Below are 57,671 nucleotides of genomic sequence, written 5' to 3'. Positions count from 1 at the left end.
CTTGAAACCGGCGAGACTCCTGCGGGAAAAGGGAGCCAGGCGGACCCCGCAGCGAGAGACGAGCGAGGAGGTTTGCGGATCGCCCGCGGAAAGCACCTATGTCATTTTGAAACAATCCCTTTTTTGTTTTCAATATGCTCGTATTCTTATACACCTCCATTTGGTCGCGAAAATATTTTTTCAATCCCGAACGTTCTTCCTTCTTTTCAATAAGATATTTATTGTATACAGCCAGTGTTCGCTAAAACAAAGCATTGTTTGAAAAAGTATTGAATAAAAAATAAAATTAGAAAATTTTTATTCAATGGCCCTTGAAAGAAGAAACGGAAAATGATATTCTTATAGACATATAAAAAAGGAATAAAAATAACTATTGATGAATATTTATACGACCAAAAGGGGGATCCATGATGGGTAAAAAAGTTGTGCTCGCTTATTCGGGCGGTTTAGATACATCGGTGGCCATCCAATGGCTGAAAGATCAAGGGTATGATGTTGTTGCCTGCTGCCTTGATGTAGGGGAAGGAAAAGATTTGAAATTTATTCAAGAAAAAGCGTTGAAAGTCGGAGCTGTGGAAAGCTATGTCCTCGATGTAAAAGAAGAGTTTGCTAATGAATACGCTCTGTTGGCTTTACAAGCTCATGCTCTTTATGAAGGAAAATATCCGCTGGTTTCAGCTCTGTCAAGACCGCTCATTTCGAAAAAATTGGTGGAAATAGCTGAAAAAGAAGGTGCCGTGGCGGTGGCGCATGGCTGCACGGGCAAAGGGAATGACCAAGTTCGCTTTGAACTTTCGATCAACGCTTTAAATCCGGATCTTGAAGTGTTGGCTCCTGTCCGTGAATGGAGCTGGTCGCGTGAAGAAGAAATTGAATATGCCAAACAAAAAGGAATTCCTATTCCGGTTGATTTAGACAGTCCTTTTTCCATTGACAAGAACTTATGGGGAAGAAGCAATGAATGCGGGATATTGGAAGATCCTTGGGCTGCTCCGCCGGAAGAAGCATATGAATTGACCACAAGTATTGAGTTTACGCCGGATACTCCGGAAATCATAGAAATCGATTTTGAAAAGGGAGTGCCTGTAGCTTTAAACGGCAAGCGTTACGCGCTTTCGGAACTGATTTTGGAATTAAACAAAATCGCAGGAAAGCATGGAGTGGGACGTATTGATCACGTTGAAAACCGACTTGTCGGAATCAAATCAAGAGAAGTGTATGAATGCCCAGGCGCGATGACATTAATTTTAGCCCATAAAGAATTGGAAGATTTAACGCTTGTAAAAGAATTGGCTCATTTTAAACCTGTCATTGAAAAGAAACTAACGGAAGTCATTTATGAAGGCTTATGGTTTTCCCCCATTAAAGACGCATTAAAGGCCTTTTTGCAAGAAACGCAAAAATTTGTCACCGGCACTGTCCGTGTCAAACTGTTTAAAGGCCATGCCATTGTAGAAGGAAGAAAATCAAATTATTCTCTTTACAACGAAAAACTGGCAACGTATACGGTTGAAGACGAATTTGATCATCAAGCAGCAGTCGGCTTCATTAAATTGTTCGGCTTGCCGACGAAAGTGAATGCGATGGTTCATCAAGAAAAGGAGAAGGTTCAAGCATGAAAAAATTATGGGGCGGGCGCTTCCAAAAATCAGCAGAAGAATGGGTAGACGAATTTGGCGCATCCATTTCGTTCGACCAAGAGCTCGTTCTTGAAGACATAGAAGGAAGCCTTGCACATGTCACCATGCTCGGAAAGTGCGGCATCCTTTCCCAAGAAGAGACGGATAAAATCAAAGAAGGGTTGCTCCGCTTAAAAGAAAAAGCGGAAAGAGACGAACTCACCTTTTCGATTTCCGAAGAAGATATCCATTTAAATTTAGAAAAAATGCTGATCGAAGAAATCGGACCTGTTGGTGGAAAACTTCATACCGGGCGGAGCCGAAATGACCAAGTGGCCACCGATATGCATCTTTATTTAAAAAAACAAGTTCAGTCGATTATCCAATTGATTACTTCTTTCCAAGAAACGATTATTGAAAAAGCGGAGAGGCATGTGGAAACAGTGGCGCCCGGATACACACATTTACAGAGGGCGCAGCCGATTTCTTTTGCTCACCATTTGATGGCTTATTTTTGGATGCTTGAGCGGGACAAAAAACGATATCAAGAATCGTTAAAACGTATTGACGTTTCTCCGTTGGGGGCCGGGGCGCTTGCCGGGACCACCTTTCCTATTGATCGGGAATATTCGGCCGCCTTATTGGGATTTTCAAGCATTTATCAAAATAGCTTGGATGCAGTAAGCGATCGCGATTTTATCATCGAATTTTTAAATGATTCCTCTATTTTAATGATGCATCTTTCGCGATTTGCAGAAGAGCTTATTTTATGGTCAAGCCAAGAGTTTCAATTCATTGAATTGGATGATGCGTTTTCAACCGGCAGCAGCATCATGCCTCAAAAGAAAAATCCGGATATGGCTGAATTGATTCGTGGTAAAACGGGCAGAGTCTACGGGCATTTAATTTCTTTGTTGACGGTATTAAAAGGATTGCCGTTAGCTTATAACAAAGATATGCAGGAAGATAAGGAAGGAATGTTTGACGTTGTCCATACGGTTATGGGTTCATTGAAAATCTTTAACGGAATGGTACGGACGATGAAGGTGAATGAATCGAAGCTGACGGAATCTGTCCATCATGATTTTTCGAATGCGACGGAACTCGCCGATTATTTGGCGGCAAAAGGAATCCCTTTTCGAGAGGCGCATGAAATTGTCGGAAAACTAGTTCTCCATTGCATCCAAAAGAAATGTTATTTGGCCGATTTGTCATTGGAAGATTTGAAGGAAGCCTCTCCGGTCATTGAGGAGGATATTTATCAAATTCTCTCACCCTACCAAGCAGTCAAAAGAAGAAATTCTTTAGGCGGGACCGGGTTTGAACAAGTGAAGCAGCAAATACAATATGCGAAAGAGCTTCTTTCACAACCGTTATCTAATGATAAAAGACAAATGGATCTCCCGGTGTAAAGGCTTCATTTCTACTAAAGGCTGAATACGGTGACTGCGCTAAAAAAGCATGCTTTAAGCATGCTTTTTTAGCGCAGATATCGGTCAAGCAAATCTTTGAAAAGTTTTGCCGATTATGATTTGTTTGTGCGGACAATTAAAACGTCGCATCGGGCTGATCGTGCGATATGTTCGGAAACGCTTCCAATCAAGAATCGTTCAACAGCATTCATACCTGTGGCTCCACAAATAATCAAGTCCGCTTCGACTTTTTTAGCGACATCTCTGGGAATGACCGCTTTAGGAGAACCGTGTTCTAAAAACGTAACGATATTTTTTACACCCGCTTTTTCGGCTTTCTTTTTGTAGTCTTCCAGAAGCTCCTGTCCGTATTTTTCAGCTTGTGCGGTGATAGTGTAGTCATAGGCTTCAACGCCTGCAAATACTCGGGTGTCGATGACATGAACCAAGTAGATGGTGGCTTCATTGCGCTTGGCGATTTCGATGGATTTTTTAAAGGCCCATTCCGCCTCTTGAGAACCGTCGACTGCTACCAGAATATGTTTATATTGGGTATCCATTTCTTATACCTCCTTTTTCTTCATTGTAAAACAAATAGGAGTATATATGTGTGGAAATTTTTCGAAAAATGTAGCAATATCATTATCATATGTGTGAAAAAGGAGAAAATGTACATTTGAAAATCTTTTTTGGCAAGGTCGAAAGTCAGGGGAGCCTAAAACGAATTTCTCATAAAGTGGAAGAGCAGGCCGCTACAGAAGAGTTATCATTGAAAAATCCTTTTTATCAGTCTTTTTTCTTAGTGAAAAAGAACTTGTCTATAAAACGGACAAGTTCTTTTATGTGCGCCCGGCATGTACATGAACTATAGGGTGTAAGTCCCGAACCCCGAAGACAGAAGTAGAGGTTAGCCAAGAGCAAGGGTGTCCGTGGTGACGCGGAATCTGAAGGAAGCTGGAGGCAAAACACCGGTCCGAGGAACACGAACCTCATATAAGGCTAGGTATGATTGAGTGAGTTTGCATAACAAAACAAAGCTCTTTCTGTCGAAGGTCATATCGAGTAAATGAGGCGGATAGATGGTGTGAAAGTGCATGTACTTACCCGGGGAGGTCTGGCGGATATGTGAAGTACTCTTCATAACCTACTTAGTGATAAGTAGCTGAACCGTCAGAAGTCAGCAGAGGTCATAGTATTAGTTGGTCTAGAACAACTAAGAAGGACCGAACAATTAAGAGAGAATAGCCCTTGGTATTCAGTGAGTCATGATGAACACAGAAAACGTAGTACCTCACTTGAGGGAGGAAGCGGTGAATCCCGTGGGAGACCTCTTGGAGGGTGGAGTGACCACTGGCATAAAGAGAACAGCTATTCACGGAAGTTATAAAGACTTGCGTCAATTATCTTAATTGAACCGCCGTATACGGAACCGTACGTACGGTGGTGTGAGAGGACGGGAGTTAATCGCTCCCTCCTACTCGATTTACAGGATGGAGGCGACATCGCGGAATCTCAGGGGAAGCGCAAAGCCGGCTCTCGTGCGACTGCAGCCAGTCTGTTAAGAGAAAGACTTTGTCACTCTAATCCCCGAATGTATTGCTTTTATTCCGCTTTCCCTATTTACTTAATAATTTGCAATTCTTTCGGATATTTCGTCAGCACTTCCACACCTTTGTCAGTCACGACAACATCATCTTCGATTCGGACACCGGCTTTTTCTTGGACATAAATGCCAGGTTCAATCGTGAAGACCATGCCTTTTTTTAAGGCTAAATCGTTTGTCTCCGTCACATACGGATATTCGTGGACGCTGATTCCTAATCCGTGACCGAGGCGATGGGAAAAATATTCTCCGTATCCAGCTTGTGAAATGATATTTCTCGCTGTCAAATCCAGTTCTTTCAATGGAACGCCCGGTTTGACCGCGCGGACTGCCGTTTGCTGGGCTGTTAAAACCGTTTGGTAAATGGTTTCTTGTTCATCTGTTATGTCCCCGTAGGCGACGGTTCGTGTAATGTCTGAGCAATATCCTTTATAAACAACACCTAAGTCAAACAATACTAAATCGCCTTTTTTCACTTTAGACGCTCCAGGAGTTCCATGCGGGGATGAAGCATTTTTTCCTGTTAAGACCATCGTAGCGAATGACATTTCCGAAATTCCTTTTTTCTTGAGTTCATATTCAATCGCGGCGATGATCTCAAGCTCGGTTTTTCCCTCTTTTAATTCTGAAACTCCCACTTGAACAGCGTAATCAGCATATTCTGCCGCTTTTCTCATCAGCTGTATTTCTTCCACATCTTTGATCATTCGCAGTTGGTTTAATGTATCATCCAATCCAGTAAAGGACGCATCAGAGAATCGGGAAGCCAGTTGTTCATATCGGCTAATATTTAAATGTTCCTTTTCCAGCGCGATTTTTCGTACGGAATTGAGCCGTGACTTGACGGCTTTTTCGATTTCTTCCCACGGATTCACAATGTCGCTGTAGCCGATGATTTCATGCTCCCAGCCGGCCTTTTTCGCTTCTTTCGCTTCCATCTGCGGACAAATCAAAAAAGGTTCCTCCCGTTGAAAAACGCCAACGGCTAAAACACGTTCGTGAGGATCGCTTCTATAATTCGTAAAATAAAAAACATTATCAGGCAATGTAATGAAAGAAAAGTCAATCTCTGTTTCTTTCATCCAATCTATCAAATTTCTCAATCGGCTGTTCATGGTTATATCCCCCTCATTGATTCCTTAAATATAAGCGTAACAGCAAAATATAGGAAAGTAAACAAAGATGTAGGCAGAGTGTTTTTTGATAAAATTTGGGCAATTTTGACAATACAGTAAATGATGGAATCTCAAAAAGAAATCTTATAAGGCAGGATTTTTGGACGTTGCCAACGAAATATGCAAAAATGAGAAATATAAATAGTGTAAGAAAGGAGATTGAAATATGAAAATTTCTTACCACGGCCACTCTATCGTTAAAATTGAAACAAATGGAAAGACGATTCTGATTGATCCATTTATCACCGGAAACGAATTAACGGACTTGAAGGCTGACGAGGTAAAAGCGGATGCGATTATTTTAACGCATGGTCATTCGGATCATGTAGGAGATACGGTTGAGATTGCCAAAAGAAATCATTCCCAAGTGATCGCCATTAATGAACTGGCTGTTTATTTAGGAAAGCAAGGACTGAACACTCATGGCATGAGCATTGGGGGAGCTTATGAATTTGATTTTGGAAAAGTCAAATTCACACAAGCGTTTCACGGAACCGGGTTTGAAACAAAAGATGGACAGATCCTTTATATGGGGATGCCGGCAGGCGTACTGGTCATGGCTGAAGGAAAAACGATTTTCCATGCGGGAGACACCGGGTTATTTTCTGATTTGAAACTGATCGGCGAAAGACATCCGATCGATATTGCGTTTTTGCCCATTGGAGATAACTTTACGATGGGACCGGAAGATGCGGCGATTGCAGCTAAATTTTTGGGAGCTAAGACAGTCGTACCGATTCATTACAACACGTTCCCGGTTATTAAACAAGATCCCGCTCGCTTTATTGAATTGCTGGAAGATCAAAACGGCAAAATTCTGGAGCCGGGTGACAGCATCGAGCTGTAATCAAATGACAGTAAGGAGCTGGCTGATCAAGGGAAATGCCTACCTTGTTTCGGTTCAGCTCTTTTTGGATGGTTTTCTTAACGGTCTCCATGCTAATTGAATCGCTCTGTTTTTCACTTTATAATGGGAATAGATGATGAAAGGGAAAGGTGAAAAACTTGGCGACCAAACATGAGCAGATTTTAGAGTATATAGAAGGACTTCCTATAGGTGAAAAGATTTCTGTAAGACAAATTGCCAAAGCGTTAAATGTAAGCGAAGGAACGGCTTATCGGGCTATTAAAGATGCGGAAACGAAAGGATTCGTCAGCGCCATTGAAAGGGTAGGAACCATTCGCATCGAGAAAAAGAAGAAAGAAAATATCGAGAAACTTACCTATGCGGAAGTAGTCAATATTATTGACGGTCAAGTGCTGGGCGGTCGTGCCGGGTTGTATAAAACGTTGAACAAATTTGTAATCGGAGCGATGAAGCTGGATGCCATGATGCGGTATACGGGAGCGGGCAATCTGTTGATTGTCGGCAATCGCACCCAAGCTCATGAATTGGCGCTGCGGGCGGGGGCAGGCGTACTGATTACCGGAGGATTTGACACAGAAGACCATGTGAAAAAATTAGCTGATGAATTAGAACTGCCGATTATATCGACCAGTTACGATACATTTACGGTGGCTACCATGATCAACCGTGCTATTTACGACCAGCTGATCAAAAAGGAAATTATTTTAGTTGGAGATACTTTGACTCCCGTTGAAAAAACAGCGTACTTAACGTTATCCGACACCGTTGGCGACTATCATGAAAAGAATAAGAAAACAGGCCACGGACGGTTTCCTGTTGTGGATCAACAATTGAAAGTGGTAGGCATTGTCACAACGAAAGATATTATGGGATATGAATCGGATGTATCGATTGAAAAAGTCATGACGAAAAAGCCTTTGACCGTAAGCCAACGGACGAGTGTCGCTTCGGCTGCCCATATGATGATTTGGGAGGGAATCGAAGTATTGCCGGTCGTCGATGATCAGAATAAGCTGCAAGGGATTATCAGCAGACAAGATGTATTGAAGGCCCTGCAGATGAATTCGCGCCAACCTCAAGTAGGGGAAACGATTGATGATCTGATTACGAAGCAATTCGATATTTCCACTTCCAATCAAGAACAGTCGAACGTGTATAAATTTGAGGTCACCCCCCAAATGACAAACCAGCTGGGTACTATCTCCTATGGAGTTTTTACAACATTAGTGACGGAAGCAGCCAATCGGGCATTAAAAGCGCAAAAAAAAGGCGATCACGTTGTGGAAAATATGACGATTTATTACTTTAAGCCTGTCCAATTAGAAAGCATGATCGAAATCCATCCGAAAGTATTAGAGGCTGGAAGAAAATTTGGGAAAATTGATATTGAAGTATTCAATGAGAACAAACTGGTCGGAAAAGCTCTGTTGATGGTTCAAATGATCGATAGATGACAGCTGTCCGCCAAAACGAGCAGCTGTCGAAAGAAATTTCAAGAGGATTTGTCCCATTCTGCTGCTTCTTGTTTGACATACGGGGTAAAATGACGGTAAGCTTTGAAGCCGGCCCATACGCTGGAAAATCCAAGAACTATAAAGATCGTCGCTATCGCGTAGGCCACTGTCGATTGCTGAACGAAAAACGTGTTGATGCCGAACAAACCTACAAAAAGACCCAGCATCATGCTTGATTTTGCGGAGAGCCATTTTCTTTCCATTGGACGGTTGCTTCTTACGTACTGAATTTTATAGAAAAGATAAAAAGCCAGCGATAAAACAATGAAAAAAACAAAAACGGGCATTTGCATTCCTCCACTAGTACATTCTCATTCCATTGTATCGAATTACGAACGGAAAAAAAAGGAAATATCGTGAATAAAGAAGGGAATTTATGATGAAAAAAGAGATACTAGAAAAAATCAAACAGTACGAAACCATTATTATCCACCGGCATATTCGCCCCGATCCCGATGCATACGGATCTCAAGGAGGATTAGCGGAAATTTTGCGCGCTTCCTTTACGGATAAACATATCTATACGGTCGGACAAGAAGATCCTTCTTTGCACTTTTTAAACCGCATGGATCAAATTGAAGATCAAGTTTATAACGGAGCGCTTGTCATCGTTTGCGACACGGCCAATCGTGAAAGAATCAGTGATGAACGTTATCAACTCGGAGATTTTATCATTAAAATCGACCATCATCCTAATGAAGATCCTTATGGCGATTTGCTTTGGGTGGACACGTCGGCCAGTTCGGTCAGTGAAATGATCTACGAATTTTACTTGGAATGCAAAGACGAAGGATTAAAGATGACCAACGATGCCGCTCGACTTATTTATGCCGGCATTGTCGGAGATACGGGTAGATTCCTTTATCCAAGCACGACGGAAAAAACGTTTCGATACGCTGCCGAGTTGATTCAATATGGATTTAACCGCAGCTTGCTTTATACACAGTTGTATGAAATGGATTTCAACTTATTAAAATTAAAAGGATTTATCTTGCAAAACTTTGAACTCCGTCCGAGCGGCGCCGGCAGTGTCATCATTAAAAAAGATCTCTTGGAGCAATTCCAAGTCAGCGTTTCCGAAGCTTCACAACTGGTGAGTGTTTTGGGAGACGTAAAGGGAATCAAAGCGTGGGCTTTCTTTATTGAAGAGGGAGATCAAATCAGAGTGCGATTGCGTTCGAAGGGCCCCGTTATCAATGGATTGGCGAAAAAGTACAAAGGTGGCGGCCATCCGCTGGCTGCGGGAGCTTCCGTTTATTCATGGGACGATGTGGAACAAGTGATTGAAGATTTGGATGAACTGTGCAGAAAATAAGCATAAATCGGCGCTTAAAAGGCGCCGATTCTTATTTGGCCAGTTCCAATTCCAAGTAGATTTCAACGGTCGTGTAAAAATACACTTCTTTTACTTTTAGATGAAATCTTTTATTTTGAATTTTTAACATCTTGTTTTCGATAAGCTCCTTAATGATTTGCTTATTGGCGAAAACGGTTTCTAAGTTTTTGGCTAATAAGGCGTCCAAATCTTTTTTGATTAGCTCTTCCGCTTCAAATTGACTATGTGAATCTTTGATTCCATATTTTTCGAAATTTATGATTTCTACATCAATGTTTTGTACGGTTAGCATTTCTTGATTTTTCTTGTTCAGCTTCTTAAACTCTTCCTGCCAAATGGAAAGGTGATCGTTCAAATCGCTGATCTCTTCTTTTTGCCTTTCAATCGTATTCGTTTGTTTTTCTTGAAGAGAGCCGAACATGTACAAAAAAACAAGCCAGCCGACGCATGCTCCAATGGCGGTTCCTGCAATAAATATTTGCCAATTCTTTTTGTGATAAAGAGGCGGAATTCTCATCGTTTAAATATGCTCCTGGGTCAACCATTGGATAATGGCAGCGCCGGTCTGAGCCCCGCCCATTGCGGACAAAATCAAAAGAAATTGACGGATGAGTTCTTTTGTTTCACCTTGCAAAAAGCCTTTTTCAAAGCTGTACAAAGTGTCAAATGTTCCGCCGATCGCAGCGATGATCGCCCATATACGGACATTGTTGGAAATATTATAGATTTCCGTCATGGGTGGTTTACCAGTTATAAAGGACGCAAAACCGCCAATCAAGGATCCCCCTAATAGAACACCAAGAGCAATAAAAAAACATTTGAAAAATTCCGGGAAAAATGCTTCATTCACGTTTATCCTCTCCCGCTATTAAAAGTTTGCTACATTATGTATATGGACATACCGATTCATGTATGTAAAACATCGATGGTTTCCTTTTCATCCGTACAATTGTTCGTATGGAATTTTCCCTATATAATAAGCTGTAAGGCAATATCCATTCTTAGAGGTACGCATTGAGGATGGAAAAAGAAGCGGGAAACAGGTCAGAAAGGAGGGACAAGCTGTTGTTTGCCCATTTGCAAATTAAAACGGGTTACAGTTTGTTATCAAGCACCATTATGCCTGACAAATTAGCGGAGTACGGTAAAAAACTAGGACTAAAAGCGCTGGCATTGACGGACCATAACGTCATGTACGCAGCCGTTCCATTTTATAAAGCATGCAAAGCAAACGGAATTAAACCGATTATCGGTTTGACGGCTGACATCCAATCTCCTATTGGACAAGGACGATCGTTTCCGCTTGTCCTTCTCGCAAAACATAATACCGGCTATCAAAATTTGCTGAAGATTTCCAGCTTGATCCAAACAAAGTCGCCTCAAGGACTTCCTATCAAGTGGCTAAAAGCTTATTCAAAAGGGCTTTTCGCTTTTACTCCGGGGATGGAAGGGGAAATTGAACAGCTCATTCTGAACGGAGAACTTGAAAAAGCGGGCCAAGTCGCCCACGTTTTCAAGAACATTTTTGAACAGGAAAGCTTTTATTTTTCGCTTCAAGATCATTTGCTCTCCCAGGAAGAAGAAATTCGCGCCGGTTTGACGGCTTTAAGCAAAGAAATGGGGATCCCCTGTATCGTCACTCACGATGTCCAATATTTGGATAAAGGCGATTCTTTTTCTCATGAATGTTTGTTGGCGATACGAGACGGGGCCAAACTGGCAGATGAAAATCGGAAGACGCTTGCCACTGATGAATATGATTTAAAGCCGCCTGCCGAAATGTATAAGCGCTTTTCCGGATATCCTGATGCACTGGAAAATACGCTGAAGATTGTGGAGCAATGTACGGTTGAAATTCATTTTCACCAGCAGCTGCTTCCTAAATATCCGCTTCCGGACAATGAAAATGCCAAAGAGGTTCTTTACCGGCTGTGTATGCAAGGTCTTGAAAAAATAGGCAAGAAAGAAGATCCTCATTATTTGGAACGGCTCTCCTATGAATTAGCGGTGATCGATAAAATGGGATTTAACGATTATTTTTTGATTGTCTGGGATTTTATGAAGTTTGCAAGATCACAAGCTATTTTGACGGGGCCTGGACGGGGGTCTGCAGCTGGCTCGCTGGTGGCTTATTTGTTGGAAATAACGGATATTGATCCATTAAAATACGGGTTATTATTTGAAAGGTTTTTAAATCCGGAAAGGGTGACAATGCCGGATATTGATCTTGATTTTCCGGATCATCGAAGGGATGAGGTCATACGGTATGTCGCCAAGAAATATGGAAACATTCATGTCGCTCAAATCATCACATTCGGAACATTGTCGGCGAAAGCGGTTATAAGGGATATTGCAAGAGTGTTCGGATTTCAAACGAAAGAATTGGATCGAATTTCCAAAATGCTACCGTCTCGCCTCGGCCTGACTTTATCGGATGCTTACAAGGATTCTTCGATGTTAAGAACATGGGTAGAAAGTGATCCGGTGCATAAACAAATATTTGAAACGGCATTAAAACTTGAAGGGCTGCCGCGGCATGCGTCCACCCATGCAGCCGGCGTGGTGATCACGGAACAGCCGCTTGTGGAATTGATCCCCATTCAACAAGGTCATGATGAAATGTATATGACACAATTTACAATGGATATTTTAGAAGAATTAGGCCTTTTGAAAATTGATTTTCTCGGGCTCCGTAATTTAACGATTTTAGAAAGAATTTTAGAGTCGATTCAATACTCGTCAGGTGAGAAAATGGAGCTCAGCGAGATTCCGCTCAATGATCGCAAAACGTTTGAACTGCTTGGCAAAGGACAAACAACGGGTGTTTTTCAATTGGAATCGGAGGGGATGCGCAAAGTGCTCATGCGGCTGAAGCCGAGCGATTTTGAAGATATTGTGGCCGTTAATGCTTTGTATCGTCCGGGACCAATGAAAAATATCCCTCTTTATATTGAACGGAAGCACGGGTTGAAAAAAATCGCGTATCCCCACCCCGACTTGGAAGGAATTTTAAAACAAACATATGGCGTTCTCATTTATCAAGAGCAAATTATGCAAATCGCTTCCAAAATGGCGGGATTTTCTTTAGGAGAAGCCGATTTGCTGCGTCGAGCTGTCGGGAAAAAGAAAAAAGAAGTATTGGCGGAAGAAAGAAAACATTTTATTGAGGGCGCAGTTCGAAACGGCTACAGCAAGGAAACGGCCGATCAAATTTACGATTTAATTGTGCGATTTGCCAATTATGGTTTTAATCGCAGCCATGCGGTCGCCTACAGCAAGATCGCTTATCAGCTCGCTTATTTAAAAGCGCATTATCCGTTGTACTTTATGGCCGCCCTTTTGACATCGGTGATTGGGAGCGAAAAAAAAATAGCCCAATATGTGAGAGAAGCAAAAGAAATGGGAATTCAGATTTTGAGGCCTTCGATTCAGAGCAGTCAATTTTTTTTCAAAGCCGAAAAAGAAGGAATTCGCTTCGGTCTTGCTGCGATTAAAGGAGTGGGGGCGGCCGCCGTTAAGGAAATTTTAAGAGCCCGCAAGGAAAAGATGTTTGAAGATTTGTTTGATTTTTGTCTGCGTGTTTCACCGCAGGCTGTGAATCGCAGGACGATAGAATCTCTTATTTTAGCAGGGGCATTTGATGATTTTGGAAAAGACCGCGCGACATTGCTTGCAAGTGTGGATGCAGCGATAGACCATGCGGAATTTATGAGACCTGATCCAGATGAAAACGGCCATTTCGAATTGTTTGCAGATGAGAGTTTTTTTCCAAAACCTAAATATACAGAAGTGGAACCAATGCCGGATGATATGCGCCTGAAATATGAAAAAGAAGTGCTTGGCCTGTATTTATCCAGCCATCCGGTCTCTGTGCATAAGTCATTGTTTCAAAAGCTTGGAGTCGTCGATATCGCTTATTTGAAAAGCCAAAGGAAAAAAATGATCATCGGTGTCTATATCCATGAATTTCGAGTGATTCGAACGAAAAAAGGAGAAAAAATGGCCTTTTTGAGCATTTCGGATGAAAGCGGAGAAATGGAAGCCGTTTTGTTTCCTGAAATCTACCGTAAATTTTTCGGAATATGCGAAAAAGGGACCGTTGTCTTAATGGAAGGGACAAATGAAGAAAGAAACGGTAATGAACAATTTATTGTCTCAAACGCATACGGAATAGAAGAAGCAGAAGAACTGGCCGCTAGAATGAATCAGCGCCTTTACTTAAAAATTACAAAAGAAAAAAAAGAGAAAGAAACGCTTCAAGCTGTGTATCGCATTTTAAAAAAATACAAAGGGGAAACGGCGGTATGGGTTCATTATGAGGATGAGCATCGGACGATTCAGCTTCTTAAGGATCGCTGGGTCAATCCGACAGAAGCTTGCATAGTGGAGCTTAAAACGGTATTGGGAAGCGAAAACGTTGTATTAAAAAGAATATAGTTTTCCAACCAACTGACTTATGGTATAGTGGTAAATAGACATTAAAAATTGGTCTGACCACAAAAAATCATGCATTTGAGAATTACAACATTGGTTCAAAGAATAAGAGAGCTAGTTCGCTGTTTAGGACAGATCATGGAACAAAAGGTTAGACAATACAGACGATAGCGCCATCGTTTATAGCTGGCCTTGCCAGAATGGAGATGGCGCTTCAGAAAAGAAGTCACGGCCAGGCGGAAAAGTAGGAGACGGTTCAACGAAGGTTCAACAGCCGAGAGAATCCAAATGACGAACCCCTTTTCTCCAATCGATGGAATGCCGGCGTAGTACGGATGAAGGAGTGAATATTTTGTCATTAAGAGAAGAAGCTTTGCACATGCATAAGTTGAATCAAGGAAAATTGGAAACCGTGGCAAAAGTTCAAGTCATGAATCAAAAAGACTTAAGTCTTGCCTATTCTCCTGGAGTGGCTGAGCCGTGTAAAGAGATCTACGAAAAGCCGGAAACGGTTTATGATTACACAATGAAAGGGAACACAGTAGCCGTCGTTTCCGATGGAACGGCGGTTCTTGGATTAGGAAATATTGGTCCGGAGGCGGCTCTTCCCGTAATGGAAGGAAAAGCAGTGCTGTTTAAAAGTTTTGCCGGCGTTGATGCTTTTCCAATTTGTTTAAATACGAATGATGTGGAAAAAATTGTCGAGACAGTGAAGCTATTGGAGCCAACATTTGGGGGCGTTAATTTAGAAGATATTGCGGCCCCGAATTGTTTTATCATTGAAGAACGACTGAAAAAAGAGACCAATATTCCGGTATTTCATGATGATCAACATGGAACGGCGATCGTGACCGTTGCCGGCTTGCTGAATGCCCTTAAAATTGTCAATAAAAAAATGACAGAGATTAAAGTAGTGGCAAACGGTGCGGGAGCTGCTGGAATTGCTATTATTAAACTTTTGTATCATTATGGTGTAAGGGACATTATCATGTGCGATTCCAAAGGAGCCATCTATGAAGGCCGTCCGGAAGGCATGAATAAGGTAAAAGAAGAGGTAGCCAAGTACACCAACCGCGAGCACAAAAAGGGAAGTTTGGCAGATGTGATAAAAGGCGCTGATGTATTTATAGGAGTTTCCGTTGCCGGTGCACTGACAAAAGAAATGGTTCGTTCCATGAACGATCAACCGATTATTTTTGCGATGGCGAATCCTGTTCCGGAAATTATGCCGGATGAAGCGAAAGAGGCCGGAGCGATGGTTGTCGGGACAGGCCGATCCGATTTTCCAAACCAAGTGAATAATGTGTTGGCTTTCCCGGGTATTTTTCGGGGAGCGTTGGATGTGCGAGCTACTCATATAAATGAAAAGATGAAACAAGCAGCGGTGGAAGCCATTGCGAGTCTCATTTCAGATGAAGAACTTGATACAAGCTATTGTATCCCCGGTCCTTTTGATCCGAGAGTTGCACCGCGGGTAGCGGCGGCGGTCGCCAAAGCGGCGATGGAAACAGGAGTGGCAAGAAGAAAGGTAGATCCTGAAGAAGTATATGAACGGACCATGAGATTGGCGGCTATTGGAAAAGGTGAGTGAAACGAGCTGTGAAAGACGCTCTTCCAAAATCCAAGTTTGTGGAAATCGTACAAGAAATTAGAAAGATGATTGAAAAAGATGGGCTGCTTCCCGGAGACAAAATTCCATCTGAACGGGAATTGTCGGAACACCTGGACGTTGGGCGTTCCTCCGTCCGGGAAGCGCTGAGAGCCCTCGAACTTCTGGGATTGATTGAAACAAGAAGGGGAGAGGGAACTTTTTTGCGTCATTTCCATGACCATCGTCTTGTTGAACTTCTTGGCATGTTTATATTGCAAGATCCAAAGATACAAGACGATGTCGTGAAAGCAAAAGAAATCATGGAAGTCGGAGGGCTGTCATTGGCTCTTCAACATCGATCTCTCCATGAAAAGATAAAAAAGGCTCGGGAAAGTCTTGAAAAGGAAGAATGGTCGGAATATGACTTTTTTTCTTTTATTTTGGATTTAGGAGAAAATCATTTATTAAAAAAGATTTGGCTGATTGTCTCAGACTATGCAACTTCCATTCAAAATCAACATTGGACAATTGAAAAATACAAACCCTATTATTTAAAGCTTTTAGAAGCAATGGAAAAACAAGATTTCTTTGCTTGCTATCGTGTTTATCAGGAAATTCAAAAGTTGTCGAATGGAAGGTGACAAACTTTTGCGTATTTTTTAAAAAAATTTGTGTAAAGTGGAGACAATCTTTAGAAGCGAAGCCTAACAAGGGAGGATTCACCTTGATTAAAGATTTCTTTAATAAGCCAAAGAAGCGAAAATATGTCACCGTTCCTTCTGATGCACCGAAGCATGACGTACCGGAAGGAATTATGACAAAATGCCCCCAGTGCAAGAAAATTATGTATACGAAAGAGTTGAAAAAAAATCTCCATATATGCCTTCATTGCGGATATCATCATCAAATGTCTGCTTATGAACGGATTGAGTCGTTGATAGATGAGGGAACTTTTACAGAAATCAATGCCGAACTTATGACAGAAAATCCTTTGAACTTTCCTCATTACCTGGAAAAAATTGAAAAAGACCGCCAAAAATCAAAATTAAATGAGGCTGTTGTGACGGGTATTGGAGAAATAAACGGATATAAGACTGCCATTGCGGTAATGGATGCTAAATTTCGCATGGGAAGCATGGGATCCGTTGTCGGGGAAAAAATCGTCAGAACGGTAGAAGAAGCCGATCGTTTAGGGATTCCGTTTATCATCTTCACTGCTTCTGGCGGTGCACGAATGCAAGAAGGTATAGTATCTCTTATGCAAATGGCGAAGACGAGTGCTGCCTTGAAGCGATTCAGTGACAACGGTGGGCTTTTCATTTCCGTGATGACCCACCCAACGACCGGAGGGGTTTCTGCTAGTTTCGCTTCCTTAGGAGATTACAATTTTGCGGAACCTGGTGCGCTGATTGGATTTGCCGGGCGCCGAATCATCGAGCAAACCATTCGGGAAGAGCTTCCGGAAGATTTTCAAACAGCGGAGTTTTTGTTGAAACATGGACAACTGGATGACGTCATTCCAAGAAATGAACTGAAGGATAAATTAACTGTCCTTTTAGATATTCATCAGCCAAGGGGTGAGCTGGCGTGGTAAACAGTCTTGAATTTGAAAAGCCGATTATTGAACTACGGGAGAAAATCGCGGAATTGAAAGAATTCACGGCCAAATCGGATGTGGATTTATCAGATGAAATTGAAACGTTGGAGAATCGGCTGGAAAAATTGGAAAAGCATATTTATGACAATTTAAAACCTTGGGATCGTGTGCAAATGGCCAGACACCCGCAACGGCCAACTACCCTTGATTATATTGAACATTTATTTACAGATTTTATCGAGCTTCATGGAGACCGCCTTTTTGGGGAGGATGAAGCCATTGTCGGCGGAGTGGCCAAATATTACGGTCTGCCGGTTACGGTAATTGGACACCAACGCGGAAAAGATACGAAAGAAAACATCCGTCGGAATTTTGGCATGCCTCATCCGGAAGGATACCGAAAGGCTCTTCGTCTTATGAAGCAAGCGGAAAAATTTCACCGTCCCATCATTTGTTTTATTGATACAAAAGGAGCTTATCCGGGTAAAGCGGCAGAGGAACGCGGACAAAGCGAAGCGATAGCCAGAAATTTGTTTGAAATGGCCGGATTAAGAGTGCCGATTGTCTGCATCGTGATCGGTGAAGGCGGAAGCGGGGGTGCTCTAGCTTTAGGGATCGGCAATCATTTATTTATGCTTGAGAACTCTACGTATTCTGTCATCTCGCCTGAAGGAGCAGCAGCTCTTTTATGGAAGGATGCTTCAAAAGCAAAATTGGCAGCCGAAACGATGAAAATTACGGCTCCAGATTTGAAAGAATTGGGAGTTATTGATGATGTGATTAAAGAAGTGCGCGGCGGCGCGCATCGCGATCCTAAAAAACAAGCCGAATTTATTGACGAAACGCTGAAACGTTCTTTAAAACAGCTCATTTCGTTGAGCGAGGAAGAATTGGTGAATCAGCGCTACGAAAAATATAGAGCTATTGGTGAATACACCGTTTTAAACGAATATATAGGAACTCATAAATAACGCGCTTCTCTTAACGGAGCGCGTTTTTTCATATACATCCATCCTCGGATTTTCCTTTTGGCGTCATCCTCCTGAGCATGAACCTTTCTATGATTGGCCGCTCGATTTTTGCAGGTATGATCAGATCAGCGTTTGGAATTGTTTCTGAAATTGGAAAGAATAAACATTCGATGGTATGGTAATTTTTTCTCATTATGTATCTTAAGTCCTTTATTAGGAAATAAATTGAAATGATTTTGTTTGTCGGAGAGAATAAAAAACGCTTCCAGTTCACTGACAATTTTGTCTTTTTGAAAGGATTGTTAGGTATATTGTGAACACCTTTCCTTCGTGGTATTTTAAAGAGGGATATTGCTAGCAGAACTGTAGAAATGCTGTAGACCTCGATCAAAAATAGAGGATTGCCCGCATGAGGAAACAGGATTTCTACACTTGGACTTTAGAAAATAGAATAAAATGAGTGGCAGTGCAAATTACTTTGTAGAGGTGATGATGATGAAAAGAATCGGCGTTTTAACAAGCGGGGGCGATGCTCCGGGAATGAATGCCGCGATTCGGGCGGTCGTAAGGAAGGGAATTTTTCATAATTTAGAAGTTTTTGGGATTTATCAAGGCTATACTGGTTTAATTAACGGACATATTGAAAAACTTGAATTAGGTTCTGTTGGTGATATTGTTCATCGCGGAGGAACGATTTTACGATCAGCACGCTGCCCGGAATTTAAAACCCCGGAAGGTCAGAAAAAAGGGGTGGAACAGTTAAGAAAACATGGGATCGACGGTTTGGTTGTGATTGGCGGAGACGGTTCTTATCGCGGGGCAAAAGCTTTAACGGAACTTGGTTTTCCATGCATCGGAGTTCCGGGAACGATTGACAATGATATCCCGGGAACGGAATTTACGATCGGTTTTGACACGGCTCTCAATACAGTGATTGATGCTATTGACAAAATCAGAGATACGGCAAGTTCCCATGAAAGAACCTTTATTATTGAAGTAATGGGAAGAGATGCCGGTGATTTAGCGTTGTGGGCTGGATTGGCCGGCGGAGCTGAAACGATTGTGATTCCGGAAGAACCTTTCAATATGGATGAAATCATCGAACGGTTAAAGAATGGTCAAAAACGCGACAAAAAGCATAGTATTATCGTAGTAGCGGAAGGTGTTATGAGCGGGACAGAGTTTGCGAAATTGATCCAAAAAGAATGTGATATAGAAGTTAGGGTTTCTGTGCTCGGACACATTCAGCGTGGAGGATCGCCGACAGCTACAGACCGTGTGTTGGCTAGCCGCCTAGGAGCCAGAGCAGTGGAATTGTTGATCGAAGGAAAAGGCGGACGAGCAGTCGGTATTGAAAAAAATCAACTTGTCGATTATGACATTATAGAAGCACTTGGCAGAAAGCATCAATTGGATCTAAACATGTACAAGCTTTCAAAAGAACTTTCTATTTAATTTGTGGATATGGGGTGGTAAACCGTGAGAAAAACGAAAATTGTATGTACGATTGGGCCAGCAAGCGAAAGCGTAGAAATGTTGGCAAAATTAATGGAAGCCGGAATGAACGTCGCTCGATTAAATTTCTCTCATGGAGATCATGAAGAACATGCTGTTCGGATTCGAAATATTCGTGAGGCTGCTAAACAAACCGGCAAAACGGTAGGCATTTTGCTGGATACAAAAGGACCGGAAATTCGCACGCATAATATGGAGAACGGTGCTGTCGAACTGAAAAAAGGCACAAATGTCATTGTTTCAATGAAAGAAGTAACTGGAACGGCAGAAAAATTTTCGGTTAATTATCCAAACTTAATCGATGATGTAGAAATAGGATCGAGAATCTTGCTGGATGACGGTTTGATAGGATTGGAAGTTGTTTCTATCGACAAAGAAAATGGAGAAATTCATACGAAAGTATTAAACAGCGGTATTCTTAAGAATAAAAAAGGAGTAAATGTTCCTGGCGTTTCGGTTAATTTGCCTGGTATTACCGAAAAGGATGCAAAAGATATCATTTTTGGAATCCAGCAAGGGATTGATTTCATTGCTGCTTCCTTTGTAAGAAGAGCGTCCGATGTCTTGGAAATCCGACAAATTCTTGAGGAACATAATGCGACACATATTCAAATCATTCCTAAAATCGAAAACCAAGAGGGCGTTGAAAACATCGATGAAATCTTGGAAGTATCCGATGGGTTAATGGTGGCAAGAGGCGATTTGGGAGTGGAAATTCCAGCTGAAGAAGTTCCGCTTGTCCAAAAAGAACTGATCAAAAAATGCAACGAGATGGGGAAACCGGTTATTACTGCGACACAGATGCTGGATTCCATGCAAAGAAATCCGCGTCCTACCCGTGCGGAAGCTAGTGACGTGGCCAATGCCATCTTTGATGGTACCGATGCGATCATGTTGTCAGGAGAAACCGCAGCGGGAGCGTATCCGCTTGAGGCCGTACAAACGATGCACCGGATTGCTTCACGAGCGGAAAAAGCTCTGAACTATCCTGCCATCTTGACCGAAAGAAGCAAGAACACAGGACATAATATGACCAATGCCATTGGACAGTCCGTTGCCTATACGGCTCTTAATTTAGATGTTCATGCGATTATCGCACCAACCGTAAGCGGCCATACAGCCAAAATGATTTCACGCTACAGAACGAAAGCGCCGATTATTGCGGTTACTTCTAGTGAGCAAGTTTGCCGCAGTCTTGCCCTTGTGTGGGGAGTTTATCCGCAAAAAAGTAAAGCAGCTGAATCCACTGATGAAATGTTGGAGTTGGCCGTTCTTGCAGGATTAGATTCCGGCATGATCAAACAAGGAGACTTGGTTGTGATTACGGCTGGGGTTCCTGTAGGTGAATCCGGTACGACCAATTTAATGAAAATCCACGTTGTGGGAGATATCCTTGTAAAAGGGCAAGGAATTGGAAGAAAATCAGCTGTAGGGAAAGTAGTCATCGCCAAAAATGCAAAAGAAGCATTAGAAAAAGTGCAAGAGAATTCCATTTTAGTCACAATAGGAACGGATAAAGACATGGTTCCAGCTATTGAAAAATGTGCGGCACTTATAACGGAAGAAGGCGGAATAACCAGCCACGGGGCTGTTGTAGGATTGAATTTAGGGATTCCTGTTATAGTGGGAGTAGAAGATGCCATGAAAAATTTAAAAGAAGGACAGGAAGTCACCGTCGATGCCGCCTGCGGTGTGGTTTATAACGGACGTGCCAGCGTGCTTTAACGAATAAGAAGAAGCTGGGTTCCCAGCTTCTTCTCTTCTTATGTGCGCCCGGCATGTACATGAACTATAGGGTGTAAGTCCCGAACCCCGAAGACAGAAGTAGAGGTTAGCCAAGAGCAAGGGTGTCCGTGGTGACGCGGAATCTGAAGGAAGCTGGAGGCAAAACACCGGTCCGAGGAACACGAACCTCATATAAGGCTAGGTATGATTGAGTGAGTTTGCATAACAAAACAAAGCTCTTTCTGTCGAAGGTCATATCGAGTAAATGAGGCGGATAGATGGTGTGAAAGTGCATGTACTTACCCGGGGAGGTCTGGCGGATATGTGAAGTACTCTTCATAACCTACTTAGTGATAAGTAGCTGAACCGTCAGAAGTCAGCAGAGGTCATAGTATTAGTTGGTCTAGAACAACTAAGAAGGACCGAACAATTAAGAGAGAATAGCCCTTGGTATTCAGTGAGTCATGATGAACACAGAAAACGTAGTACCTCACTTGAGGGAGGAAGCGGTGAATCCCGTGGGAGACCTCTTGGAGGGTGGAGTGACCACTGGCATAAAGAGAACAGCTATTCACGGAAGTTATAAAGACTTGCGTCAATTATCTTAATTGAACCGCCGTATACGGAACCGTACGTACGGTGGTGTGAGAGGACGGGAGTTAATCGCTCCCTCCTACTCGATTATATGGTCATGGGTTAAAGTCAAAGATCAACGTGATGCAGAAATTTTTTCGATTGGAGTCTTTAAAAAAACCAATGAATTTTTCGTTTATCTGGTGACGCTTCGCTCTTGGTGAATTACGTTCAAGTTTTCATTTCGTTTTTAGCGGGAAAATGTTAAGAATCGTCTTTTGTGAATAGAAGAAAGATGGAACGATCCGTCCTATCATAAAAAAATGTCAGCTTTATCAGCTGACATTTTTGTCTGTGGAGCTTCCTTTGATGATATAGTTCCATAAATCTTGAAATACATTGGCTTGGTGGAGGGTCTTGATGATGACAAGAACGACCGGCCCTAATATGAGGCCAAGAAATCCGACGACTTTGAAGCCGACAAATAAGGCGATCAATGTGGCTAAAGGATCCAAGCCAATGCTGGAAGAAAGAACTTTTGGTTCCATGAATTGTCGCTGCGCAATGACGATTATATAAAGAACCGAAAGACCGATTCCGAGCGAAACTTCCCCGGAAATAAATTCGTAAATAATCCACGGGACAAAAACGACTCCCGTTCCAAGGTATGGCATAAGATCCACGAGTCCTGTGACTAATGCAATCGTGATGGCGTATTTAACCCTCAAAATAAGCAATCCAATTAACACGATCACGGCCGTCATCGAAATGAGTGTGAGTTGGGCACGGACAAAACCAAAAAGTGCTTTTTTGAGGTCCACAAATACCCGCTCGCTGCTTGAACGTGCCTTTTTGGGCATATATTTTTCAAATCGATCTTTTAGTCTGTCCCAATCTTTGCTGATAAAAAAAGTGGCTAGCAATGAAAAGATTAGAACAGTAGCTGCATTAGGAATCCAAGAAATTAGATCAGGAAGCTTTAAGAAGAAATTTTTTAAAAACTCTCCGGCACTTGTAGCAATTTTTTGGCCGACATTTTGAATATTGTTCAAAATGGTTTCTTGTTGGTTGGCGCCCAAATTTTTGAACAGTTTTGAAGCTTGATCATATAACGGGATGATTTGGCCGGCAATAAAATTTTCCGTGTACTTGACAATCGTTTCCACATGTCCCGGGACTACGTTTGCCAAATAATTCGCGCCCGCTACAATTTCTGTTATCAGCAAGGAAATGATGCCGATAAAAATAGCAAAAATAATAAGGATTGAGGCAATTACCGCAACGGGTCTCGGAAACTTCAGGCGCTTTTCGAGGACATTCACGAGTGGGTTAATCAAAAAAGCGATCGCCAGCGCAATAATGAACGGATAAGTTACTTTTGACACGACAAAGAGCGCGTACAACAACAGCAAAACAGCTCCAACCACAATAAAAAAGCGCAAAACACGATATAGCTTTTCAGGATTCAATCGACTTTTCTCTCCTTATACCAAATAAGATCTTGCAATCTATTTGTATTGTAGCAGTTACCCCGTGAGAATAAAAGTGTTATCTTTTTTTATAGCGTGTTAGAATCCATAAAGGCCCCTTTGCATGATTCGGATGAATAACAGTCGATTTTTTAATCAAAGAGAGGATGGCAGAATACCATTCATTCCATATGGACATGGAAAATGATTCTTTTCCTGAATTAAATCTTAAAGAAAGGAATGCATCATGATGTCACAACAACCTTTTTTATTTTTACTGCTGCTATTAGCGATCGGTTTTATTTCCAAAAACCAATCTTTAATGGTGGCGATAGCTGTATTATTAGTTTTAAAAGTCATCGGTACGGATGATAAAATTTTTTCATTGATCCACTCAAAAGGAATCAATTGGGGAGTGACCATCATTACAGTGGCTGTCCTGGTGCCTATTGCAACAGGCGAGATCGGTTTCAAAGATTTAACGGAATCCTTAAAATCTCCTTATGCATGGATTGCGTTAATTTCCGGTATTATCGTTGCCATTTTAGGAAAGCATGGGGTATCTTTACTGGCCGAATCTCCTCATATCACGACGTCACTTGTGTTGGGGACGGTTTTGGCGATTGCCCTCTTTAAAGGAGTGGCTGTCGGTCCTCTTATTGGGGCAGGAATAGCTTATACAGCAATGAGAATCTTTAGTTTTTTTCACTAGAAAAAAATATCCGACTATTTTCAATAAAGAAAGTCATTTTTCTAAAAAAATAATTTTTTTAATTTTAAGCGCTTTTGGTTCACAAAAGTCAGATAATTAGTTATAATAAGACGTGTAAGCGCATCCTTTAGTATGGATTGAATATAAAGGAATTTGTCCGCAAATAAGCGAGCGCATAAGAAAATTTTTTTACTATTTATTCATTATTTGCAAAAAAAGTGGGTAATGGGGAAATTTAAGACAAAGGAGAGATGGGTATGACTGCAACTCGTGGTCTGGAAGGAGTAGTTGCCGCTTCTACTTCTGTAAGTTCTATTATTGATGATACCCTTACATATGTGGGTTATAACATTGATGACTTAGCGGAAAATGCTTCGTTTGAAGAAGTGATATATCTGCTGTGGCATCGCCGTTTGCCGACAAAAACGGAATTACACGAATTAAAAAATCAGCTTTCTGAAAACTATGAAATTCCTCCAGAAATTATTGACCATTTTAAAATGTATCCAATTGATAAAGTCCATCCCATGGCCGCGCTTCGCACTGCAGTATCTTTTTTAGGATTGTATGACGAAGAAGCTGACGATATGAGCGAGGAAGCGAATTATCGAAAAGCAATCCGTCTGCAAGCAAAAATGCCTGCATTGGTCACAACATTTGCCCGCATTCGTAAAGGGCTTGAACCAATTCCGCCAAACAAAAATTTAAGCTTTGCAGCGAATTTTCTTTACATGCTGAACGGAAAAGAACCGGAAAGTATTGAAGAAGAAGCATTTAATAAAGCATTGATTTTACATGCCGACCATGAATTGAATGCTTCTACTTTTACTGCGCGTGTATGTGTAGCCACCTTGTCAGATATTTATTCTGGTATTACCTCAGCGATCGGTGCTTTAAAAGGACCTCTTCATGGCGGTGCAAACGAGCAAGTAATGAAAATGTTGACGGAAATCGATTCCGTTGAAAACGTGGAACCATATATTCGGAAAAAACTGGCCAACAAAGAAAAGATAATGGGATTTGGTCACAGAGTATACCGCAAAGGCGACCCTCGTGCAAAACATTTAAAAGAAATGTCCCGAAAATTAACAGCTCTCAGAGGAGAACCAAAGTGGTTTGAAATCTCTACTCGAATTGAAGAAATTGTGACGTCTGAAAAAGGTTTGCCGCCGAATGTCGATTTCTATTCTGCATCTGTTTACCACAGCTTGGGAATTGATCATGATCTTTTCACGCCAATCTTTGCCGTCAGCCGTGTTTCAGGATGGATTGCCCATATATTAGAACAGTATGACAACAACCGTTTAATTCGTCCGCGGGCTGAATACATCGGTCCTTCCAAACAAGTGTATGTTCCGCTGGAAGATCGTTGATAACAGGCTATAAGTGGTTTAACGTCGTTCGTTGAACGATTGGTAGCGCTTGCTTGGGGAAAGCAAGTTCGTGAATCTATTGTTTACAAATGCGCGAATTATTGGTGTAATAAGAATAGTTGCACAAAGGTTAGATGCAGATGGCTTCTAACCTTTGATTCTGAAATTGGAGGTATAAGAGCATGTCACAAGGGGAAAAAATCACAGTACAGAACGGAGTTTTAAAAGTACCTAATAATCCGATTATTCCATTTATTGAAGGGGACGGAACAGGCCCTGATATTTGGAGAGCAGCTTCACGCGTTTTAGATGCGGCGGTGGAAAAAGCTTATAAAGGCGAAAGAAAAATCGTTTGGAAAGAAGTATATGCCGGCGAAAAAGCTTTCAATAAAACAGGTGAATGGCTTCCGCAAGAAACATTGGATGTCATCCGAGAATATCTCATTGCGATTAAAGGGCCTTTAACAACTCCGGTAGGCGGTGGAATTCGTTCTTTAAATGTTGCTTTACGACAAGAACTCGATCTTTTTGTGTGCCTGCGTCCAGTACGTTATTTTGAAGGAGTACCTTCACCGGTAAAACGCCCGCAAGATACCGATATGGTCATTTTCCGTGAAAATACGGAAGATATTTACGCTGGAATTGAATATCAAAAAGGCACTCCTGAAGTGAAAAAAGTCATTGATTTTCTTCAAAATGAAATGGGCGTCAAAAAAATCCGCTTCCCAGAAACTTCTGGAATCGGCATTAAACCGGTTTCGGAAGAAGGATCTAAGCGTCTTATAAGAGCGGCTATTAACTATGCAATTAAAGAAGGCAGAAAATCTGTTACATTAGTACATAAAGGAAATATTATGAAGTTTACAGAAGGTGCCTTCAAAAATTGGGGATACGAATTGGCGGAAGAAGAATTCGGCGATAAAGTATTCACGTGGGCTCAATATGACCGCATCAAAGAAGAACAAGGAACAGAAGCTGCCAATAAAGCTCAACAAGAGGCAGAAGCAGCCGGAAAAATTATTGTAAAAGATGCGATTGCGGATATTTTCTTGCAACAAATTTTAACACGTCCGCGTGAATTTGATGTAGTGGCCACTATGAATTTAAATGGAGACTACATTTCTGATGCTCTTGCTGCTCAAGTAGGCGGAATCGGTATTGCTCCAGGGGCTAATATTAACTATGAAACTGGACATGCTATTTTTGAAGCAACACATGGTACGGCTCCAAAATATGCTAATTTGGACAAGGTGAATCCATCATCCGTTATTTTGTCCGGCGTATTAATGCTTGAACATTTAGGTTGGAATGAAGCGGCCAACTTAATTGTCAAATCGATGGAAAAGACCATTGCTTCCAAAGTGGTCACATATGATTTTGCGCGCTTGATGGAAGGGGCTAAAGAAGTCAAAACATCCGAATTTGGGTCACAATTAATTGCGAATATGGAATAATGTCCATTTGTTGGATAGAAGTCGGGCTCTTAAATCGTTGAGAGCCTGCTTCTTTATATAAATCCATAATAAGGAGGAACTTCTCTTGGCGTTGAAGCGTAAAAAAATCTCTGTAATCGGTGGCGGTTTTACGGGAGCAACTACAGCGTTTTTACTTGCTCAAAAAGAACTTGGAGATGTCGTTTTGGTCGATATTCCTAACATGGAAAATCCTACAAAAGGGAAAGCTTTAGATATGCTGGAAGCTAGTCCTGTCCAAGGGTTCGATGCCAATATTACGGGTACTTCCAATTACGAAGAAACAAAAGATTCAGACGTTGTGGTCATCACAGCTGGAATTGCCCGTAAGCCTGGTATGAGCCGCGATGATCTTGTACAAACAAACCAAAAGATAATGAAAGCCGTTACGAAAGAAGTGGTGAAATATTCTCCAAACTGCTACATCATTGTGCTGACAAATCCTGTCGATGCCATGACATATACGGTTTTTAAAGAATCCGGATTCCCTAAAAACCGTGTCATTGGTCAATCAGGGGTGCTCGATACTGCTCGTTTCCGTACTTTTGTCGCGCAGGAATTGAATGTTTCCGTAAAAGATGTCACTGGTTTTGTTCTGGGCGGGCATGGCGACGATATGGTTCCGCTTGTGCGCTACTCTTATGCCGGGGGAATTCCGCTTGAAACGTTAATTCCGAAAGATCGCTTAGATGCCATTGTGGAACGCACTCGCAAAGGCGGCGGTGAAATTGTCAATCTCCTTGGCAATGGGTCTGCTTATTACGCACCTGCAGCCTCTTTGGTAGAAATGGTGGAAGCCATCGTGAAAGACCAACGCCGCATTCTTCCGGCCATTGCCTATTTAGAGGGTGAATACGGATTTGAAGGAATCTATCTTGGAGTTCCGACCATTCTTGGCGCAAACGGAATTGAAAAAGTGATCGAATTGGAGCTGACGGAAGAAGAAAAAGCTGCACTAGCTAAATCGGCAGATTCCGTACGCAACGTCATGGCTTCTTTAGTATAAACTTTCATTCGTTAGGAAAAGCTCTATGAAGCGCGATCGTTTACCGAATCGTTCTCATAGAGCTTTTCTTTTTGCCTTTTTTCAATCAATCCCTTTATCTCTTGCAAATAATCGTGAAAAGAGCTTTTGACAGCGAACGATTACTAATATAATGGAAGAGAAGAAGCAAAAATGAAAAGAGGGCGGGATTCATATCCATGAAAAAAAACATTTTGATTGTCGATGATGAATCATCTATCGTTACATTGATCCAATATAATTTAGAGCAAGCGGGGTTCCAAACAAGTTCTGCGTATGACGGTGAAGAGGCTCTGCAAAAAGTATTCAATGAGAAACCGGATTTGATTATATTGGATTGGATGCTTCCAAAATTGGATGGCATGGAGGTTTGCAAACAGCTTCGACAGCAAAAAATCATGACCCCCATTTTGATGTTGACCGCCAAAGATGAAGAAGTGGATAAAGTTCTTGGATTGGAACTTGGTGCTGATGATTATATGACGAAGCCATTCAGCCCTCGTGAATTGATGGCCAGGGTGAAAGCGATCTTAAGAAGACAGCAGTTTCTTACGGAACCACAAAGTGAACAGTCGCAAGAACCTGATTTTCTGCAAGTCGGCGATGTGACCATTTATCAACATCTGTACGAGGCTTATTATAAAGATCAACTTTTGGAATTGACGCCAAAAGAATTTGAGCTGCTCCTATATTTAATTAAAAACAAAGGCCGAGTTTTATCAAGAGACCAGCTTCTAAATGCGGTTTGGAATTATGATTTTGCCGGCGATACGCGAATTGTAGATGTTCATATTAGCCATTTGCGTGAAAAAATCGAAAATAATACGAAAAAACCCCAATATATTAAGACCATCAGAGGAATCGGCTATAAATTTGAAGAGCCAAAATAAACAATTAGTTTAACAAAAGCTGCTATCCGGATTTCATTATAAAAGTCATAAAGATCGTAAAAAGGATGGACGGCCGCTTATCGCCCTCTGATAGATCTCTCCGCTTGAAATCAGCTCATTGAATCCAATTGGAAAACAAGCTTTTGTCATATAAAATAGTTTTGTTAAATGGTGGAACGTCCTTGGTGCCCGATTAGTGAGAAATGGCGCATTTTCATGATTGAAGGGGCCTCCATAAAGAAAAAGCGGATGGAAAACCGCTTTTTTCTTTTCGGTTCTTTGCATGGTAGAATAACAAGTAGGAGAAGACAAAGGGAGGTTGCCTAGTGAAGAAGAAACTGATTTTGATAGATGGAAACAACATTGCATACCGTGCTTTTTTCGCCCTTCCGTTATTAAATAATGAAAAAGGTATTCACACCAATGCGATTTACGGCTTTACGATGATGCTGAACAAAATATTAGAGGAAGAAAAGCCAACCCATATGTTGGTGGCATTTGATGCCGGCAAAACGACTTTTCGACATGAAACATTCAAGGAATATAAAGGCGGCAGGCAAAAAACGCCTCCGGAACTATCGGAGCAATTTCCGTTTATCCGCGATTTATTAAAGTCTTTTCACATTCCGCAATTTGAACTGGAAAATTATGAAGCGGATGATATCATTGGTACCCTTTCATTAGAAGCGGAGAAAAAAGATTTTGAAATCAAAATTTACAGCGGAGACAAAGATTTGACCCAATTGGCTTCGGAGAAAACAACGGTTTGTCTCTGTCGAAAGGGAATTACCGATATTGAAGAATACACTCCGGAACATGTAAAAGAAAAATACGGTCTTACCCCTCAACAAATTATCGACATGAAAGGTTTGATGGGAGACTCTTCGGATAATATTCCTGGAGTCCCTGGAATCGGCGAAAAAACGGCGATTAAACTGTTAAAAGAATTTGAAACCGTTGAAAAGGTAGTCGATTCTATTGATGAAATCAGCGGAAAAAAGCTAAAAGAACGGCTTCAAGAACATAAACAACAAGCTTTAATGAGCAAAGAACTAGCAACCATTAAAAGAGATGCTCCTTTAGGGATTACGGTTGACGAACTTGAGTATCAAGGACCGGACTGGGAAAAAGTTCAGAGTATTTATAAGGAACTTGGATTCCAGTCTCTGCTGGAGAAAATAGATCAAACTCAGGAAACAGAAGTGCAGCCATTAGAAAAATTGGAGTATCAAACTGTCGAAGAAATCACGGAGGATTTGTTCGAACAGGAAAATTCTTTTTATTTAGAGATGATTGGTGAAAATTATTTCATTAGCGACATTGTCGGTATGGCTGTTCAAAATGAAAAAGGAATTTTTTATTTGCCGACAGAATCAACTTTAAAATCTCCTGTTTTTAAAAAATGGGCTGAAGACGAAACGAAAAAGAAAACGGTGTTTGATGCTAAGCGTACGGTTATTGCCTTGCGGAGGCATGGAATTGAACTGAAAGGGATTGAATTTGATTTACTGCTAGCTTCTTATTTAATTAACCCGTCTGAATCCCCTTCCGATTTTGCCGATGTAGCTAAGCTTCATGGTTTTAATGAAGTGCAATCCGACGAAGCGGTCTACGGAAAAGGGGCGAAATTAAAGCTCCCGGACAGAGAAATTTATGAGGAGCATATTGCAAGAAAAGCGGTGGGGCTTACTAAATTGGCGGAAACATGTCGAGATGTTCTGAAAGAAAATGATCAGCTCTCTCTTTTTTACGATTTAGAAATGCCGCTTGCTTTGATTTTGGCCGATATGGAATGGACAGGCGTAAAGGTGGACGTGGATCGGTTGACAGAAATGGGTGACGAACTTCACAACAGGCTGCAGGAAATCGAAAAGGAAATCTATGAATTGGCCGGACAAGAGTTTAACATTAACTCTCCTAAACAACTAGGGCATATTTTATTTGAAAAAATGGGGCTGCCGGTGATAAAGAAAACGAAAACAGGTTATTCCACATCCGCCGATGTATTGGAAAAATTGGAAAGCAGTCATGAAATCGTTCGCTACATTTTGGAGTACCGCCAGCTAGGAAAATTGCAATCCACTTATATAGATGGGCTGTTGAAAGTCGTTCACCAAAATACTCATAAAGTGCATACTCGCTTTAATCAAGCTCTTACACAGACAGGCAGACTGAGTTCCGCAGATCCTAATTTGCAAAACATCCCGATCAGACTCGAAGAAGGAAGGAAAATCCGCCAAGCTTTTGTCCCGTCTGAAAAAGATTGGGTCATCTTTTCAGCGGATTATTCACAAATCGAATTGCGGGTTCTCGCTCATATATCCGGTGATCAAAAGCTTATTGAAGCCTTCCGAGAGGATATGGATATCCACACCAAAACGGCCATGGATGTTTTTCATGTACAAAAAGAAGAAGTGACATCCAATATGAGGAGACAGGCGAAAGCCGTTAATTTTGGGATTGTCTATGGAATCAGCGATTATGGACTCTCACAAAATTTAGGGATTACGAGAAAGGAAGCCGGTCAGTTTATTGAACGTTATTTTGCTTCTTATCCGGATGTAAAAGAATATATGGATGAGATTGTTAGAGAAGCGAAACGAAAAGGTTATGTAACCACATTGCTTCATAGAAGACGATATTTGCCGGAGATTACAAGCCGAAATTTCAATGTACGCAGCTTTGCAGAGCGGACGGCCATGAATACGCCAATACAAGGAAGCGCTGCTGATATTATTAAAAAAGCAATGATTGATATGGCAGAACGATTGAAGAAAGAACAGCTTAAATCGAGAATGCTTCTTCAAGTGCATGATGAATTGATTTTTGAAGTTCCTCCCGATGAGATAGAAACGATGAAAAAAATCGTACCAGATGTAATGGAACATGCGGTTGAATTGAAAGTTCCGCTAAAAGTGGATTATGCCTATGGCCCCACTTGGTATGATGCTAAATAGGCGGTTTGGAGGTGATAGGTTTTGCCTGAAATGCCGGAAGTAGAAATCGTTCGGCGAACATTGCTTCCTTTAACCACGAGGAAAACGATAAAAGACGTGACGATCCGTTGGCCGAAAATGATTCAAAATACAGACGCAGACACTTTTCGAAAAACGTTGAACGGACAGACGATCCATGATATATCCAGACGAGGGAAATTCTTGATTTTCCATTTTGATGACTATTCTGTTGTATCGCATTTGCGGATGGAAGGTCGCTATCGTGTGGAAGAAAAGATAGAGCCGGATCCTCATACCCATTTAGTGTTCCACTTTACTGACGGTACGCATCTGTTGTACAGAGATGTACGGAAATTTGGAACGTTTCATTTGTTTCCAAAGGGAGAAGAATTTTTTGCTCCTCCTTTATCGCACTTAGGTCTGGAGCCTTTTTCTGATGCATTCACATTCGCCTTTTTAAAAGAACAACTGAAAAAAACCAGCAGATTGATTAAAGCTGTTCTGCTGGATCAAAAAGTAGTGGTTGGACTCGGCAATATTTATGTCGATGAAGTGTTGTTTCGTTCCGGGATTCATCCGGAGCGGAAAGCACAGGATTTGAATGATAAGGAAATAGAAAAGCTAAGAGCGGAGATCATCACTACGTTGAAAGAGGCCATCGATAAAGGCGGAAGCACGGTCCGCTCGTATGTGAATTCACAAGGAAAGAAAGGGACGTACCAGCTGCAACTGTTCGTGTATGCGAGAAACGGGGAGCCTTGCCGGATCTGTGGGCGTCCTATCGAAAAAATAAAAGTCGCTGGCCGCGGCACACATTTTTGCTCAAACTGTCAGCATTGACATTGTCGGCCGTTTGAAAACGAATGAACAATGGGCGAGCTCCTTCCATATATTATTTTCAGGCAGATAGGAAGGAGATTGCACAAATGGGATCATTCTTTTCTTTACTCTTACTTGCGTTTGCGGTTAGTCTTGATAATTTCAGTACGGGACTTGCCTACGGCATCAAACAAATGAAACTCCCTTTGAAGTCTGTCGTGATTCTTTCTTGCTGTTCAGGTGTGGCTTTGCTGCTGGCAATGATGATCGGCCGCTTATTCGGCCAGATATTGTCCCCGCATTTGGCATCGCTGATTGGCGGCATTATTTTGATCGGTTTGGGAGCATGGGCGCTTTTTCCGCTTTTTCGCAGCCATCAAAAAGATGAAGAAGAGCTTCCGCATGAAAAGATGATTTTTAAATTGGAATTAAAGTCCGTCGGTTTAGTGATTAGTATTTTAAAGACGCCGACAAAAGCGGATTTTGATCGATCGGGAACGATTACGGGCCTGGAAGCGGTCATGCTTGGAATTGCTTTATCCCTTGATGCTTTCGGAGCCGGATTGGGAGCGGCCATGCTTGGCTATTCTCCCGTTTTTTTATCCGCATCCGTTGCCATTATGAGTCTAATATTTGTTTCTGCCGGGCTGAAGATGGGGTCCGTATTTTCCAAGAGGCAATGGGTGCAAAGATTAACGTATCTCCCCGGATTGCTGTTAATGTTAATTGGATTTTGGAAAATTGGTTAAAAGAGACCTAGTATCTTTCATACGATGACAAGAATGGAAAAGGGGGGACGCAAATGGCTGCCATTATCGGTTTAACCGGCGGCATCGCCAGTGGAAAAAGCACGGTATCAAGTCTTTTGAAAGAAAAGGGCTTTACAGTGATTGATGCCGACGTTGCCGCAAGGATTGTCGTTCAACCTGGAGAAGAGGCTTATAAAAAAATAGTGGAGACATTCGGAAAAGACATTCTGTTGGAGAATGGGGAAATTAACCGACCTAAGCTTGGCGACCTCGTATTTCGCGACGAGCAGAAAAGACTTCAACTGAACGCTATTGTACATCCGGCTGTTCGAAAACAGATGCTTTTGGAAAAAGAGCAGGCCATTCGGAATGGAAAGCAAACGATTTTTTTAGATATTCCGCTTCTTTTTGAAAGCGGACTGACATGGATGGTGGATAAAACCATCGTGGTCTATGTAGATGAAAACATACAGCTTCAACGACTGATGAAACGAAACGGTTTAGATAAAGAGGCTGCCGAGATTCGAATCTCGGCACAAATGTCTCTTGAAGAAAAAGCCAGTAAAGCGGATGCAGTGATCAATAACAATGGGACCATTACCGAAACAAAAAAACAGTTGGAACATATCATCGAAATATGGGCCCTCCGCCCGTAAACAAAAGGCTGTCTGAAGATTGGACAGCCTTTTTGTTTTATGGATAGCATGGTGAACTTTTGTGATGGTATAAAAAGGGATGGTCAAAAAAATATGCAAAATAATCATTCCATTAAAAATGAAATATGTTATACTAATTTTAGTTAATTCCCTTAAAAGTATAACATATAGGAGGAGCCGGAATGATGAAGGCGAGAATAGCAATCAATGGCTTTGGCCGCATAGGAAGGATGTTTTTACGAAGAGCCATTTTAGAAGAAAAATTAGATATTGTAGCCATTAATGCAAGCTACCCTGCTGCTACTTTAGCTCATCTCATTAAATATGACTCCAATCATGGAAAGTTTGAAGGAGAGGTCGAAGCAGAAGACAACGCCATTATTGTCAACAACAAAAAAATTCAATTATTAAACAACCGAAATCCAGCAGAGCTTCCTTGGGGAGATCTTCAAATAGATATCGTGATTGAAGCAACTGGCAAATTTAATTCCCGTGAAAAAGCGTCTCTTCACCTTGAGGCCGGAGCGAAAAAAGTCATTTTGACGGCGCCCGGCAAAAATGAGGATGTTACGATTGTCATGGGCGTGAATGAAAGCGATTTAAACATAGAAAAGCATCATATTATTTCCAATGCTTCTTGTACCACCAACTGTCTGGCGCCGGTAGCGAAAGTGCTGGATGAAGAATTCGGCATCGAAAATGGGTTGATGACAACCGTTCATGCTTATACAAATGATCAGAAAAATATTGATAATCCTCACAAAGATTTGCGAAGAGCCCGCAGCTGCGGCCAGTCCATCATACCGACCACTACAGGGGCGGCTAAAGCGCTGGCGCTTGTGCTGCCGCAATTGAAAGGAAAACTGCATGGGATGGCGCTGCGCGTGCCGACTCCGAACGTGTCTTTAGTGGATTTAGTGGTGGATTTGCGACGGGAAGTTACGGCCGATGAAATTAATCAAGCGTTTATTGCCGCCAGCCAAGGTCCTTTAAAAGGAAAACTTGGATTCACTACCGAACCGCTTGTTTCCATCGATTTTAATACCGATTCACGTTCTGCCATAATCGATGGATTATCCACGATCGTCATCGGCGGAAAAAAGGCAAAAGTGTTGGCTTGGTATGACAATGAATGGGGTTATTCCTGCCGTGTAGTGGAGTTGGCCACTTTTGTCGCGCAAGAAATGGAAAAAAAAGCTGAAATGAAAATTGGTTGAAACGTAAAAACTGAAAAAAGCTAGTTTTCGTGTTTAACAAGATGCACCATAGCTTCGCATATGTTTTCCAGCTAGAAACTGTTGTTTTACAGAGGTTGACTGGGCCAGGCTCCCTCTTTGTGCTTAGGAGAGGGGCGACCTATAAAGTCAGCCTCTTTTTTTATGGGATACGTTTAGCTTTATTATGATATGGATGAGTTCGTTTTTTGCTTAATCCAGCGAAAGGTTCTATCCATTGAGACTGAAAATCATGTCATATGGAGCCTTTTTATTTAACCGGGTTGGTCCTTCTTAACAGTACAAACGATTTTTGCCTGCATTCGACAAAAACATTATTGCAAAAAGATATTAAACCAAGTATACTATGATTCGTGAACTTCTTATAATGGAATCATAACTACTTAAAGGGTTAGGACCTCTTCGGACTAACTTTCCCCCGTGGTAGTTATAAAACTTTTAAAAATATTCTTTTGATCGAAAAAAATTTTGTAAAAGGGGGAAACGATCAATGGAAACAATGGGTCGTCATGTCATTTCTGAACTTTGGGGCTGTGAATTTGAAAAACTGAACGATGTGGAACAAATTGAAAAAATCTTCGTGGAAGCCGCATTGAAATCTGGTGCAGAAATCAGAGAGGTAGCATTTCATAAATTTGCTCCTCAAGGCGTAAGCGGGGTAGTGATTATATCAGAATCACATTTAACGATTCATAGCTTCCCAGAGCACGGATATGCAAGCATTGACGTTTATACATGCGGCGATTTGAATCCGAATATTGCTGCTGATTATATAGCTGAAGCATTAGGTGCCCAGACTCGTGAAACCATTGAATTGCCGAGAGGGATGGGCCCGGTACAAGTGAAGTCTCAAAATATAAAAGCATTGTAAAATTCAGGGGTGCATGGCAATCATGCACCCTTTTACTTATCTCTGGCAATGTCGCTTCATTTGAAAGAAAAATTGCGTTCAAAAACTCCATTATTATATAATCATTCTAGGTAGAATGCGGGAATATTGAGATGAGACGGAGTGATTTTATGAGATGTCCAGCATGTCAGCACAACGGCACCCGCGTGGTGGATTCAAGGCCGGTCGATGAAGGAAGATCGATACGCAGAAGGCGCGAATGCGAAAGCTGTTCCTATCGATTTACCACGTTTGAACGTGTGGAAGAGCTGCCGCTGATCGTGATCAAAAAAGAAAATACTCGGGAAGAATTCAGCCGAGAAAAAATATTACGCGGTCTCATTAAAGCTTGCGAGAAGCGTCCGGTCTCTCTTGAGCAGCTGGAACAGATCACGCTCGATATCGAAAAAGAAATCCGAAATGAAGGTGTATCAGAAGTTCATTCAGAGAAAATCGGTGAAATGGTGATGGATCGTTTGGCGAAAGTGGATGAAGTCTCATATGTCCGCTTTGCTTCCGTTTATCGTCAATTCAAGGATATAAATGTATTTTTAGAAGAATTGAAAGAACTGATCAAAAAAGAAAAATAAAAAGCTGGAGTTTGAACAAATCTCTGGCTTTTTTTCTTCTAGCCTCGTGCATACATTCCGTTTCGGCCTGCAGCTAAAAGAGACCCCAGATACGCATAATTCCTGTACGTAAACATGAATGAGTTTAGAAAGGTTCGATTAAAATGAAACCGTTTTGGAATGAATTGCAACCAGTGGATGAGTATTCGGTCAAATTAAGCGGAATCCTTCATGACACCGATCGAAAAATTCTTACCTTTCTGTATCAACCGTTAATCGGCTCTGCTTGTTTTAGTTTATATATGACGCTTTGGGCCCAAGCGGAGGAAAATCGGCTTTGGTCCAAAACTTCCAATCATTATGGGTTGATGAATTTTTTAAATATGAATTTAAAAACGATTTATCATGAACGATTAAAATTAGAAGGAATCGGATTGTTAAAAACATATGTAAAAGAAATGGGAGACTCCCGAAGCTATATTTATGAGTTATTGCCGCCGCTGACGCCGGAACAGTTTTTTCAAGATGGGATGCTGAACGTCTTTTTATATCGCAAAATCGGTCGTTCTCAATTTTTGCGATTGAAGAAATTTTTTTCAAATGAAACGATTGAACATGAATCTTATAAAGAAGTGACAAGATCATGGCCGGAGGTGTTCTCTTCTTCGCCGTCTGCCGTTATGGATTCGGAAGCACTTTCCGATAGCCAATCTGAAACGGGGGAAGAATTTTTAAAAAGACCGGAAAATCCCGGACTTACACTGAATGACGAACAATTCGATTTTCAGCTTTTGGAAAGCGGATTGAAAAGTGTCATGGTGCCGAAACAAACGCTTACTCCGCAAGTGAAAGAAACGATTTTGAAGTTATCCCATCTATATGGCATCAATGAATTGGAAATGAAGAATATTCTTTTAAGCGCATTGGATGAGAACGATGAGGTGGATATTGATCAATTACGAAAATCAGCCAGAGATTGGTACCAGTTAAAGGTAAATCCTGAACTTCCGGAACTAGTGGATTTAGTGCAGCCTCCCGTATTGCGAAGCCAAACAAAAGGAGACAGCCCTGAAGATGAACTGATTGTATACTTGGAAACGACTTCTCCACGACAGCTGTTGATTGACATATCGGGAAGTATGCCTTCTAAAGCTGATTTGCAGGCGATTGAAGAGATTATGTTCCAGCAAAAGCTCTCGCCGGGTGTCGTTAATGTTTTGATCCAATACGTATTGTTAAAAACAGATATGAAATTGTCAAAGGCTTACTTGGAGAAAGTGGCCGCACATTGGGCACGAAAGAAGATAAAGACGGTAAAAGAAGCGTTGGAATTGGCCAAAAAAGAGCATCGCCAATATTTGGAGTGGGCGAATCAGAAAAAGACAACGAACCAAACGAACCAAATGAAAAAAAAGCCCGTCCGTATCGAAAAGCTGCCTGATTGGTTTCAAGAATACGAATCGAAAAAATCAGCCTCGAAGGAAGAGGACGAAGATTTTGACTTTGAGGCGGAAAAACGGAAGTTGGAAGAAAAATTAAAGAAAAGAAAAACGGCGGGAGGTGAACATAAATGAAACGTATCCAAGATTCGCTAAAACGGCTTAGTTCGCCCGATTTTCACAAAAGATACCAGGCGGTGCGCAAGGATATCTTGGGAAATCCGGATGTTTCCGACTTTTTGGAAAAGCATCGAGACGAAGTGGACTCGGAAGTTTTGGATAAAAGTTTAGGAAAATTATATGAATATATAACCCAAAGTAAAGGTTGTCAAGGCTGCCCCGATTTAAGCCAATGCAGAAATATGATGCAGGGGTATGAACCTGTGCTGGTCATGCGAAAGGGCAGTATTGATATCGAATACAGACGCTGCCAAAGAAAAATCATCTTTGATGAGCAGCGGAAAACAGAAAAATTGATTCAAAGCATCTATGTTCCGAAAGAAGTGTTGAAGGCTTCATTTGAGACGTTCGATTTCAATACTCCTGGGAGAATTAAAGCGCTCAAATATGCCGAAGAATTTGTTGCGGGCTATCATACTCAAAAGCAACAGAGGGGTTTATATTTGTACGGGCATTTTGGCGTTGGAAAATCTTATTTATTAGGAGCAATCGCCAACGAGTTGGCAAATGTCGGTGTTCCCTCGTATATTGTTTATTTTCCTGAGTTTGTAAGAGAAATGAAGCAGTCATTAAACGACCATTCCATCAATGAAAAACTCGATATGATTAAAAAAACACCGGTTCTTATGCTGGACGATGTCGGTGCAGAATCCGTGTCCAGCTGGATGCGAGATGATATTCTGGGCCCCATTCTTCAATACCGCAGCTTGGAAAGACTGCCTACTTTTTTCAGCTCCAATTTTGATTATGATGAACTGGAGTTTCATTTTTCTCATTCGCAAAGAGGAGAAGAAGAGAAGTTGAAGGCCGCCAGAATTATGGAACGAATCAAATTTTTGACCATCGCTGTAAAATTGGATGGTCCTAATAGAAGAGAAAGGTAGGAACGATTTTTTGACAAGCGTAGGCATCTCTCTTTAAAAGAAACGATGCAAGCTTTGTTTCCTCTCTCAAATAATCATCTTCTTAAAGCCACAAGCTGCAAAGGAGCTTTCCTTCTTGTGGTTTCTTTTTTTCTAAATGAACTATACCCCTCGCTAGATATGCTTATGAAAGGAATGAATGTCCAAAACAAAGCTCTGTCTATTTGGTACTAACATCAAAGCAAGAAAGTCTATTCTAAAACCATTGGGTCCCCCATATATATGAAATATAAAGTTTACGGACAAGGGGGGGCCATCTTGATTGAAATTTTATTTTCCAACCAGCTTGATGCTTTCAAATGGAGCGAGTTCTCGAAAAAGAATCATGTGAAAGTTGAGCTGCAGCAAAAGCGATTTTCAACCGCTCCGTATTTCGTTCGCCATCCGCAAAAGACATGGAATTCGAGTTCGATTTGCACGGTGTTTATAGAATTTATGTTGGAATGGAAACGAATCCAATGGGCAAAACAATTATTAGAAACGTCTTATTGGTACAAGGATAAAGAAGAAAGCCAACGAATTCTGGAGATTATTTGCGAGATGTTTTCCGGTGAAAGAAAGGAACTGATCCAACTGCTGGAAGAGTTTCCTGAAGTACCGTTCTTGCGGGATTCTTTTCTTTCTTTGCCGGAGAATGAGTCCCATGTTCATTTTGAAGGATTCGCTAAATTTCGGCTTAAACCGTTTTGGGATCGAGTGGGCAAATACGTGGAACTGGCTATTGATGAATTTAAAATGGAGCAGGAATATCAAGTATTCATTCATATGCAACGAGAATTTTTGCGGAAGAAAGAACAGCAAATCCCCATGTTAAGAGTGTATTTACACGAAAACGAACCGATCTTTTACGATGAAAGCTTTCAAAGGCTCCATCAAGATGATTTATTAAGAGTTTTGGATAAACGGTTATTAGTGAACCGTCCGCTGACGGTAGATTGCTTTACATTGGTGCCGTTATTATCGCTTGCCCCCGGCCACATCCGACTGTATACGGATGAAGGGGAATCAGGGCTTTCCAGAACGATTCAAAATATTTTTGAAGAGAGAGTGACCTTGCTTCCTGCTCGTCAATTTTGGGAAGAGCAATGGAAGATTGGATCAAAAGATGCCGCCAATTAATAATTTACCATCCAGATCTTGATTTTGTCGGGAAAAACCCCTATAATATTGTACATACAAGAACATACTGCACAAGGTAATGATAAGGACATGAGCGTTCTATTACGGTTTATCAGAGAGGAAAAGCGAGGCTGAAACTTTTCCAACACGAATGGAATGCTTACCGCCTTTAAACCGCAGCCAGGAACGGCAATAAGATTGCTCAGTATTGGCTTGACGGCCGCAGCCGTTATCTGATCTGGAGCCGAATTTTTGCAGTCATAACGGAAAAAATTCGGGAAAGCAGGGTGGAACCGCGATGAACAACCTCGCCCCTCATGAGAGGGACGGGGTTTTTTGTTGGCCAAAAAAATCTTTTGGCGCTTGAGCCTGATGACGAACGTTTTTCACCGGCTTGATATGGATAAAAGTCAAATCGCGGATAATGAATGTAGGAGCAAGCCGATGTTCTCCGTTCATTCGTCCCGTATGAACGAGAATGAATACGGTACATGGAATCATCCTAGTAAAAAATATCATGGGAATAAGGAGTGAATGGACAAATGTCAAACATGTTGAAAATTACATTTCCTGATGGGGCTGTAAAGGAGTTTCCAGAAGGAATTACAACGGAAGAGATCGCCGCTTCCATCAGCTCTGGACTCAAAAAGAAAGCCATCGCCGGCAAGCTGAACGGGAAGCATTTGGATTTGCGTACACCGATCAAAACGAGCGGTGCTATTGAAATCATTACTCCTGATCAGAAGGAAGCGCTGGATATTCTTCGCCATAGCACAGCACACTTAATGGCGCAAGCGATTAAACGACTATATAAAAATGTGAAATTAGGCGTTGGCCCTGTTATCGAAGACGGATTCTATTACGATGTCGATTTGGAAGAGCTGCTGACTCCTGAAGACTTGCCAAAAATTGAAAAAGAAATGAAGAAAATTGTGAAAGAAAACTTGGAGATTGTCCGCAAAGAAGTCACACGGGAAGAAGCGAAACGAATTTACGAAGAAATTGGCGATGAGTATAAACTAGAGTTAATTGATGCCATTCCGGAAGGAGAAACGGTTACCATTTATGAACAAGGGGAATTTTTTGATCTCTGTCGCGGTGTCCATGTTCCTTCCACCGGGAAAATCAAAGAATTTAAACTCTTAAGCATTGCCGGAGCGTACTGGCGCGGTGACAGCAACAATAAAATGCTGCAGCGTATTTATGGAACTGCCTTTTTCAAAAAAGAAGATTTGGAACATCATCTTCAAATGTTGGAAGAAGCGAAAGAACGCGATCACCGCAAGCTAGGTAAAGAATTGGATCTGTTTATGAATTCCCAAAAAGTGGGACAAGGCTTACCGTTGTGGCTTCCTAACGGTGCGACGATCCGACGCGTAATAGAGCGCTATATTGTAGACAAGGAAGAAAGTCTGGGCTACCAGCATGTATACACTCCTGTGTTAGGCAGTGTGGATCTTTATAAAACAAGCGGCCACTGGGATCATTATCAAGAAAATATGTTTCCTGTCATGAAAATGGACAATGAAGAGTTAGTCCTTCGTCCGATGAACTGTCCTCATCATATGATGATTTTCAAAAACGGCATTCACAGTTATCGAGAGTTGCCGATCCGGATTGCGGAACTTGGAACGATGCATCGCTATGAACTTTCAGGTGCGCTGAGCGGTTTACAGCGCGTGCGCGGAATGACATTGAATGACGCTCATATTTTCGTCCGTCCTGATCAAATTAAAGATGAATTTAAACGTGTCGTTCGCCTCATTCTTGAAGTTTATAAAGATTTCGGCCTGAATGAGTATTCTTTCCGGCTGTCGTACCGCGACCCTGAGGATACAGAAAAATATTATGATGATGACGAAATGTGGGAAAAAGCCCAAGGCATGCTGAAGGAAGCAATGGATGAGCTTGGTCTGGATTATTATGAAGCAGAAGGAGAAGCTGCTTTCTATGGTCCGAAATTGGATGTCCAAGTTCGAACTGCACTAGGCAAAGATGAAACTCTTTCTACTGTTCAGCTCGATTTCTTGCTGCCGGAACGCTTTGATTTAACATATGTCGGGGAAGACGGCAAGCCGCATCGACCTGTTGTCATCCACCGCGGCGTCGTTTCAACGATGGAGCGCTTTGTCGCCTTTTTAATAGAAGAATACAAAGGGGCATTCCCAACTTGGCTCGCACCTGTCCAAGTAAAAGTGATTCCGGTTGCGGCTGATGCGCATTTTGAATATGCTAAAACCGTTCAAGAAAAACTTCGGGCAGAAGGAATTCGTGCGGAAATAGACGACCGTGATGAAAAAGTAGGCTATAAAATTCGGGAAGCGCAAGTCCATAAAATTCCGTATATGCTCGTAGTCGGCGATCAAGAAATCGAAAACAAAACCGTTAACGTCCGCAAATACGGTGAAAAACAATCTGAAACCATCCCGTTTGAGCAATTCGTTCAAATGATTAAAGAAGAGGTTAGCCGACGTTCAGCTAAATAATGGCATCAAACGAAGCGGAGCATCCTCCGCTTCGACATAAGCTCTAGTTGAGCGTTTTTTCTTGTTTGTTTGAAAAAAGCTTGCTTTTGTGAAAGGTCTTTGTTATTATGGAGTTCGTGATTGATTTGTAAATAATTTGACCAATATTTAAAGATATGATATATTTTGAAGCGACAATGGAATAGAATACACGTGAAGAACAAGCAGAAGCAAGCCCGCTTCTCACCTGAACTGACGCCTATAAGCTGTTGGCAGGTTAAACGGAGTCAATCGAAATCATATGGCTTGATCCATTTTTATGCGGGTTTTCTGTATACCCGCATTTTTTTATGCTTTCCCGACTCCTAAGCCCTTTCTGTAGCTTGTTTTTGCAAGGTGTATTCCCTGAAAAATTTTTGGAGGTGGCTCATTATTAGCAAAGACATGATCGTAAACGAGGGCATTCGTTCTCGTGAAGTCCGTCTCATCGACCAAAACGGCGAGCAATTGGGCATTAAATCAAAAAATGAAGCTTTGGAAATTGCGGCCCGCGCCAATCTCGACTTAGTCTTGGTTGCCCCTAATGCCAAACCGCCTGTTGCCCGAATTATGGATTACGGCAAGTACAAATTTGAGCAGCAGAAAAAAGAGAAAGAAGCCCGCAAGAAACAAAAGGTTATCAACGTCAAGGAAGTGCGCCTAAGCCCGACGATTGAAGAACATGATTTTAATACGAAGCTTCGCAATGCCCGCAAGTTTTTAGAAAAGGGCGATAAAGTGAAAGCGTCCATTCGTTTTAAAGGGCGCGCCATCACGCATAAAGAGCTGGGACAAAAGGTGCTTGATCGTTTTGCTGAAGCCTGCGATGATGTGGCGACAGTCGAAACTAAGCCGAAAATGGACGGCAGAAGCATGTTTATTGTTCTGGCGCCAAAATCTGAAAAGTAACAACTTGATAGGAGGAATTCACAATGCCAAAAATGAAAACTCACCGCGGCGCTGCAAAGCGTTTCAAAAAGACTGGTTCTGGGAAATTAAAACGTTCTCATGCTTACACTAGCCACTTATTTGCAAATAAATCTACGAAACAAAAACGGAAACTTCGCAAATCTGCTATTGTATCAAGCGGAGATTTTAAACGGATTCGTCATATGCTTGACAACCTTAAATAAGATTGACAAGAATTTTTAGGAGGGAAATAATATGGCACGCGTAAAAGGCGGTACAGTAACTCGCAAACGTCGCAAAAAAATTCTAAAACTGGCAAAAGGTTATTATGGTGCAAAGCACACTTTATATAAAGTTGCTAATCAACAAGTAATGAAATCCTATATGTATGCTTACCGGGATCGTCGTCAAAGAAAACGCGACTTCCGTAAGCTATGGATTACGCGTATCAACGCTGCTGCAAGATTGAACGGACTTTCTTACAGCCGTTTAATGCATGGCTTAAAACTTGCCGGCATTGAAGTAAACCGCAAAATGCTAGCTGACCTTGCAGTAAACGATGAAAAAGCATTTGCTCAATTAGCGGATACTGCTAAAGCACAACTTCAAAAATAAGAAAAAAACATTCAACACCCATTCTGAAAAAAGAATGGGTGTTTTGTTTATTGTTATTGTTTTTACCGACAAAATGTCGAATGTTGCCCTTAATGAAGCCTTTTTCGTTTGTTCTATGGATAGAAGACAATCTTTCCGCTTGGAAACGAAAATGCTGCCAGACTCACTTCTTTGATATAATGGCGAAGAAGAGAAAAAGAAAGGGGTCAGACGATGAACCTGTCAAAATTATATGACATGCAAAGAGCTCTGGACGAATACATTGAACAAGAAAATCATGTCGCGAATGAAAACTTGCTCAGCCACAAACTGCTTGCCCTTTTAGTCGAATTGGGAGAGCTTGCAAATGAGACGAGATGTTTTAAATTTTGGAGCAAAAAAGGGCCGAGTGAAAAAGAGATCATTTTAGAAGAATATGTAGACGGGATTCATTTTCTGCTATCGATCGGCTTGGAGCTCAAGTTTGATTCTTTTACACAAATCAAGGATCCCACTTCTACTTCCAATGATTTAACGGACCAATTTCTGGCAGTTTACGAAGCTTTCCATCATCTGAAAAAGGAAAAAACATTGTCTTCTTATGAAAAAGCGTGGGAGGAATACGTTCTGTTGGCAAACATGTTAGGCTTTTCAACAGAAGATATAGAACGTGCATACATTGAGAAAAATGAAGTAAATTATAAAAGGCAGCGCGAAGGATATTAGGTAAAAGTTTTGTATTGTTTTCCATTTTTCTATATAACTTAAAGAATAAAGCTTATGAAAAAGGAGGGCGTCTCATGCCGAAATTGGATGAAACGTTAATTATGCTAAAAGAGCTGACTGACGCGAAAGGGATCCCGGGAAATGAACGGGAAGTACGCGAAGTCATGAGAAAATACATAGAGCCATTATCGGATGAAATTACCACTGATCATCTTGGAAGCTTAATTGCGAAAAAAGTGGGAAACGAGAAAGGCCCTAAAATTATGGTTGCGGGCCACTTAGATGAAGTCGGTTTTATGGTGACGCAAATTGACGAGAAAGGTTTTTTGCGCTTTCAAACAGTCGGTGGCTGGTGGTCCCAAGTCATGCTTGCCCAACGGGTGACGGTAGTGACAAATAAAGGCGACATTACCGGCATTATCGGGTCCAAACCGCCGCATATTTTATCGCCGGAAGCGAGGAAAAAACCGGTCGAAATCAAAGACATGTTTATTGATATTGGCGCCTCAAGCCGCGAAGAAGCAATGGAGTGGGGGGTTCGCCCCGGAGATATGGTGGTTCCTTATTTTGAATTCACCGTGATGAACAATGAAAAAATGCTTCTTGCCAAAGCTTGGGATAATCGCATCGGCCTTGCCATTGCCATAGGAGTGCTAAAATATTTAAAAGATAAAAAACATGAAAATATCGTGTATGGAGTAGGTACGGTACAAGAAGAAGTAGGTTTGCGCGGTGCGAAAACAGCCGCTCAAAAAATCCAGCCCGATATTGCTTTCGGTGTTGATGTCGGCATTGCCGGAGACACTCCGGGCGTTTCGGAAAAAGAAGCACAAAGCAAAATGGGAAAAGGACCGCAAATCATTTTATACGATGCTTCCATGGTCTCCCATAAAGGATTGCGCGATTTTGTCACCAATGTAGCAGATGAATTAAATATCCCTTATCAATTTGATGCCATTGCCGGCGGCGGCACCGATTCCGGATCGATTCATCTTACCGGACAAGGAGTACCGACGTTATCGGTTACGATCGCGACCCGTTATATTCATTCCCATGCCGCGCTTCTGCATCGAGATGATTATGAAAATGCTGTGAAGTTGATTGGAGAAGTGATTCTTCGTCTCGACCGCGAGGCTGTCAATAAAATCACATTTGATTAATCTTTTTATCAATTTGACAGAAAATGATCGTATAAGTGGCAAAACAGCCACCTTTCTGCTAGAAAGGTGGCTGCTTTCATCATGAAATAAGCGATGAAAGGATAAGACGATTCAGATTCAATTGGAAGCCAAGCATGAACACAAAAGAAGAATGTTTAAGTTCCAATGAAAATGAGCGAGTAATATAGTGAGATGGATCCCTGGGAATGATTGGCGATCATGAGCCATAAGGAAAATCCCGTAAAGTTTTTTTGCTTTGTTTTATTTCAGTCCCGCGGATAAAGTATCGAGCATCATCTGCTTTTCTTTTTCACTGGCGTTTTTCCAAATGACTTCAAATAGTACACCGAGTCCGGGGAGCATTTTTTCCTCTCCGCTTTGAATGGCATCCACGATGGTATCTTCCAACTGATCAGGCGTATTGCCGGAAACATTATGAAGGATGGCCTTTCGCAAATCCAAATTCATGCATTTCCTCTCCTTTCACATACTTTCATGTCTATTTTCCCCTTCATTGCTTAGGCTATGTAAGAAAAATAAATCATTCTGCCAAAAGCCCATTTGAAAGGTAAGTTCCTTTTCATTTGATTATAGGAAAAGAAGGGAGTCCTCTCTTTTCAAAGCGGTTGATTGGCAAAAATCATATCTAGCTGATCGTGGATCAATGCGCGGCGTCGCGGACATTATGCTATAATGATGTAATTGAATTCTATGGTCGAAAGGTGAGAAAAAAGTGAAAGTGATCCAATCCGTTAAAAATCCACAAGTCAAGCAGTGGAGGAAGCTGGCGACGAGAAAAGAACGAGATAAAACCGGGCGATATATGATGGAAGGATTCCATTTAGTTGAAGAGGCACTTTCCTATAAAAATGAGATAGAAGAAATCATTATGGAGGAAAACATTGTTTTGCCTGCAAAATGGAATATGGACGGTATTCCGATCACGATTGTGACAGCAGAAGTGGCGAAATCTCTGGCTGAGACGGAAACGACGCAAGGGATTTTTGCCGTTTGCAAAAAACGGGATTCAAAAAACGCTCTTGAACAAGGTACGACCTTTTTGCTGATTGACCGTGTTCAAGATCCCGGAAATATCGGGACGATGATACGGACAGCGGACGCAGCGGGAATCGATGCGGTCGTACTAGGAAAAGGAAGCGCCGATCCCTATAATCCGAAGGTATTAAGAGCTGCCCAAGGAAGCCATTTTCATGTCGACATCGTACAGTCACCTTTAGAAGAAGCGATCAGCTTGATTCAAAAAAAGGGTGTATCTGTTTATGGGACGACTTTGCAAAATGCAGAAAATTATCGGGATATCCAGCCTTCTAAAGGATTTGCTGTATTGGTCGGCAACGAAGGCAGCGGCGTTTCGCAAGAGTTATTATCATTAACCGATCACAATGTATATGTACCGATTTACGGGAAAAGTGAATCGCTAAACGTAGCAGTTGCAGCCGGCATTTTGCTGTATCACTTTCTGGATTCGACAAAAGGGGTTTGAAATTGCCAATGAAATTGCTATAATGATACCTATAATACGAACTTAGCCTAAATGGGCGGAGAGAAAATAACGCTTTTTTGAGAGACGAATCCTTTTAAAGGACTTCATTCAGAAGAAACCAATCAAATTTAAATAGGGTTAAAGACAATGACAGAGAAAAGTAGTTTGCTTCCTTCCATTCAGGGAGAAAATGCCGTGACTGAAAGCATTTTTATGTGAAGAGCAAACGAAGTTCACCTCTCGAGTCGGCGTTTGGACCATTTCCGAGGAAATGTAAAGACGCCCCGGTTCAATAGCCGTTATTTGTATGAAGAGAGTATGCCGCGAACGGTTCGGCATGCTAAAAAGGGTGGTACCGCGATCCAACCTCGTCCCTTTCCTTTGGGGCGAGGTTTTCGTTTGGAAAAATAATGTAAAAGGAGGAGCATGACAGTGGAGCAGAAGTTAAAAGAATTGGCTCAAGAAGCGTTGTCAAAAGTGGCAAGTGCTCAAGACTTAAAAGAATTAAATGACATTCGTGTCAGCTATTTAGGTAAAAAAGGCCCCATTACAGAGGTTTTGCGTGGAATGGGGAAGCTGTCTGCAGAAGAACGTCCAAAAATCGGGGCTTTGGCCAACCAAGTGAGGGCTGAAATTGCCGAGCAAATCGAGAAAAAGCAAAAACAGCTGGAAGAAGCGGCCATAGAAAAGCAATTAAAAGAAGAAGCGATCGATGTTACATTGCCGGGACGTCCTGTCAAAAACGGCAATGCCCATCCATTGACCAAAATAATAGAAGAAATAGAAGATTTGTTTATCAGCATGGGGTATCAAGTAGCGGAAGGACAAGAAGTGGAAACAGACTACTATAACTTTGAAGCGCTTAATTTGCCGAAGGATCACCCAGCCCGCGATATGCAGGATTCGTTTTATATAACGGAGGAAATTTTGCTTCGCACGCATACTTCCCCTATTCAAGCACGGACAATGGAAAAACACAAAGGAAAAGGCCCGGTTAAAATTATTTGTCCAGGAAAAGTTTACCGCCGCGATAACGACGATGCGACTCATTCTCATCAATTTACTCAAATTGAAGGTCTTGTGGTCGATGAAAACATACGCATGAGTGATTTAAAAGGAACGCTTGAAGTGTTTGCTAAACGGTTTTTCGGCGAGGATCGGGAAATTCGTTTGCGTCCGAGCTTTTTCCCGTTTACCGAACCTTCGGTGGAAATGGATATTTCCTGTAAAATTTGCCATGGCAAAGGATGCAGCGTATGTAAAGGCACTGGATGGATTGAAATATTAGGAGCCGGTATGGTTCACCCGAATGTGTTGGAAATGGCCGGTTTCGATTCGAAAAAATATACGGGCTTTGCTTTCGGAATGGGTCCGGAAAGAATTGCTATGCTTAAATACGGAATAGATGATATTCGTCATTTCTATACGAACGATATTCGCTTTTTAAAACAATTTTCCATCCACGAATCTTAACGCAAGGTGCTGTTGCTTTAAAAGCACTTGTACATAAACGGATAACGATTGCCTGTAAAAAGGCAACATGGTTCATTGAGAAAAGGAGGTATTCTGAATATGTTGGTTTCACTGAAATGGCTTCAAGATTACGTGGATCTTTCGGGAATTTCCGCGAAGGATCTGGCGGAAAAAATAACCCGATCCGGCATTGAGGTAGAAAGCGTGGAAATACCGGGAGAACATATTAAAAATGTAGTGATCGGCCATGTATTAAAATGCGAAAAACACCCGGCTGCCGACAAATTGAACAAATGTTTGGTAGATATCGGTGAAGGAGAACCGGTTCAAATTATTTGCGGTGCACCGAATGTAGCTGCAGGCCAAAAAGTGGCAGTAGCCAAACCAGGTGCTCGCCTTCCGGGAGGCATAAAAATTAAAAAGGCCAAACTGCGCGGCGAAGAATCGAACGGCATGATTTGTTCTCTACAAGAACTCGGTATTGAAGGAAAATTGGTGCCAAAAGAATTTGCCGAAGGGATCTTTGTGTTTCCGGATGATGCTGAAGTGGGGGCGGATGCGATCACAGCGTTGAACTTGGACGATTGTATCATCGAACTAGGATTAACGCCGAACCGCTCCGACTGCTTAAGCATGCTCGGTGTCGCTTACGAAGTGGCGGCCATTTTGGATCGTGATGTGAAACTGCCTCATCCCGTTTACCATGAAAGTACAGAAAAAGCCAGTGATTACATAAAAGTGACAGTGGAAGCAAAAGAAGATAATCCGTTCTATGTCGCCAAAGTGGTTAAAAACGTAAAAATAGGCCCTTCTCCGTTATGGATGCAGGCAAGGCTTATGGCAGCTGGTATTCGTCCACACAACAATGTGGTAGATATTACGAACTATATCATGCTGGAATACGGACAGCCTCTCCATGCGTTTGACTACGATCGCCTTGGTTCTAAAGAAATTCTGGTAAGATGCGCTTATGATGGAGAAGAAATCGTGACATTAGATGATGTAAAACGTACTTTGACGCCGGAACATCTCGTGATCACGAACGGTTCCAAACCCGTAGCATTGGCTGGAGTGATGGGGGGAGCGAATTCCGAAGTTCAGCAGGATACGACAACCGTCTTAATCGAATCTGCTTACTTCAACGGAACAACCATTCGAAAGGCATCTAAGGATCACAGCTTGCGCAGTGAAGCGAGCGCCCGCTACGAAAAAGGTGTCGATCCAAACAGGGTCAAAGCTGCGGCGGAAAGAGCTGTTGAACTTCTGGAAAAATATGCTGGTGCGGAAGTGCTGCGAGAAACGGTTGTCGCCGGAGATTTAGAGGCAGAACCGAAAAAAATAACGATATCGCTTTCCAAAATCAACCGCGTTTTGGGCACCAATCTTTCGAGTCAAGATGTTGTCGATATTTTCCGGAGACTCCGTTTCACTGTCGAAACTAGCGACGACTTGTTCACTGTCACCGTTCCGACTCGAAGAGGGGACATTACGATTGAAGAAGATTTAATCGAAGAAGTAGCTCGTTTATATGGATATGACGAATTGCCAAAAACGCTGCCGGTAGGAGCTGCCTCTCCGGGAGGTTTAACCCCTTATCAACAGAAGCGTCGCGTCGTGCGCAAGTTTCTGGAAGGAGCGGGGCTGTATCAGGCCATCACTTATTCTTTGACCAGTCGGGATATGGTTCATCAATTTGTACTGGATAAAACGGAACCGGTCGAAATCGCCATGCCTATGAGCGAGGAAAGAAGTCTTCTTCGCCAAAGCTTGGTTCCTCATTTGTTGGAAGCAGTATCCTATAACGTCGCTCGCCAAAATGATTCAATCGGGTTATATGAGATCGGGTCGGTTTTTCTGAAACAAATCGGCCAAGAACTGCCGCAGGAAGATGAACATATTGCCGGAGCCATTACCGGTGTGTGGGAAGCGAACGAGTGGCAAGGAGAACAAAAACTGGCAGACTTTTTTGTTTTAAAAGGAATATTAGAAGGGCTGTTCGCAAAACTTGGCCTTGGCGATGCCGTTGAATGGAAAAAAGCAGAACTCCCTGATATGCATCCGGGACGGACTGCTGAAATCTTTTTAAATGGCAAAAGACTAGGTTTTATTGGTCAAGTGCATCCACAAAAGCAAAAACAATTAGACTTAAAAGAAACCTATGTTTTTGAATTAAAAGCGAGCATCTTGTTAAATGAACAAGCGCTGGAACTGCAATACGATCCGATCCCTCGCTTCCCTTCGATTACACGCGATATTGCCTTAGTGGTGGACAAAGACACGGAAGCTGGAAAATTGCAACAAATCATTTGGCAAGCAGGTGGAAAACTGCTGAAGGAAGTCCGCATTTTTGACTTATATGAAGGGGAACATTTACAACCAGGCAAGAAGTCGATCGCTTTTTCTCTTAAATACTATGATCCGGATAAAACGTTAACAGATGAAGAAGTCATGAATGTCCATGAAAAGGTGCTTGCTGCCGTAAAAGAAAAAACAGGAGCAGAATTAAGAAGTTAAAAGGATCATTACATGAAAACAGACTCAACATCACCGTTTCTTTGGATGTTGAGTCTGCTTTTATTAAGGAAGGTTTTTCTCTTGTTAGCGTAAAATCATGCATTGAAAGCGGAGGAGTTAAGATTTCACCGCCGAGAAAAACAACAGCCTGAAAAATAAAAAAGCGAACTTCTATTAGCGGATATTCTCTTATCGATGACAGAAGTTTCGCTTATTTTATCAACCGCAAAGCCTTTTCCGTATTCGCAAAATGCCTTTTGGCAAAATAATTCAAGCTTTCTTCGCCTTTTTCGGCGATGAGTCGAGCGGCTGCTTCATCGACGATGGAACCGGCGCCTTTTGGAAGGGTGAAGCCAGCTTCCTTTGATAATTTTTCTATTTCTCTTAAAAATGCAAAGCGGGCGAGAATGGAAGCGGCAGCCACAGCAATATGGACGTTTTCACCTTTCGTTTGAAAATAGACGTTTTCCTTGCAAATTTCTTTTTCTTTTTCTAAATATCGGAAGTAAAGAGGCTCTTCCGCAAATTGATCGACCAGTATGGCGTCTGGTTTTTCAGGAGAAATTTTGTGCAATACATTTAAAAGGGCGCGATTGTGAAGAAGAGCTTTCATTTTGCCTTGGGACATTCCGTTTTTCTGAAGCTCATTATATTTTTCGTTATGCAACACCAATAAACTGTATGGAATGGTGTGGACCAATTGTTTTGCGATATCGATAATACGCTGATCGCTGAGCTGTTTCGAATCTTGCACACCTAAATGTTTAAGATCAAGGATCTTATCTTTTCGGACAAAGGCCGCAACAACAGTGATCGGGCCAAAATAGTCCCCTGTACCGACTTCATCACTGCCGACAACGGAAAGCGATGAAAAACCGGAAGGCAAGACAGAACTTTTGCTCATGGATGATTTTTTTTCAGATGGAAGGGAGTCTTGTTCCCACTTTTTGGATTCTTGCTCGGCGCTGTTTCCTTGAAAAAGGACTTTTCCGCTTTTGTAAGCGGTGATTGTGCATCCATTTCGTTTAGCGCAAAAAACAGCACCTGTCGGCAGTTTTGCGGTTAAATCGTCTGCATAGTGTGTTTTCATGGACGAAAGAACAGAATGAGATACTTTCAGTACTATATTCGACAACATAATTCTCCTTTTTCTTTTCAAATGATGAATGTTGATGTTAATATAAAGGTTAGGATTCTTTTAGAATGGAGGCATTCTACATTGTCTGAAAGGAAAAAAAACCGAATTACCGTTGACATATATGGACAGCAGTACGTCATTGTTGGCGAGGAATCAGCCAGTCATATTCGGCATGTCGCAGAGCTGGTCGATGAAAAAATGCGCGAAATCAACTCCAAGAATCCTTCCCTTGACACTAGTAAATTAGCGGTTTTAACAGCCGTTAATGCCATACATGATTATGTAAAACTCCAAGAAGAATATCTCCGTTTGAAAGAAGAATTCAATAAGTTAAAGGGTGATGACAATGCTTGATTTGCTTCTGGCTCTTTTTCTCATCAGCGGTATTGTGATCGGCTTAAAACGCGGGTTGATTAGCCAGCTTTTCCATATGACCAGTTCGATTCTCGCTCTAATCGCGGCTTATGCTGCGCATGATGCTGTCGCAGCAAGGCTTTCCGGATTATTTCCTGCTCCTTCATTGGATGGAAACGGCAGCAGCGGCCTTCTCTTTTTTGCCCATGCTGTCAACGTGGATAAATTATTTTATGGAGCCATTGCCTTTGTGATTATTTTTGTTGCTGTCAAAATCGCTCTTTCCTTTTTAGCTTCCATGCTCAGCATTGTGGCCAATCTGCCCGTTATTCGTCAGTTCAACATGATCGGCGGGGGAATCCTCGGTTTTTTAGAAATATATGTTGTTTTGCTTGTGCTCATCGTTCTAGGCACATTCCTCCCGGTTGACAGTATTCAAGCTCAGCTGCAGCAATCTGTCATTGCCGGAGCGATGATCAACCATACGCCGATTGTTTCGGACTATGTGAAACAGCTGATTGCATTCAACCCAACAACGTTGTAAAAACTTCTCTGAATAGGAGAAGTTTTTCATTTCCTGTGTTTCTGATAGTATATAGGAAGAATACCAAGTTTTCAATAGACATAATGGCATGATATGTACAGCCGATAGATGAAATATTTATCGATTTTTTCCAAATTGCGGGTGAGAATGGATGATCAACAATAAAAAAAGCGTTGTTCGGCTTCTGGAAAATATTGCGATCTATATGGAGCTGAAAGGGGAAAATTCCTTTAAAGTGTCCGCTTTTCGAAAGGCCGCGGCCGCCCTTGAAAAAGATGAACGCGGTTTAAATGAGATAAAAGACTTTACATCAATCCCCGGCATTGGAAAGGCTACTTCCAGTGTCATCGAGGAATTTATAGAAACGGGAACCTCCTCTGTTTTGGAACAATTGCAGCAGGAAGTGCCGAAAGGTTTAATTCCTCTTTTGCAGATTCCGGGTCTTGGAGGCAAAAAAATTTCCAAACTTTATCAAGAGCTTGGGATTACGAATGCGGAGGAACTTAAGGCCGCCTGTGAAAAAGGGGAGGTGCAAAATCTTCCTGGATTCGGGAAAAAAACGGAAGAAAAAATTTTAGCGGCCATAAAGCAAGTTGGCGATCGACCGGAACGACTACCCATCTGGCATATGCTTGAACTGTGCGAACAAATCGAGAAGAACCTTGCAAACATCGATGGAATCCTACAATTTTCCCGTGCCGGAAGCATTCGCAGGTTACGGGAAATGGTGAAAGATTTGGATTTTATCATCGCTGCGGCTGATCCACAAAAGGTTGCGGATGCACTGATCCATCTTCCGGGAATCAAAGAAGTAACAGCAGCCGGAAAAACGAAAGTGTCGGTTGTGCTTGAGGATTCATATGGTGTTTCGGTTGATTTCCGAATTGTGGAACCGGAACAATTTGCCACGGCGCTTCATCACTTTACAGGTTCAAAAGATCACAACGTTCGGATGAGACAGCTTGCCAAACAACGAGGAGAACGAATTAGCGAATATGGCATCGAAAACAAGGAAACAGGAGAAACTGTGACCTTTTCTACAGAAGAGGACTTCTACCGCCATTTTGGCTTGCCTTGGATTCCTCCTGAAATTCGAGAGGACGGAACCGAAGTCGACCATTATCGTGAAAGCTTGGATCTAGTGAGAATGGAAGATTTGAAAGGCGATATGCATATGCACACTACGTGGTCGGACGGGGCTTATTCCTTGGAGGATATGGTGGAAGCGTGCAGAAAGAAAGGGTATCAATATATGGCCATTACCGACCATTCCCAATATTTAAAAGTGGCAAACGGTTTAACGCCTGATCGGCTCAAGAGACAAATAGAAGAAATCAAAAAATTAAACGAAAAATATACGGATATTGAAGTTTTTTCCGGTATTGAAATGGATATTTTACCGGATGGAACGCTAGATTTCGACGATGAATTATTATCGCAGCTGGATTTCGTCATTGCATCCATTCATTCGCATTTTTCCCAATCCCGTTCTACTATTATGAAAAGGCTGCGGACGGCTTTGGAAAATCCGTATGTCCGATTAATTGCTCATCCGACTGGCCGACTGATTGGCAGAAGACAAGGATATGATGTCGACATCGATTTATTGATTGAATGGGCGAAAGAAACGAATACGGCTTTAGAATTGAATGCCAATCCGCACCGTTTGGATTTATCTGCGGATCATTTGCGAAAAGCTCAAGAAGCAGGTGTGAAATTTTTTATCAACACGGATGCCCATGCCGTTGACCAATTGCGGTTTATGGAAATCGGAGTGAAAGCGGCAAGAAAGGGCTGGATCAAACGGGAAAATATATTGAATACATTGGATGCAAAACAGATGAAACGCTTTTTACAGATCCCTTAATATGGTCATTTGGATGGTTCATTTTGGAGAATACTTATGGTATGAGATCCATCAACCTTTTTCAGCATAGCTTTATACAAATCGAATGATGCTTGATGGGAGAGATTGCTCATTGAATAAGAAAGTATTGGCAACGTTAGAATTTGATAAAATTAAGCAACAATTGGAACAGCACGCCTCTTCTTCATTGGGAATTGAAAAAATCGACGCTCTCTTTCCTTCTGCTGATTTTTCTGAAGTGGTTCACTGGCAGGAGGAAACGGATGAAGCGGCAACCGTTTTACGAGTAGCAGGACATGCTCCTCTAGATGGGCTGCATAATATCCGTCCACACGTGAAAAGAGCCAAAATCGGGGGATTGCTCAATGGCGAAGAATTGATTCAAATTGCTGGAACGATATACTCAGGACGGATGATGAAAAAGTTTATCGCCGAACTGGTTGAAAACGGGGAAAAGTTACCGATTTTATCAGAACAAACAGAACAGATCCCTGTGTTGACGGAGCTGGAGCATGACATTAAACGCGCTGTCGATGAAAACGGAGAGATCTTGGATTCTGCCAGTTCGACATTAAGAGAGGTCCGTAGTCAAATCAGGATTCATGAAGGAAGAATTCGCGAACGTCTGGAAAGCATGATTCGATCCAAAAATGCGCAGAAAATGCTTTCGGATGCCATCGTTACGATTCGGAATGATCGCTACGTCATCCCGGTGAAACAAGAATATCGCCACCACTATGGCGGGATTGTCCATGATCAGTCATCTTCAGGACAAACTCTCTTTATTGAACCGGAATCGATTGTTCAATTAAATAACCAATTAAAGCAATTGAAGCTGAAAGAACAGGAAGAAATCGAAAAAATTTTAAGAGAGTTGTCGGCGAAAGTACAGGAAAATGCCGATGAACTGCTGGTCATTGTTCAAGTGATGGGTGATTTGGATTTTATTTTTGCCAAAGCGAAATTGGCCAAGAGCATGAAAGCCTCTAAACCGTTGATGAATCGAGAAGGATATATAAGGATTCATCAAGCGCGTCATCCCTTGCTGCCGATAGAGGAAGCTGTACCCAACGATATTGAACTGGGGAAAGATTATACAGCGATCGTCATTACCGGACCGAATACCGGAGGAAAAACCGTTACGCTGAAAACCATCGGTCTTTTAACGTTAATGGCACAATCCGGTCTGCAAATACCGGCTCAGGAAGGTTCGGAAATGGCCGTTTTTCATTCCGTATTTGCCGATATCGGGGATGAACAATCCATTGAACAGAGCTTAAGTACATTTTCTTCCCATATGGTGAATATTGTAGACATTTTAAAGGAAGTGACGGGGGAGAGCTTGGTGCTGTTTGATGAACTCGGAGCAGGGACTGATCCACAGGAAGGAGCGGCTCTTGCCATTTCGATCTTGGATGAAGTGCTTGAAGTAGGGGCCAGGGTAGTGGCAACCACCCACTATCCTGAATTGAAAGCCTATGGATACAACCGAGACGGAGTCATCAATGCCAGTGTTGAGTTTAATGTGGAAACATTAAGCCCAACTTATCGTTTGCTCATCGGCGTTCCCGGACGCAGCAACGCTTTTGAAATTTCCGAGCGTTTAGGATTAAATCATAAGATCATTGAACGGGCAAGACAATATACGGGTGACGATACAAACGAAGTAGAAAATATGATTGCTTCTTTAGAGAGAAGCAGAAAATTAGCCGAAAAAGAAGAACAAGAGGCAAGAGATTATTTAAAATCGGCTGAAAAGCTTTTAAAAGATTTGCAAAACCAGATGCAAGAGTTTTATGAGAAAAAAGAAGAAATGTACAGCCGCGCTGAAAGAGAAGCCTCCAAAATTGTCGAAAAGGCGAAAGAAGAAGCGGAAGAAATCATTCGCCATTTAAGAAAACTGCGCTTGGAAAAGAATGCAGAAGTAAAAGAGCATGAATTGATCGAAGCGAGAAAGCGGTTGTCTGATGCCATGC

At 41.8% G+C, this 57,671-nt stretch carries 48 protein-coding genes and 2 other annotated features (1 of these 50 only partly in view); of the genes, 40 read left to right on the top strand and 8 right to left on the bottom strand.

Annotated elements, in window-relative coordinates:
* Positions 1-407: 407 nt before the first annotated feature.
* Together BSM4216_RS11775 and argH are read left to right on the top strand one after the other, a co-directional pair.
* Entirely contained in the window at positions 408-1,619 is a 1,212-nt protein-coding gene (locus tag BSM4216_RS11775) for an argininosuccinate synthase (RefSeq protein WP_048623822.1), read from the top strand.
* The gene (gene argH, locus BSM4216_RS11770) at positions 1,616-3,031 is read left to right on the top strand and encodes an argininosuccinate lyase (protein ID WP_048623821.1); all 1,416 of its coding nucleotides are present in this window, start codon (positions 1,616-1,618) and stop codon (positions 3,029-3,031) included. The genes BSM4216_RS11775 and argH overlap by 4 nt, the downstream gene beginning before the upstream one ends.
* A gap of 113 nt (positions 3,032-3,144) precedes the next feature.
* On the opposite strand, the gene BSM4216_RS11765 is transcribed toward argH, so the two are convergent.
* Both BSM4216_RS11765 and BSM4216_RS11755 read right to left on the bottom strand, forming a co-directional pair.
* Positions 3,145-3,591: a universal stress protein gene (locus tag BSM4216_RS11765; RefSeq protein ID WP_003355638.1), complete on the bottom strand. Its 447-nt coding sequence runs from the start codon at positions 3,589-3,591 to the stop codon at positions 3,145-3,147.
* Positions 3,592-4,651: 1,060 nt separating this feature from the next.
* Positions 4,652-5,749 (bottom strand): M24 family metallopeptidase, encoded by a 1,098-nt coding sequence (locus tag BSM4216_RS11755; protein WP_003355635.1) that lies wholly within the window; start codon positions 5,747-5,749, stop codon positions 4,652-4,654.
* 226 nt (positions 5,750-5,975) lie between these two features.
* Here BSM4216_RS11755 and BSM4216_RS11750 point away from each other — a divergent pair, with 226 nt between their 5' ends.
* Together BSM4216_RS11750 and BSM4216_RS11745 are read left to right on the top strand one after the other, a co-directional pair.
* Positions 5,976-6,656 (top strand): metal-dependent hydrolase, encoded by a 681-nt coding sequence (locus BSM4216_RS11750; RefSeq protein WP_003355634.1) that lies wholly within the window; start codon positions 5,976-5,978, stop codon positions 6,654-6,656.
* A 158-nt stretch (positions 6,657-6,814) separates the two neighbouring features.
* Entirely contained in the window at positions 6,815-8,131 is a 1,317-nt protein-coding gene (locus BSM4216_RS11745) for a DRTGG domain-containing protein (protein ID WP_040341853.1), read from the top strand.
* Between the two features lie 38 nt (positions 8,132-8,169).
* On the opposite strand, the gene BSM4216_RS11740 is transcribed toward BSM4216_RS11745, so the two are convergent.
* Positions 8,170-8,478 (bottom strand): YtpI family protein, encoded by a 309-nt coding sequence (locus BSM4216_RS11740; protein ID WP_003355632.1) that lies wholly within the window; start codon positions 8,476-8,478, stop codon positions 8,170-8,172.
* Positions 8,479-8,570: 92 nt separating this feature from the next.
* Between BSM4216_RS11740 and BSM4216_RS11735 the strand changes: the two genes are divergently transcribed.
* The gene (locus BSM4216_RS11735) at positions 8,571-9,506 is read left to right on the top strand and encodes a DHH family phosphoesterase (RefSeq protein WP_048624511.1); all 936 of its coding nucleotides are present in this window, start codon (positions 8,571-8,573) and stop codon (positions 9,504-9,506) included.
* Positions 9,507-9,537: 31 nt separating this feature from the next.
* On the opposite strand, the gene ytrI is transcribed toward BSM4216_RS11735, so the two are convergent.
* Together ytrI and ytrH are read right to left on the bottom strand one after the other, a co-directional pair.
* Positions 9,538-10,044: a sporulation membrane protein YtrI gene (gene ytrI, locus BSM4216_RS11730; RefSeq protein WP_003355630.1), complete on the bottom strand. Its 507-nt coding sequence runs from the start codon at positions 10,042-10,044 to the stop codon at positions 9,538-9,540.
* 3 nt (positions 10,045-10,047) lie between these two features.
* Positions 10,048-10,377: a sporulation membrane protein YtrH gene (gene ytrH / locus BSM4216_RS11725; RefSeq protein WP_003355629.1), complete on the bottom strand. Its 330-nt coding sequence runs from the start codon at positions 10,375-10,377 to the stop codon at positions 10,048-10,050.
* Between the two features lie 170 nt (positions 10,378-10,547).
* Between ytrH and dnaE the strand changes: the two genes are divergently transcribed.
* From dnaE to pyk, 7 genes are all read left to right on the top strand, one after another.
* Entirely contained in the window at positions 10,548-13,964 is a 3,417-nt protein-coding gene (gene dnaE / locus BSM4216_RS11720) for a DNA polymerase III subunit alpha (RefSeq protein WP_082142324.1), read from the top strand.
* Positions 13,965-14,313: 349 nt separating this feature from the next.
* Positions 14,314-15,552, top strand: a complete 1,239-nt coding sequence (gene ystJ, locus BSM4216_RS11715; RefSeq protein ID WP_048623820.1) for an NADP-dependent malic enzyme — start codon at positions 14,314-14,316, stop codon at positions 15,550-15,552.
* On the top strand, positions 15,549-16,193 hold the full coding sequence (locus BSM4216_RS11710; protein WP_003355623.1) for a FadR/GntR family transcriptional regulator: 645 nt from the start codon (positions 15,549-15,551) through the stop codon (positions 16,191-16,193). The genes ystJ and BSM4216_RS11710 overlap by 4 nt, the downstream gene beginning before the upstream one ends.
* Positions 16,194-16,276: 83 nt before the next feature.
* Positions 16,277-17,146 (top strand): acetyl-CoA carboxylase, carboxyltransferase subunit beta, encoded by an 870-nt coding sequence (gene accD / locus BSM4216_RS11705; protein ID WP_003355622.1) that lies wholly within the window; start codon positions 16,277-16,279, stop codon positions 17,144-17,146.
* Positions 17,140-18,120 carry an acetyl-CoA carboxylase carboxyl transferase subunit alpha gene (gene accA / locus BSM4216_RS11700; protein ID WP_003355621.1) on the top strand — a complete coding sequence of 327 codons (981 nt, stop codon included), beginning with the start codon at positions 17,140-17,142 and terminating at the stop codon, positions 18,118-18,120. The genes accD and accA overlap by 7 nt, the downstream gene beginning before the upstream one ends.
* 495 nt (positions 18,121-18,615) lie before the next feature.
* A complete protein-coding gene (gene pfkA, locus BSM4216_RS11695) occupies positions 18,616-19,575 on the top strand; it encodes a 6-phosphofructokinase (protein ID WP_048623819.1) in 960 nt (319 codons plus the stop codon).
* 24 nt (positions 19,576-19,599) lie between these two features.
* Complete coding sequence (pyk, locus tag BSM4216_RS11690; RefSeq protein ID WP_048623818.1) at positions 19,600-21,360, top strand: pyruvate kinase; 1,761 nt, start codon at positions 19,600-19,602, stop codon at positions 21,358-21,360.
* Positions 21,361-22,268: 908 nt separating this feature from the next.
* Here pyk and ytvI read toward each other — a convergent pair.
* A complete protein-coding gene (ytvI, locus tag BSM4216_RS11685) occupies positions 22,269-23,402 on the bottom strand; it encodes a sporulation integral membrane protein YtvI (RefSeq protein WP_048623817.1) in 1,134 nt (377 codons plus the stop codon).
* Positions 23,403-23,652: 250 nt separating this feature from the next.
* On the opposite strand from ytvI, the gene BSM4216_RS11680 reads away from it, so the two are divergent.
* The 21 genes from BSM4216_RS11680 to BSM4216_RS11570 all read left to right on the top strand — a co-directional run bounded on the left by BSM4216_RS11680 (position 23,653) and on the right by BSM4216_RS11570 (position 46,301).
* A complete protein-coding gene (locus BSM4216_RS11680; RefSeq protein WP_048623816.1) occupies positions 23,653-24,114 on the top strand; it encodes a DUF441 domain-containing protein in 462 nt (153 codons plus the stop codon).
* Positions 24,115-24,371: 257 nt separating this feature from the next.
* The gene (citZ, locus tag BSM4216_RS11675) at positions 24,372-25,487 is read left to right on the top strand and encodes a citrate synthase (RefSeq protein WP_048623815.1); all 1,116 of its coding nucleotides are present in this window, start codon (positions 24,372-24,374) and stop codon (positions 25,485-25,487) included.
* A 182-nt stretch (positions 25,488-25,669) separates the two neighbouring features.
* The gene (gene icd, locus BSM4216_RS11670) at positions 25,670-26,941 is read left to right on the top strand and encodes an NADP-dependent isocitrate dehydrogenase (RefSeq protein ID WP_048623814.1); all 1,272 of its coding nucleotides are present in this window, start codon (positions 25,670-25,672) and stop codon (positions 26,939-26,941) included.
* Positions 26,942-27,026: 85 nt separating this feature from the next.
* Entirely contained in the window at positions 27,027-27,965 is a 939-nt protein-coding gene (mdh, locus tag BSM4216_RS11665) for a malate dehydrogenase (RefSeq protein ID WP_003355613.1), read from the top strand.
* Positions 27,966-28,162: 197 nt separating this feature from the next.
* Positions 28,163-28,873 carry a response regulator transcription factor gene (locus BSM4216_RS11660; protein WP_003355612.1) on the top strand — a complete coding sequence of 237 codons (711 nt, stop codon included), beginning with the start codon at positions 28,163-28,165 and terminating at the stop codon, positions 28,871-28,873.
* A gap of 326 nt (positions 28,874-29,199) precedes the next feature.
* The gene (polA, locus tag BSM4216_RS11655; RefSeq protein ID WP_048623813.1) at positions 29,200-31,830 is read left to right on the top strand and encodes a DNA polymerase I; all 2,631 of its coding nucleotides are present in this window, start codon (positions 29,200-29,202) and stop codon (positions 31,828-31,830) included.
* A 21-nt stretch (positions 31,831-31,851) separates the two neighbouring features.
* Entirely contained in the window at positions 31,852-32,670 is an 819-nt protein-coding gene (gene mutM, locus BSM4216_RS11650) for a DNA-formamidopyrimidine glycosylase (protein ID WP_048623812.1), read from the top strand.
* A gap of 23 nt (positions 32,671-32,693) precedes the next feature.
* A complete protein-coding gene (gene ytaF / locus BSM4216_RS11645) occupies positions 32,694-33,398 on the top strand; it encodes a sporulation membrane protein YtaF (protein ID WP_255287949.1) in 705 nt (234 codons plus the stop codon).
* Between the two features lie 53 nt (positions 33,399-33,451).
* Positions 33,452-34,054 carry a dephospho-CoA kinase gene (gene coaE / locus BSM4216_RS11640; protein WP_048623810.1) on the top strand — a complete coding sequence of 201 codons (603 nt, stop codon included), beginning with the start codon at positions 33,452-33,454 and terminating at the stop codon, positions 34,052-34,054.
* Positions 34,055-34,239: 185 nt separating this feature from the next.
* Positions 34,240-35,271 (top strand): glyceraldehyde-3-phosphate dehydrogenase, encoded by a 1,032-nt coding sequence (locus BSM4216_RS11635; RefSeq protein ID WP_040342004.1) that lies wholly within the window; start codon positions 34,240-34,242, stop codon positions 35,269-35,271.
* Between the two features lie 508 nt (positions 35,272-35,779).
* Complete coding sequence (speD, locus tag BSM4216_RS11630) at positions 35,780-36,160, top strand: adenosylmethionine decarboxylase (protein ID WP_003355605.1); 381 nt, start codon at positions 35,780-35,782, stop codon at positions 36,158-36,160.
* Positions 36,161-36,309: 149 nt separating this feature from the next.
* On the top strand, positions 36,310-36,768 hold the full coding sequence (nrdR, locus tag BSM4216_RS11625; RefSeq protein WP_003355604.1) for a transcriptional regulator NrdR: 459 nt from the start codon (positions 36,310-36,312) through the stop codon (positions 36,766-36,768).
* Between the two features lie 143 nt (positions 36,769-36,911).
* Positions 36,912-38,321, top strand: a complete 1,410-nt coding sequence (locus BSM4216_RS11620; protein ID WP_048623809.1) for a replication initiation and membrane attachment family protein — start codon at positions 36,912-36,914, stop codon at positions 38,319-38,321.
* The gene (gene dnaI, locus BSM4216_RS11615; RefSeq protein ID WP_003355602.1) at positions 38,318-39,250 is read left to right on the top strand and encodes a primosomal protein DnaI; all 933 of its coding nucleotides are present in this window, start codon (positions 38,318-38,320) and stop codon (positions 39,248-39,250) included. Before BSM4216_RS11620 ends, dnaI begins: the two co-directional genes overlap by 4 nt.
* A gap of 297 nt (positions 39,251-39,547) precedes the next feature.
* Entirely contained in the window at positions 39,548-40,408 is an 861-nt protein-coding gene (locus tag BSM4216_RS11610) for a putative sporulation protein YtxC (RefSeq protein WP_048623808.1), read from the top strand.
* Between the two features lie 542 nt (positions 40,409-40,950).
* Positions 40,951-42,894: a threonine--tRNA ligase gene (gene thrS, locus BSM4216_RS11600; RefSeq protein WP_048623806.1), complete on the top strand. Its 1,944-nt coding sequence runs from the start codon at positions 40,951-40,953 to the stop codon at positions 42,892-42,894.
* A 195-nt stretch (positions 42,895-43,089) separates the two neighbouring features.
* Positions 43,090-43,229 (top strand) — a sequence feature (ribosomal protein L20 leader region).
* A 73-nt stretch (positions 43,230-43,302) separates the two neighbouring features.
* The gene (infC, locus tag BSM4216_RS11590; protein ID WP_169799153.1) at positions 43,303-43,821 is read left to right on the top strand and encodes a translation initiation factor IF-3; all 519 of its coding nucleotides are present in this window, start codon (positions 43,303-43,305) and stop codon (positions 43,819-43,821) included.
* A gap of 23 nt (positions 43,822-43,844) precedes the next feature.
* A complete protein-coding gene (gene rpmI / locus BSM4216_RS11585; protein WP_048623805.1) occupies positions 43,845-44,045 on the top strand; it encodes a 50S ribosomal protein L35 in 201 nt (66 codons plus the stop codon).
* Between the two features lie 31 nt (positions 44,046-44,076).
* Entirely contained in the window at positions 44,077-44,436 is a 360-nt protein-coding gene (gene rplT, locus BSM4216_RS11580) for a 50S ribosomal protein L20 (protein ID WP_003355596.1), read from the top strand.
* 213 nt (positions 44,437-44,649) lie between these two features.
* Positions 44,650-45,141: a dUTP diphosphatase gene (locus BSM4216_RS11575; RefSeq protein WP_003355595.1), complete on the top strand. Its 492-nt coding sequence runs from the start codon at positions 44,650-44,652 to the stop codon at positions 45,139-45,141.
* A gap of 74 nt (positions 45,142-45,215) precedes the next feature.
* Positions 45,216-46,301: a M42 family metallopeptidase gene (locus BSM4216_RS11570; protein WP_003355594.1), complete on the top strand. Its 1,086-nt coding sequence runs from the start codon at positions 45,216-45,218 to the stop codon at positions 46,299-46,301.
* Positions 46,302-46,562: 261 nt separating this feature from the next.
* Here BSM4216_RS11570 and sspI read toward each other — a convergent pair whose 3' ends face one another.
* Positions 46,563-46,769, bottom strand: a complete 207-nt coding sequence (gene sspI / locus BSM4216_RS11565) for a small acid-soluble spore protein SspI (RefSeq protein WP_048623804.1) — start codon at positions 46,767-46,769, stop codon at positions 46,563-46,565.
* Positions 46,770-47,034: 265 nt separating this feature from the next.
* Here sspI and BSM4216_RS11560 point away from each other — a divergent pair, with 265 nt between their 5' ends.
* The 3 genes from BSM4216_RS11560 to pheT all read left to right on the top strand — a co-directional run bounded on the left by BSM4216_RS11560 (position 47,035) and on the right by pheT (position 51,792).
* A complete protein-coding gene (locus tag BSM4216_RS11560) occupies positions 47,035-47,805 on the top strand; it encodes a TrmH family RNA methyltransferase (protein ID WP_048623803.1) in 771 nt (256 codons plus the stop codon).
* Between the two features lie 138 nt (positions 47,806-47,943).
* Positions 47,944-48,184 (top strand) — a binding site (T-box leader).
* A 53-nt stretch (positions 48,185-48,237) separates the two neighbouring features.
* Positions 48,238-49,278 carry a phenylalanine--tRNA ligase subunit alpha gene (gene pheS, locus BSM4216_RS11555; RefSeq protein WP_003355591.1) on the top strand — a complete coding sequence of 347 codons (1,041 nt, stop codon included), beginning with the start codon at positions 48,238-48,240 and terminating at the stop codon, positions 49,276-49,278.
* 99 nt (positions 49,279-49,377) lie between these two features.
* On the top strand, positions 49,378-51,792 hold the full coding sequence (gene pheT / locus BSM4216_RS11550; RefSeq protein ID WP_048623802.1) for a phenylalanine--tRNA ligase subunit beta: 2,415 nt from the start codon (positions 49,378-49,380) through the stop codon (positions 51,790-51,792).
* A gap of 211 nt (positions 51,793-52,003) precedes the next feature.
* Here pheT and rnhC read toward each other — a convergent pair whose 3' ends face one another.
* Positions 52,004-52,927 (bottom strand): ribonuclease HIII, encoded by a 924-nt coding sequence (rnhC, locus tag BSM4216_RS11545; protein WP_048623801.1) that lies wholly within the window; start codon positions 52,925-52,927, stop codon positions 52,004-52,006.
* 84 nt (positions 52,928-53,011) lie between these two features.
* On the opposite strand from rnhC, the gene zapA reads away from it, so the two are divergent.
* The 4 genes from zapA to BSM4216_RS11525 form a co-directional block, all read left to right on the top strand.
* A complete protein-coding gene (gene zapA, locus BSM4216_RS11540) occupies positions 53,012-53,284 on the top strand; it encodes a cell division protein ZapA (protein WP_048623800.1) in 273 nt (90 codons plus the stop codon).
* On the top strand, positions 53,277-53,828 hold the full coding sequence (locus tag BSM4216_RS11535) for a CvpA family protein (protein ID WP_003355585.1): 552 nt from the start codon (positions 53,277-53,279) through the stop codon (positions 53,826-53,828). Before zapA ends, BSM4216_RS11535 begins: the two co-directional genes overlap by 8 nt.
* Positions 53,829-53,979: 151 nt before the next feature.
* The gene (gene polX / locus BSM4216_RS11530) at positions 53,980-55,695 is read left to right on the top strand and encodes a DNA polymerase/3'-5' exonuclease PolX (protein ID WP_048623799.1); all 1,716 of its coding nucleotides are present in this window, start codon (positions 53,980-53,982) and stop codon (positions 55,693-55,695) included.
* Positions 55,696-55,807: 112 nt separating this feature from the next.
* Positions 55,808-57,671: the 5' portion of an endonuclease MutS2 gene (locus tag BSM4216_RS11525; RefSeq protein ID WP_048623798.1), read on the top strand. 491 nt of this gene lie beyond the right edge of the window; only the first 1,864 of its 2,355 coding nucleotides appear in the window; the start codon lies at positions 55,808-55,810; its stop codon lies beyond the right edge, outside the window.

The sequence above is a fragment of the Bacillus smithii genome (assembly GCF_001050115.1).
Taxonomy (GTDB): Bacteria; Bacillota; Bacilli; order Bacillales; family DSM-4216; genus Bacillus_O; species Bacillus_O smithii.
This window is presented reverse-complemented; position numbering and strand designations above follow the sequence as displayed.

Bases quoted from the DNA above. Each gene is read 5' to 3' on its own strand.
- argH (WP_048623821.1), top strand. From the start codon at position 1,616: ATGAAAAAATTATGGGGCGGGCGCTTCCAAAAATCAGCAGAAGAATGG.
- rplT (WP_003355596.1), top strand. From the start codon at position 44,077: ATGGCACGCGTAAAAGGCGGTACAGTAACTCGCAAACGTCGCAAAAAA.
- BSM4216_RS11750 (WP_003355634.1), top strand. From the start codon at position 5,976: ATGAAAATTTCTTACCACGGCCACTCTATCGTTAAAATTGAAACAAAT.
- BSM4216_RS11660 (WP_003355612.1), top strand. From the start codon at position 28,163: ATGAAAAAAAACATTTTGATTGTCGATGATGAATCATCTATCGTTACA.
- speD (WP_003355605.1), top strand. From the start codon at position 35,780: ATGGAAACAATGGGTCGTCATGTCATTTCTGAACTTTGGGGCTGTGAA.
- dnaI (WP_003355602.1), top strand. From the start codon at position 38,318: ATGAAACGTATCCAAGATTCGCTAAAACGGCTTAGTTCGCCCGATTTT.
- BSM4216_RS11765 (WP_003355638.1), bottom strand. From the start codon at position 3,591: ATGGATACCCAATATAAACATATTCTGGTAGCAGTCGACGGTTCTCAA.
- citZ (WP_048623815.1), top strand. From the start codon at position 24,372: ATGACTGCAACTCGTGGTCTGGAAGGAGTAGTTGCCGCTTCTACTTCT.
- BSM4216_RS11620 (WP_048623809.1), top strand. From the start codon at position 36,912: ATGAAACCGTTTTGGAATGAATTGCAACCAGTGGATGAGTATTCGGTC.
- pfkA (WP_048623819.1), top strand. From the start codon at position 18,616: ATGAAAAGAATCGGCGTTTTAACAAGCGGGGGCGATGCTCCGGGAATG.
- BSM4216_RS11775 (WP_048623822.1), top strand. From the start codon at position 408: ATGATGGGTAAAAAAGTTGTGCTCGCTTATTCGGGCGGTTTAGATACA.
- ytaF (WP_255287949.1), top strand. From the start codon at position 32,694: ATGAACAATGGGCGAGCTCCTTCCATATATTATTTTCAGGCAGATAGG.
- thrS (WP_048623806.1), top strand. From the start codon at position 40,951: ATGTCAAACATGTTGAAAATTACATTTCCTGATGGGGCTGTAAAGGAG.
- BSM4216_RS11635 (WP_040342004.1), top strand. From the start codon at position 34,240: ATGAAGGCGAGAATAGCAATCAATGGCTTTGGCCGCATAGGAAGGATG.
- sspI (WP_048623804.1), bottom strand. From the start codon at position 46,769: ATGAATTTGGATTTGCGAAAGGCCATCCTTCATAATGTTTCCGGCAAT.
- nrdR (WP_003355604.1), top strand. From the start codon at position 36,310: ATGAGATGTCCAGCATGTCAGCACAACGGCACCCGCGTGGTGGATTCA.
- BSM4216_RS11535 (WP_003355585.1), top strand. From the start codon at position 53,277: ATGCTTGATTTGCTTCTGGCTCTTTTTCTCATCAGCGGTATTGTGATC.
- BSM4216_RS11740 (WP_003355632.1), bottom strand. From the start codon at position 8,478: ATGCCCGTTTTTGTTTTTTTCATTGTTTTATCGCTGGCTTTTTATCTT.
- rpmI (WP_048623805.1), top strand. From the start codon at position 43,845: ATGCCAAAAATGAAAACTCACCGCGGCGCTGCAAAGCGTTTCAAAAAG.
- BSM4216_RS11680 (WP_048623816.1), top strand. From the start codon at position 23,653: ATGTCACAACAACCTTTTTTATTTTTACTGCTGCTATTAGCGATCGGT.
- BSM4216_RS11755 (WP_003355635.1), bottom strand. From the start codon at position 5,749: ATGAACAGCCGATTGAGAAATTTGATAGATTGGATGAAAGAAACAGAG.
- coaE (WP_048623810.1), top strand. From the start codon at position 33,452: ATGGCTGCCATTATCGGTTTAACCGGCGGCATCGCCAGTGGAAAAAGC.
- BSM4216_RS11570 (WP_003355594.1), top strand. From the start codon at position 45,216: ATGCCGAAATTGGATGAAACGTTAATTATGCTAAAAGAGCTGACTGAC.
- icd (WP_048623814.1), top strand. From the start codon at position 25,670: ATGTCACAAGGGGAAAAAATCACAGTACAGAACGGAGTTTTAAAAGTA.
- polX (WP_048623799.1), top strand. From the start codon at position 53,980: ATGATCAACAATAAAAAAAGCGTTGTTCGGCTTCTGGAAAATATTGCG.
- BSM4216_RS11735 (WP_048624511.1), top strand. From the start codon at position 8,571: ATGAAAAAAGAGATACTAGAAAAAATCAAACAGTACGAAACCATTATT.
- dnaE (WP_082142324.1), top strand. From the start codon at position 10,548: ATGGAAAAAGAAGCGGGAAACAGGTCAGAAAGGAGGGACAAGCTGTTG.
- pheT (WP_048623802.1), top strand. From the start codon at position 49,378: ATGTTGGTTTCACTGAAATGGCTTCAAGATTACGTGGATCTTTCGGGA.
- ytrI (WP_003355630.1), bottom strand. From the start codon at position 10,044: ATGAGAATTCCGCCTCTTTATCACAAAAAGAATTGGCAAATATTTATT.
- BSM4216_RS11575 (WP_003355595.1), top strand. From the start codon at position 44,650: ATGAACCTGTCAAAATTATATGACATGCAAAGAGCTCTGGACGAATAC.